This window comes from Nocardia sp. NPDC057663 (assembly GCF_042799895.1).
Taxonomy (GTDB): domain Bacteria; phylum Actinomycetota; class Actinomycetes; order Mycobacteriales; family Mycobacteriaceae; genus Nocardia.
In genome coordinates this window covers 1-57,671 of record NZ_JBHVHX010000001.1, presented here as the reverse complement: position 1 = coordinate 57,671, position 57,671 = coordinate 1, and the positions used below count along the sequence as shown (strand labels likewise).

The window sequence follows — 57,671 nt, the reverse complement described above, 5'->3', positions numbered from 1 at the left end:
GGCACGGTGGCCAGCACGATCAGCGCGAGCCCGGCATCGATGAAGACCAGGCCGATCGCGACGCCGATCAGGGTGATCAGCCCGACCAGCCCGGTCGCGACGCCGGTCTGCAGGAATGTCGAGAGCGCGTCGACGTCGGTGGTCATTCTGGTCATGATCCGGCCGGACAGTTCGCGCTCGTAGAAATCCAGGCCGAGCCGCTGCAACTGGGCGTAGCTGCGCACCCGCAGCCCGAACAGCACGCGTTCGCCCGTGCGCGCGGTGAGCACGGTGACCGCGACGCCGACCAGCAGCCCGGCCAGCACCAGCCCGATCCCGATCGCGCCCGCGACGGCTAGCGCGGTGCCGTCGCCCGCGGTGACACCGGTGTCGATGGCGTAGCGGACCAGCGGCGGGAAGGCGACGCCGATCAGCGCGTCGGCGATCAGCAGCGCCATCACCGCGCAGACCAGGCCGCGCACCGGGCGCAGCAGCGCGCGCAGGCCGAAATCGGGTTGGGGAGCGCGCAGGTCTCCGGGCAGGCCGGGTTCTTCGGTGGCCGGTGGCAGCGCGTCGACGGCGGCGCGCAGTTCGGGGGTCTCGCTGAGATCGGCCGAGGCGGCCGCCATCGAGCGTGGCCTGCCGCCGTCGGGGAGGCGCTTGGTGAGCGAGGTCGCCGCCGGCACCGCCGAGCCGGTAGGCGCGGGCAGCCGGATGACGCGATCGGCCTGGGCCAGTGTCGACTCGCGGTGCGCCAGGATCAGCGTCGTCCGCCCGCCAGGATCGGGGAGCCTCCGGAAGATCTCGGCCTCGGTGACCGCGTCCACGGCCGAGGTGGCGTCGTCGAGTACCAGCACGCGCGGCCGGGTGAGCAGCGCTCTGGCCAGGGCGATGCGCTGGCGCTGCCCGCCGGACAGGGTGAGGCCGCGTTCGCCGATGACGGTGTCGTAGCCGTCGGGCAGTGCGGCGATGAACTCGTCCGCGGCGGCGGCGGTCGCGGCGGCCGCGATCTCGGCGTCGGTGGCATCGGGCCTGCCCAGGGCGATATTGGCGGCGATGGTGTCGGAGAACAGGAACGGATCATCGAAGACCACGCCGAGCGCGCCGCGCAGGTCCTCGGCGCGCAGGTCGGCCAGGTCGGCGGTGGTGCCGTCGGCGCCGACCAGGCTGATCCGGCCCGCGTCGGGCGCGTAGAAGCGGGGCAGCAGCAGCGACAGCGTCGACTTGCCCGAGCCGGCGGGACCGATGATCGCGACCGTCTCACCGGGCCGCACGGTCAGATCGAGGTTCTGCAGCACCGGCTGATCGGCCTCGAAACCGAAACTCACCGCGTCGAATTCGATGCCGAGCGGGCCGGACGGCACCGCGACCGGCCGCTCGGGATCGACCAGCACCGGCGCGGCGTCGATCACCTGGAAGACCCGGTCGACGGCGGCCTTGGTGAGCTGACCCATGATCACCACCGAGGTGATGGTGCGGGCCGAGGACGTCATCGTGGCCAGGTAGGCGGTGAACGCGAGGAAGGTGCCGACGCCGATCGCGCCGTGCCTGGCCAGCACCCCGCCGACGATGATCACCGCGACCAGCCCGGCCTGCGGCAGCGCCGAGACCACCGGCGCGAACCTGGCATTGATCCTGGCGGCGCGCAGCCGCTCGGCGAACAGGCGGCGGCTGTGGTGCTCGAGCACGTCGACCATCCGGGCTTCCTGCCCGAACCCCTTCACCACCCGCACCCCGGTGACGGTCTGCTCGACGTGTTCGGCGAGGTCCGCGGCGCGCTGCTGCGCCGACCAGGTCGCCGCGTACAGGCGCGGCCGCAATCGCAGCACCACCACCGCCATCGCGGGCGCGACCAGCAGCGCGGCCAGCGCCAGCGGCGGGCTCAGCCACACCATGACCACCGCCGACAGCACGAACTGCAGCACCGCCAGTCCCGACCACGGCACCATCGCCAGCAGTCCCTGCACCAGTTGCAGGTCGGTGATCGAACGCGAGACCACCTGGCCCGTGCGGATCGCGTCCTGGCCCGCACCGTCGAGCCGCTGCAGGGCGGCGAGCAGTGAGACCCGCAGGCTGTGCTGGACTTCCAGGGACAGCTTGCCCGCCCAGAGCCTGCGCGCGAAGGTGACGAAGAACCGGCCGACGGCGAGCAGCGCGAGCAATGCCGCCGCAGCGCCGATGACGGTGGTGTCGCCCGCGACGGCGGCGTCGACGGCGCGTTTGGTCGCCAGCGGCGCGGCGATCGACACCGCCGCACCGGCCAGCACCGAGACGGTGATGCCGGCGAGCAGACGGGGGTGCTGCAGGCTCAGGCGCCAGAGTCTGCGGATCCAGCCCGGTTCGGTGGCGGCCACCGGCGCTACAGGTCGCGGGTGCGCAGGTCCCACCACCCCGCGGCGCCGATCGCGGCGGTCCACAGCAGGAGCATCACCAGGGCGGCCGGGGTGGGCGCGAAGACCTCGGCCTCCTGGAACGAACCGGCGCTCACCCCGGCGACGGTCGTGGAGACGGGCAGGATGGCCGCGAAGCCACCGGCCCCGAAGGCCTTGGCCACCACCCAGATCAGCGGTTCGAGCACGAACGCCCAGCCCAGCACCAGCCAGACCGCACCGCTGACCGTGCGCAGCAGCAGCCCGATGCCCGCCCCGATCACCGCCCAGCACAGGGCGACCAGCAGACCAGCGCCGAGCACCTCGATCAGCTGCCAGCCGAGCTCGAACTTGCCGCGCCCGGCGGCCAGCAGGACCAGGAAACTCACCAGTTCGGCGGCCAGCGCCACGGCGACGGCGAACGCGGCGGTCGTGGCGTACTTCGCGGTGGCCAGCTGATCGCGGTCGGGTGCGAACAGCACCGTCAGCGCCATGGTCTTGCGCCGGTACTCACCGCCGGTCGCGGCGATGCCGAGCACCGCGGCCACCACGAACACCGCGATCATCCCGAGATAGAGCCCGATCGTGGCGGCGCCGGTGGCGGGCTGGCCCTTCGGATCGGCAGGCCCGGACATGAGCGCGGTGATCAGCGTCGCGACCAGCGCCAGCACGACGGGTGCGCCGAGCAGCAAGCGGGCCGGGCGCACCGCGACGACCTTGCGCGCCTCGGACTCGATGCCGGGCAGGAGATCGGCGGGCAGCACAGCGGTCATCGTGGCATCCCATACGAAGTCGGCGCCGGGGCGAACGCGGCGGGATTCGCCGGTGGCACGGGCGGTGAGTACCGGTGCCTGCGCGGTTTGGTCAGCGAGGCGAGCACCCGGTCGGGGTGGATCGGATCGGTGACGATGCTGCCGATCCGCACCTGCGCGGCCTCGGCGACCGCGCGAATGGTCGACTCGCTCGCCTCGGCGACCGCCAGCCGTCCGTCGGGCCGCATCACCGCGTCGGTGAAGCCCTGCGCGGCGAGCGCGGTGGCCAGCGCGATCGAGGGCGAGGCGGCCACGACTAGCCGGTCGGGATGTCCGCGCCGCAGCTTGGCCGGTGTCCCCTGCCAGACGACCGCGCCCTCGCTCAGCACGACCAGCTGATCGGCCGTCGACACCACGTCGGCGAGCTTGTCGGAGCTCACCAGCACGGTGCCGCCGCGCCCGACATGGCGGCGCAGCAGGTCGTGCAGCCAGCCGCGTTCGTAGCCGTCGGCGCCGGTGAACGGATCGTCGAGCACGAGCAGCGGGGGATCGGCCAGCAGCGCGGTCGCCAGCGCGAGCCGGGTCTCCTGACCCGGCTGCAGCTGGGCGACAACGGTGTCGGCGATGGCGGCGAGCCCGGTCTCCTCGAGCACCGCGTCGACGCGTCGCCGGGACGCGCCTGCGAGCGGCGCGTAGCAGCGCAGGTGATCGTGGACCGTGCGCGCCGGATGCAGGCCGCGCGGGCTCAGCACCGCGCCGACCGCGCCGGGACCGGTGCCCGGCACGTCGATGTCGACGCTGCCGGCGGTCGGCTGCTGCAGGCCGAGCACGATCCGCAGCACCGTCGACTTGCCCGCGCCGGTGGGCCCGACGAGCGCGGTGACCGCACCGGCGGGCACCGCGAAGTCGATGTCGTGCACGGCGTCGACGAGGTCGAACTGTTTGCCGACGCCGCGCACCCGCACAGCGTCGCCGGGCCGCCCGGTCACCGCTTCTTCGCCGGCGCGGCGTTCTTCGCCGGCCTGGCGTCGATGGCGGGCAGCGGATCGGCGTCGATGACGCGGTGCAGCGGGGTCGGCCAGAACGTGGGCGCGGGCCCGAAAGCCTTGCGCGCGTTCTCGATCGTCATCTTGCCCAGCGCCCGGTTGCCCGCACCGCCGATGGCGGCGCCGATGCCGGCGGGCAGGATCTTGCCCGCCATCAGCGCCGCGCGCTTGGTGATGAACCGCTTGATGAACTGCTGCAGCAGCTTGCTGTTGATGGCCGAGATCCCGGGCACCCTGTTCGCGACCATGCCTGCCCAGTTCTTGGACGAGGTGCCGAGGCCCTTCTGCACGATCGCCATGCCGGTGTCGCCGAGCACGACCGCCAGCACCATCGCGCGCCGGGTCTCATTGTCCTCGGGCTCGATGCCGTGCACGGAGGCCGCGGCGAGGGTGAACAGGGCCGAGGCCTCCATGAAGAACACGGTCTCCGCGCTGATGGCGCCGAGCGCGGCCATGGTGCCGATCCCGGGCACCGCCGCGGTCGCGCCGACCGCGGCGCCGCTGCCGGTGACGGCGAGCAGATACTGCTTCTCCAGCCGTGCCACGATCTGGGCGGGGTTCTCACCGGGATGACGTTCACGTAGGAATTCGACGTAGCGACGCACGGCGGGCGCCTGCAGTTTCGACCCGGTGTCGAGTACATCGACCACGGCCTTTTCGATCGCTTTGTTGAACACGGCGTCGTCCTCCTCTTCGCCCAGACGAAACGAACTGTAGGGCACCGCGGTCCCCGACAGCTCATCATGCCAACGAGCGCCGACACCCCGCTGGTTCCACGATGTGGGCACGGTCTCCGGCCGGTAGGTACTGTCCGCGAGCCCGCGCTGGTTCTACGCTGACCGAATGAGTGCAACGCAGCCGACCCGATTGACGCGTGAGTTCACCGAAGCCGGTGCCGAGATCGCGACGATCACCCTGGCCAACCCGCCGCTGAACCTCTTCGATCGCCAGCTCATGAACTCACTGATCGCCGATATCGCCGCGGTCAGCGCGCAGCCGCCGCGTGCGGTGCTGATCCGGGCAGAGGGCAAGGTCGTCTCGGGCGGCGTCGACGTCAACGTCTTCTACGGGCTCGGTGTCGAGGAGGGCGCGCAGCTGTGGCGCGAGCTGTTCGCGCAGATCATCCACCCGCTCGAGGCGCTGCCGTGCCCGGTGGTGTTCGCCGCGCACGGGCTCACCCTCACCGCGGCCTTCGAGATCTCGCTGGCCTGCGACATCATCCTGGCCGCGCCGAAGGCGAAGTTCGGGCTGGTGGAGACGGTCGTTGGCCTGACGCCGTCGATGGGTGGCCCGCAGCGGCTGGCCGAGCGGGCCGGTTCGGGCCGCGCCCGCGAGTTCGTGATGACCGGCGACCTCTACGACGCCGCCACGATGGCGGAGTGGGGTGTGGTCAACGCGATCCACGAGGATCTCGAGACCGCAGCCCGTGCGCTGGTCACCCGCCTCGCCGAGGGTCCGACCCGCGCGCACGCCGCGACCAAGCAGATCATCGAGGCGTGGCGTTCCGGCGGTGTGGCACACGCGGATTCGGTGACGCCGAAGGTGTCGGGCGAGCTGTTCGCCACCGCCGATCTGCAAGGCGCCGTGCTCAGTTTCCTCGAGGTCGGACCCGGCAAAGCGACCTATCGCGGCGAATGACCGCGCCGACCGCCTGACAATGATGTGAGCCACGTCATATAGTCACAGGTGCGGTGCTGCATCGACGTACGTGGAGGTCCTGATGGGTCAGAGCGAGCACGAACCGGGCGCAACCATCATCGAGTTCCCTGCCAAGGGTGCGGCCGGGCGGCTGACCAGGGGTTCCGACGGCATCCTTCGCTACGGAGATCTCAGCCCGGCCCTCACCGAGCTGCTCGATCTGCGGGTGCACGCGTTCACCGGCCGGGAGGCGATCGTCGAGGTCGGCGGGCCGCGCCTGACCTATCGTGACCTGTGGCACAGCGCCTCGCGGATCGCGGGTGGCCTGCAGGACCACGGCGTCGGCTACGGCGACCGCGTCGCGGTGCACATGCCGACGAGCGCGCGCTGGGTGCAGGCCTTCCTCGGCGCGCTGCTCTCCGGCGCGGTGCCGGTCCTGGTGCCGGACTCGCTGCCCGCCGCGGTCGCCGAGCGGGTGATCGCCGACAGCCGCGCCGATTTCGTGCTGGGCGCCGACGGCCCGCTGCCCGACAGCGCCGCCTACATCGACGACGGTGCGGCACTGGATGATCCGGCGCTGCTCTGCTACACCGGCACCGCCGCCAGGCGGCCGGTGCCCACCGGCGTCGAGCTGACCAACGAGAACCTGCTCTCGGCGGTGTCCTCGGTGATCGGCGCGCTCGAGCTGTCCGACGACGGCATGCGCAACCTGGTGCTGTTGCCGCTGGCCCATGCCAGCGGCTGCGTCGACCAGTTGCTGCCGACCTTCGCGGTCGGCGGCACGGTGGTGCTCGCGCCGGGCGCGCGCGACCTCGCCGACGTGCTCGAGACCGAGCGGATCGACACGGTCTCGGCGACACCGCGGATCTTCACCGGACTCCTGCCCGAACTCGCCGCGCGGCAGACAGGCGCCGGCGTGCGGCGCATCAGCAAGGCCTGCCACCGGTCCGAACGCGCCGCCGCCGCGGCTCCCGCCACGCTGACCGCGGCGCTGCGCGGGCTGTTTCCCGCGGCCAGGCAGTGGTCGGTCTGGGGTGCCACCGAGACCAGCGGCATCGGCCTGATGGTCGACGACACCGACCTCGCCGAATCCGGGTCCACCCTCGGATTCGCGTTCGGCGGAACGGAATTGGCGTTGTCCGGGCCGCAGGCGAGCGCGGGCCGCGGCGAATTGCTGTGCCGCGGGCCGAATGTCAGCAGGCGCTACTGGAACGACCCCGATGCCTCGATGGCGCGGTTCAGCGGAACCTGGTTCCACACAGGCAATCTGGTGAGCATCGAGGCCGACGGCCTGGTCCGCGCGGTGCTGCCGGTGCGGCAGCGCCGGGTCAGCGGCCTGTAGGTCAGATCAATCGGGTCCGCAGGGCCTCGCGCAGCGCGCCGGTGAGCCCGATCGCGCTCAGATAGCCCTCGGTGCCGCCGTAGGTCTCGTGCACGGAGACGTCGGCGGTGCGCAGGTACTCCTCGTGCACGCCGAGCAGGTCGATCGACAGCGCACCGTCCGTGGCGATCTTCGGCTCCAGCATCGTCCGCAGCGGTTCGACGGCGGCGTTGCTGGCAAGGTAGTCGGTGTAGACGTCGTCCTCGGTGACGCCGACCGCGCGCAGCACGGTCGCGACCGCCCAGCCGGTGCGGTCCTTGCCCGCCGCGCAGTGCACCAGCGCGGCGCCGTCGCCCTCGGCGATGGAGGTGGCCAGGCGGGTGATCGCCGCGTGCGCCTCCGGCATCACCGGGAACAGCCGGTAGACCTCGATCATGTGCGCCCGCGCCGAGGTCTGCTGCGTCTCGTGCGGCGGCGCCTCGCCCATCCGGGAGTCGAATGGGGTGACGTGCAGGCGCACGCCGTCGGGCAGCGTGTCGTGGCCGATGTGATCGATCTCGGCGAGGCCGCGCAGATCGTGCACGTCGGTGACGCGCAGCGCGCGCAGGGTGTCGTGGCCCTGCGCGTCGAGTCCGCTCAGCTGGGCCGAGCGCAGCAGCACACCGGGTCGGGTCGTCGTACCGTCAGCGGTGCGGAGCCCGCCCACATCGCGGAAATTGAAGGTGCCGCTGATGGCGAACTGGTCGGCAGGAGGCGAGAGAGTCACTCGTCCAGGTTATCGACGCGACGGCCGGCTCCGCGAGGGAGTTCGCGGATCCGACACGCACTGTGTGGTGTCCGTTCCGCGGGGTGCCACTGTGCTGTCGCCCACAGGAACCCGGGCGTCATCTGCGGCCACTTGTACACTCGACCAGGGGTCAGATCATGGCGTGGGGGTGCCGGATGCTGGGAATGCGAACTAATTCAAGCCGTATGGTCGGTTTTACAAAAGGTCGCATTCGGATAACAAAACAATCTTTCAGTCTGAAAAGGACGGCTGAATCAGTTCGTGAATCCAGAAAACCTTCTAAGATCGAGCTCGCTGGATAGGTTGATCGCACCTGATCGATCTTCTCCACTTAGCTCGCATCGCAGCGGGTAGCGAAATTTGTTGCCGAGGAGTTGTCGTTGAGCATCAGTCGTGAACTTACTGAAACATCCGTGCGACCTGCCGTATGCCTCGCTGTGGAACAAGCCGCCGCGGGGTGCGACGCCACCGGCATCCGGGCGCTGCGCATGCTGCTGCACGCGGGCATGAGTGCCTACTGGCCGCTGGTGAAGGCTGCGCCGGACCGTCGGATCGCGGCTTACGAGGCCACGCTGCAAACCCTGCGGCTGCGGTGGTCGTCGACGGGCGAGACCGTCGGCGATCCGACCGCCGCGGCGCTGTTCCGGCAGATGGACGACGAGGCCGTCGCCTTCCTCGGCCTGTGCGCCGAGCATTCGGGCACCCAGTGGCTCGAGCCGCTGGACTCGGTCGCCACCTACATCGTCTCGGTGCTCTACGGCACGGTCCTGCGCTGGCTCGCCGACGGCAACGACGAGACCACGCTCGTCGTCATCGATGACCTGGTCAGCTGCTTGACCCTCAAGGCCGTCGAAGTCTGACCCCTTGCGATACTGGACGACCGACCAAATTGGTGGTTCAGTAGTCGAGTGACCCAGACGACATCGCTGCCCGGTCTGCACGCGGCGACCGCCGAGCTCGACCCGCCACTGGCCGCGGTCGACCTGACCGCCCTCGACGCCAACGCCGCCGACCTGGTCCGCCGCGCGAACGGTGTCGCGGTCCGCGTGGCCAGCAAATCGGTGCGCTGCCGCGCCGTGCTCGAACGCGTCCTCGGCACCGGTCTCACCGCGCAGGGCGGCTTCGCCGGCATCATGGCCTACTCGCTGCGCGAGGCCATCTGGCTGACCCGCCTCGGCGCCCGCGACGTCCTGCTCGGCTACCCGGTGACCGACCGGGCCGCGCTGGCCGAACTCGCCACCGATCCGCTCCTGCTCAGCTCGATCACCCTGATGATCGACGATGCAGCCCAGCTCGAACTCACCCGCGCCGCGCTCGGCACCGACCTGGTCCGCCCCCGCGTCTGCCTCGACGTCGACGCCGCCCTGCGGATCGGCCCGCTGCACCTGGGCACCCGCCGCTCGCCGGTGCGCACCCCCGACCAGGCCGCCGTGCTGGCCACCGACGCGCGCAGGCGCGGATTCGACGTGGTCGGCGTGATGACCTACGAGGCCCAGATCGCCGGTCTGCCCGACAGCAACCCCGCGGTGCGGGTGGTGAAGCGGCTCTCGGCCGTCGAGATCGGCCGCAGGCGCGGCCAGGTGCTCGACGCCGTGCGCATGGTGACCGGACCGCTGGAGATCGTCAACAGCGGCGGCACCGGGTCGATCGAGGTGTCGATCACCGATCCCGATGTCACCGAGGTGACCGCCGGGTCCGGGCTGTACGTGCCGACCCTGTTCGACCACTACCGCTCGTTCACCCCGCGCCCCGCGCTGTTCTTCGCCACCCCGGTGCTGCGCAAGCCGACCCCGACCATCGCCACCGTCTTCGCGGGCGGCTACATCGCCTCCGGTCCGGCGGGCCCGAGCCGGGTGCCGCTGCCGGTGTGGCCCGCGGGCCTGAAGCTGCTCGGTGCCGAGGGCGCGGGCGAGGTGCAGACCCCGCTGGCAGGTGGCGCGGAACTCGAGATCGGCGATCGCGTGTGGTTCCGGCACGCCAAGGCGGGCGAGCTGTGCGAACGCTTCGCCGAGATCCACCTGGTCGACGAATCCGGCTCGCGGACGACGGTTCCGACCTACCGCGGCGAGGGGCAGTGCTTCGGCTGAGCGGGCCCTAGCTCAGCAGCTCGGTCACCTCGTCGTCGGCGAGCTGATGGAAGTCGCGGTAGGCCATGCCGACTCCGCCGAGTTCGGCGGGTGTCCACAGGCAGACCAACTCGTCGCACTCGTGTCGGGCCCGGCGCGCGGCCTCAGGAGACGACACCGGCATCGCGACCACCAGCCGCTCGGGATCCTGGGCCCGCGCGACCCGGCACGCGGCCACCACGGTCGCGCCGGTCGCCATGCCGTCGTCGACGATCACCACGGTGCGCCCGGTCAGCGACACCGGATCGCCGGTCCGCAGCGCGTGCTGCCTGCGGGCGAGCTCGATCCGTTCATCCCGTTCGACCTCGTCGAACGCGTCCTGGGAGACCCCGCTGCGGTCGATGACATCCCGGTTCAGCACGAGCACACCGCCCTCGCCGAGCGCCCCCATCGCCAGCTCCGGCTGCCAGGGCAGGCCCAGCTTGCGGACCAGCAGCACGTCCAGCTCACCGCCGAGGACCGAGCACACGGCCGCGGCCACCGGGACTCCGCCGCGCGGGAGCCCGAGCACCAGCGGTTGCGAGTCCCGCAGGTGTTCCAGGGCCGTGCCGAGGACGCGGCCCGCCGCTGCTCGATCCGGGTAGACCACGTCTCGAACGCTACTCCGCGGCGGGCTCCGGCGATACGCGCTCGGTGATTGCGAAACGGCGCAGGGCCAGGCTCGGGTTGGCGGTCCGGACGCGCGCGATGTGCGCCGGGTCGATCGACGCGGTGAGCACGCCCGGCTCGTCGCCGAGTTCGGCGAGGACGGCACCCGTGGGGTCGACGATCATCGACGCGCCCGAGCCACGCGGCGCAGATTGATCGGCGGCCGCGACGTAGATCGTGTTCTCGATCGCGCGGGCGCGCAGCAGCGTCGTCCACTGGTCGACCTTCGCCGGACCGGGAATCCACTGCGCGGCCAGCAGCAGCACCTGCGCACCCGCGGCCGCGACACGCCGACATCCCTCCGGAAAACGGAGATCGAAACAGGTCTGCATGCCGAATATCACACCGTCGACGGCGAAGGTGGCGGGCGCGACGAGCGGGCCGGCTTCGACGACATCGGATTCCAGATAGCCGAACGCGTCGTACAGATGCACTTTCCGGTACACCGCGACGCGCGTGCCGTCGGGCCCGTGGGCGACGAGAGTATTGCTGATTCTGGTCGCACCCGGTGTCGGCAGCTCGACGACACCGGCCACCAGATACACCCCGAATTCGGCTGCCAGCGCGCTGAGTCCGGTGGTGAACGGGCCGTCGAGCGGCTCGGCGATCGCCACCACCCGCTCGTCGAGCCGGGTCACCGCAAACATCGAGTATTCGGGTGCGAGCACCAGCCGGACGCCTGCCTCGGCGGCGGTGCGGACGTGCTCACGCAGCGTGGCCAGATTGGCCGCGGGGTCGGTCTGGGGAGCGAATTGGACGACCGCGATCGGCACCTCGGCGGGCGCCGGTCCCTGATGCGCTGACCCGTTCTGCAGTTGCATAGGTCTCACCGTATTCACCCGGTGGCCGGGACAGCTACCGTCAGGCAGTAAACTGCTGGTCAATGAGTACCAATGAGGTCGACAGCGTTCCTGCCGACGACGACAGGCACGAAGAAGGCCCGACTTTCGCCGATCTCGGGATCGATGACCGCGTCCTCGCGGCCATCGCCGATGTGGGCTACGAGTCGCCGTCCCCGATCCAGGCGGCGACGATTCCTCCGCTGCTGTCCGGCGCCGACGTGGTCGGCCTCGCGCAGACCGGCACCGGCAAGACCGCCGCCTTCGCGATCCCGATCCTGATGGGTCTGGACACCGCCCAGAAGAAGCCGAGCGCGCTGGTGCTGGCCCCGACGCGTGAGCTCGCCATCCAGGTCGCCGAGGCCTTCGGCAAGTACTCCTCGCACATTCCCGGTCTGCACGTGCTGCCGATCTACGGCGGGCAGAGCTACGGCGTGCAGCTGTCGGGTCTGCGCCGCGGCGCGCACGTGGTCGTGGGTACCCCCGGCCGTGTGATCGACCACCTGGAGAAGGGCACGCTCGACCTGTCGCAGCTGCGCTACCTGGTGCTCGACGAGGCCGACGAGATGCTCAAGATGGGCTTCCAGGAAGATGTCGAGCGCATCCTGCGCGACACCCCGAACGACAAGCAGGTCGCGCTGTTCTCCGCGACCATGCCGGGCGCGATCCGCAAGATCTCCAAGCAGTACCTGAACGAGCCGGTCGAGATCACGGTCAAGTCCAAGACCCAGACCAACACCAACATCACCCAGCGCTATGTGCAGGTGTCGCATCAGCGCAAGCTCGATGCCCTCACTCGCGTGCTCGAGGTCGAGGACTTCGAGGCGATGATCATCTTCGTGCGCACCAAGCAGGCCACCGAAGAGCTGGCCGAGAAGCTGCGCTCGCGTGGTTTCTCCGCCGCGGCGATCAACGGTGACATCGCGCAGAACCAGCGTGAGCGCACCATCGGCCAGCTGAAGTCGGGCGCGCTCGACATCCTGGTCGCCACCGACGTGGCCGCGCGTGGTCTCGACGTCGAGCGCATCTCGCACGTCGTCAACTACGACATCCCGCACGACACCGAGTCCTACGTGCACCGCATCGGCCGCACCGGTCGCGCGGGCCGCTCGGGTCAGGCGCTGCTGTTCGTCGCGCCGCGCGAGCGTCATCTGCTCAAGTCGATCGAGCGCGCCACCCGGCATCCGCTCACCGAGATGCAGCTGCCCAGTGTGGACGACGTCAACGCGACCCGCGTCTCCAAGTTCGGCGACGCGATCACCGAGAACCTGTCCTCGGACAATGTGGCGCTGTTCCGCAAGCTGATCGAGGACTACGAGGCCGAGCACAACACGCCGCTGGTCGACATCGCGGCGGCGCTGGCCGTCGGCGGCTTCGACGGCGACAACTTCTTCATGGAGCCCGAGCCGGAGCCCGCGCCGCGTCGCGAGCGCGATCGGGACCGCGACCGCGACCGGGAGCGCGCCCCGCGCCGCTACGACGACGAGGACGGTGGCCGCCGTGCCCCGTCGTTCTCCCGCGAGAGCGGCCAGGAGCTGGCGACCTACCGGATCAGCGTCGGCAAGCGGCACCGCGTGGTGCCCGGCGCGATCGTCGGCGCCATCGCCAACGAGGGCGGCCTGCGCCGCAGCGACTTCGGGCACATCAGCATCCGGCCCGATTACAGCCTCGTCGAGCTGCCGGCCAACCTGCCGAACGAAACGCTGGAAGCGTTGCGCCGCACCAGGATCAGCGGTGTGCTGATCCAGCTGCAGCCCGATCAGGGCCCGCCGGCGCAGCGGCTGAACTCGCGCGGCCCGCGGCGCGATCGCGAGGCGCGTCCGCGGACTGAACGGCGCAAGCCGAGGTCCTGACGCCGGGCGCCTTCGCAGGGATCGGCGAAGGCACACCCCGTGGCGAAGTTCGACATGCCGCGGGTAGCGCCCTGGTAGCCCGCGGTGCTGGTTAAGGTGTTTGCCGTCGGGTGTGCGTGAACACAGGAGGGCCGCGCTTGTTCGTGTCCGGTGATCGGGTGATCGGTGCCGTCGGCGACCTCGTGCGCGCCGCGGACTGTGAGTTCGCGCTGCTGCGCGCCGTCGACGCGGCCCTCGGCAACCTCCCCGGCGCGCCGGACGCCGCCGCCTCCGTCGTCCGCCCGGCGGAGGTGGCGCCGGAGTTGCTGGGCCACTTCGGTGACACCCTGATCCGCATCCCGTCACCCGAGGTACCCGGCGCCACACCCGCCGCCCGGATCGCCGCACTCACCACCGCCGCCGAACAGACCATGGCGGCGCTGCGTGACGGAGCCGCCGCCATCCACGGCGCGGTCTTCTTCGACGGCCGATTCGCCTGCGGCGCCGACCTTCTTGTCCGCGATGCGGGGGCCCAGCGCTACACGCTGCACATCGCCATCGGATCTGCCGAGGTCGGCGTCACTGCCGTGCAGCGCACCGGCGATGCCAGGGCTGATGTTCCCGCCGCGCTACGCACCGGCGTCGCCGCTGCCGAGGCCCCACTTACGCCTGCCGCGCCCCACACCGGGGCTGTGCCCGGCGAGAACTGGCTGCCGGAAGCCGGCGTCCACCAGCGCGATGGCCTCGAATCCGGCCTGCCGGGCGAGGTCGGTGGCGATCTGCGTGGTGGCATCGGGGCTGACCTGCCCGCCGGTGTCGTCGAGGATGGTGCACCTGCCGCGCCGCAATCCAGGGTGGTGCCCGGCGAGGGCTGGATATCCGAAGCCGGGGTTCACCTGCGTGGTGGTCTCGGTCCTGACGTGCCGGACGAGTCCGACGGCGAGCTGCACGGTGATCTCGGCTCCGGGCCGGAAGCGCCGGGGCTCGCCGACTATGCGGCCGCCGCGGCACCAGGGGAACCCGGTGCGCCCGCGACAACCGATGCGCGATTCACGTCGCCTCGTGGTGATTTCCGTGCGCTGCGTCGCGAACTCGCCGCTGGTCGGACGCCATTCGAGCGGGCCACCGCGTCGGTCGGTGCGTTGGAGGCCGACACTCCTCGTGAATCGTTGCGTGCCCGAATCGCGTTCGCGGCGTGCGCGGAGGCGCTGACCGCTGCGGGGATCGGCATCGATCCGTGGGCGTATCTGTCGACGCAGGCGGGGGAGCAGCGCACGCGGACCGAGGAGCTCAGGTCGGTGTACCTGGCGCGTCGGGCGCGGGTGGAGCGGATCGTCGAGGAGAAGCTGACCGAACTGCTGCCGGTGCAGTGGGGCGATCCGCGCTACCTCGCGTGTGGACGGTGCGCGAGCTGTCGCGTGGCCGCGGCGACCGCGCGGGATCTGTTGCTGGTTGCGGGGATTCGGCCCACCCAGCGGGCCCGGCTGCGCGAAGCGGGTGTGCTGACCATCGACCGGCTCGCCACGACGACCACCCCGGTCGCGGGTCTGGCTCCGCGCACGGTGACCGCCCTGCGCCGCCAAGCCGAGATCCAGGTGCAGCGGGAGCGCACCGGCGAACCGGCCTTCGCCCTGCGCGACGCCACCGCATTGGGTGCGCTGCCCGCGCAGAGCCACGGCGATCTCGCACTGATCGTCGACGTCGACGAGCGCGGCGCCGTCACCGCCGTCGAACTGTCCGACGCGAGCTCGGTCGTCTACCGCCCCGCGATCAGCCGGGCGCGCGTGCCGCAGGACCACGTCGACCGGTGCACCGGCGCCGACTCGACGGGCGACGTGCTCGACGAGCTGCTCGACATCATCGGCGAGCACCGCGCGGCCGACCCGGCGGTGCGGGTGTACCACTACGGTTCGGCGGTCAGGACGGCACTGCTCGACTGGTCGGGTCGTCTCGGCACCGGCGCCGACCTGCTCGACGAGCTGCTGGCCGACGGCGCCCTGTTCGATCTGGCGCCCATCGTGCGCACCGCGCTGCTGATCGGCGAACAGTCCTACGACACCACCGGATTGGCCGGGCTGTTCCCCGCCACCGAGAGCCGCGCCACCACCGTGCTCGCCCTGCGCGACTGGCTGCTCGCCCGCGCCGCCGACGCGGGCGTCGACGTGCCGGGTACCCGGTTCGCCGTCGCCGACTCCGACGCGCCGCCGTCGCTGCGACCCGGCTCACTGGAAGCCGCGCTCACCGAATTCGCCGCCGCCGCCGAGGGTGACGCGGCCCGCGCCGCCGCCCTGACGGCCGCCATCCTCGGCTACCACCGCCGCGAACGCCAGCCCCGCTGGTGGGCCCACATCGACCGCCTCGGCCACCCCGTCGGCGAATGGGCCGACGCGCCGGGCGTGCTCGTCGCCGAGTGGGGCACCGTCGACACCAAATGGCATCGCACACCCCAGCTTCCGACGATGCGGCGCTACCTGACGCTGACCGGCAGACTCGGTACCGGCGCGACGCTCACGCCGGGCACCCAGATGGTCACCATCTACGACGGCGCCGCCGCCGCGGGCATGACCCAGACCCTCGGTCGCCGCGCCACCGCCACGGCGACCGTCCTCGGCTGCGCCGTCGACGCGAACTTCGACGACACCGTCCGGCTGGAGGAGCTGCTCCCCGCGGGCTGCCCGCCGTACGACGACCTCCCCGCGGCCATCGCCCCCGGCCCGCCCGACGGCGAAGCCGATATCGAAGCGGCACTGGAGTTCACCGCCCAGGACCTGCTCATGACGCTGCCGTCGGTCCCCGAGAACGCCGTCTACGACCTGCTCCTGCGCCGCGCGCCGCGCTTGCGCGACGGGATGGCGCTGCCGGAGGTACACGGTGACGTCGCCGCGGCACTGGCGAGCGCGGTGGGCGCCCTCGACGCCTCCTACCTGGCCGTGCACGGCCCGCCCGGCACCGGCAAGACCGGCACCACCGCCCGCGCGATCGAACGGCTCGTCACCCGGCACCGGTGGCGGATCGGCGTGGTCGCGCAGTCGCACGCGGTGATCGAGCGGATCTTCGACGCCGTCGTCGAGGCCGGATTGCTGCCCGAGCTGGTGGCCAAGAAGGACGTCGCCTCGGTCGGCCCCGAATGGTCGGCCATCGACGCCGCCCGGTACCCGCGGTTCCTCGACAATGCCGTCAACGGGTGCGTGATCGGTGGCACCACCGCCGATTTCGTCGACGACACCCTGATCGCGCCGGAGTCGCTGGACCTGCTGGTCATCGCCGACGCGGGGGCATGTTCGCTGGCCGACACCGTCGCGGTTGCCGTGAGCGCGCGCAACCTGCTGCTGATCGGCGACCCGGTGCCGCCGCCCGCGCAGGCGGCGCACCCGCAGCGGGTGCAGGTCTCGGCGCTGGAATGGCTGTGCGACGGCGCCGCCACCCTGCCCGCCGAACGTGGCTACTTCCTCGATCGCACCTGGCGCATGCATCCCGCGCTGTGCGAGCCGGTGTCGGCGAGCTGCTATGACGGCAGGCTGCGGGCCAGCGAAACCATCACCCTCGCCCGGGATCTGGCCGGTATCGCGCCCGGTGTGAGCACCGTGCTCGTCGAGCATCGCGGCAGTGCCACCGAATCCGATGCCGAGGCGCGCGAGGTGGTGCGCCGGGTGCGCGCCCTGCTCGGCGAGACCTGGACCTCCGGTGGCCGGGCCCGTCGGCTGCATCCGCACGACGTGTTCGTCGTGGCGCCGTACGCCGCGCAGGTGGCGCGGATCCGAACCCTGCTGGCGCGCGCCAAGATCGAGGACGTCCTGGTCGGCACGCCCGACCGGTTCCGTGGCCGGGAAGCCGCCGTCGTCGTGCTGTCGATGACCACGTCCACGCCCGCCGACGCGCCGTTCGGGATGCGACCGCTGCTGTCGCGCACCGTGATCCACGCGACGCTGTGCCGGGCCATGTGGAAGGCGATCGTGATCCGCTCGCCGCTGCTCACCGAGTACCTGCCGGACACACCGGAAGAACTGGCCGCGCTGGCCGGATTCCTCCGGCTGGGCTAGCCGGTCACACGCTGCGTAGCAACCTGCGCAGCCAGTCGGCCGCGCATTCCGGGGTCGCCGGGGCGATGTCTACGTGCTGGGCCGCGTGCACGAGGTAGCGGCCGTCGCCGGTGACATCGATCCAGGAGAGCACGCCGGTCGGTGCTTCGTCCCCGCCCGCGGCGACCAGGATCTGCCCGATGCCGCTGCGCGGGCGCTGCAACAGCCTGCGGATGCGGGCGGCGTCGGACGGTCCGGCGACGGGCGCGGTGACCAGGTCGCGGCTGTCCTCGCGCACCTTGGCCGCGAGTGCGGAGATCCGGTTGCCGGTCCCGGCGAGCTGCGCGGGAATCCGTGAGAACACCTGGGCGGCAAACCGTTTCGTGCTGCCGACCTGGACGTGGACGCTGCCGCCGCGGTCGTCCGTGCTGCCCGGTTCCTGTACGGCGAGCACGGCCACGTCACCGGTGACGGCACCGAGCATCCGGACCGCCGCCGCGACCTGCCCGCAGACTTCGACCCGGATCTCCGGCTTGGCGAGTACCCGCAGCGCCGCCGACAGATCGGCGTCCAGGGTCCGGGTTGACCAGGCGTCGAGCGCGGGCTGCTGGGCCGCGCGTTCGGCGGTGTCGCGGGCCGAGGCGCGCACGGCGAGCGGATACGGGATCCGGTCGCCGTCGATGCGCGCCCAGGCCAGCGCGAACTGGTCCGGCGTGAGGTGCCAGTTCACCCCCGCTCGGTCCACTCACCGAGCACGGCGGGACTGGTCGGCTCCATCTTGCCGATCAGCGCGTTCACCTCGTCGGCGGGCTCCAGATAGGTCGGCTCCTCGTCGAGGAACCGCAGGAACTCGTCGTCGTCTTCCTCGTCGTCCTCCTGCGGTGACTGTGGGCGCGGACCGTTCGGCGGCCGGGTGGTATCGGCGGCCATCATCGCCCCGCCCATCAGTCCGCCGATGGCGCCCGCGCTCATGCCCGCCGCGGCGTCGCCACTCGCGGCGGCGGGGTCGTGGCTGGTCGACGCCGTCGCGGTGTCGGTCGTTCCGGAGCTCGCACTGCTGGTGGACTGCTGATCGGCGGAGGGGCGGTCGCGGCGGATGCGCGGGTCGGCCGAGGGGACGAAACCGGCCGGAGCGGCCGCCGCTGGGCTGCCCGCCACCGTGGTCGCGGCGGGGGCGCCGGCCTTCGACTGCACGATCTGCACGGCCTGTGTGACCTGCGGGGGCGCGACCGCAGCCGCGGCAGTCGCCGCCGACGCGACGGAAGTACCTGTCGGCGTACCGTTTCCGCCACTCACCTGCGTACCTGCTGCGGCGGTTGCGGCCTCCGCACTTGCGGTATCCGCCGGGGTTCCGGCAGCCGAGGCGGTGTCCGTCGCGGTGGTGACCGGCGAAGTCGAGGCGCCAGGCTCGGTGGTGGACGGCACGCCAGCGACACCGTTCGGCACGGCCGCGGCGGGCAGCGTCCCCGGCTCCGTGGTGATGTCGGAGAACGACGGAACTCCCGACCCCGTCGGCACGAAAGCCCCGGCGTAGATCGACTCCATCGCCCGCACCGCATCGAGGCGGGCGTTCTCGGCCTGCCGCACGATCGCGGCATTGTCGGACGCCTGCTGCGAGTCCAGCAGCGCGGCGGCCGGATCGGGCTGCACCCCATCGGGTTCCGCGATCGCGGCGCGTACCGATTCGGCGGCATCGCCCGCCTGGCTCAGCCGGACGCCGACCGCGGTCAGCACATCGGCGATCCGCCTGCCCGCCTGCTCGAAGTCACGCACCGCGTCGCTCGCCTGCTGGGCGGCGGCGCCACGCCAGCCGTCGGCGATGGCGGCCCTGATCTCGCTGTGCGCGTTCTCGACCTCGTCACCGAGCCCGGTCGACGCGGCCAGGAACAACTGGCCCGCACCGGCCAGCGCCGCCGGATCGAGTTGCCGGACGGCCTGGTAGATCTCGGCGTGCGAGAGGTTGTCGAAGACCTCGACGGTGGGGCAGTAGTCGGGATCGGTGCCCGGTGCGGAAATGCTACGCATGGCTCGCTCCCGGAACCTCGACCGCGGCGACCGCGCCTGCCAGCATCTGATCGCCTTCCTGATAGGCGGCGCCCGCGGCGCGGAAGACGGCGGCGAGCGCACGCGCGGTGCTCGCGTAGGCGCGCAGCTGCTCCAGTGCGTCCCCCGCCTTGCCCTCGAATCCGGTGCGCAGCGCGGCACCCGAGGCGAGTCCGCCGAAACCCGGAATCACCTCCGCGCCGCCCAGTGCCCGCACCTGGGCTTCCACCGCGTCGGCCAGCCGCTCGTAGCGCTGGGCGCAGCGTTCCGGTGCACCGTCGGCGACGAGCAGGCCGTCGATCCACAGTCCACCCTCGTCCACGGCCTGACCGAGGGCCGCCGTATTCGGCAGCCCTGTTCGATTCGGTTGCACCGCTCCCCCTTCGTCGTTCATCGCACCGCGGCGAGTACCCACTCCGCGATATCGGCGGTCACCCGCTGCTGCACCGGTTCATGCAACAGGTCGTGTCCGGCGTCGGCGTACTCGCGCAAATCTACCGATCCGTGCCGCGCTGTCCATAGCCGGATCACATCGATGGGCGCTCGCCGATCGTCGGCTCCGTGCACCGCGAGGACCGGCAGGCGCGGGTCGAGCGCGATCTCGGTGGCGCGCCGCGGCGTGCCACAGAGGACGAGTCCGCCCAGGTCGCCGGGCTTTTCGGCGGCGACGGCGAGCGCGGTGACGGCGCCGAGCGAATGGCCCATCAGCACCGGCGCCGCCGCCGTGACCTCGTCGAGCAGTCCCCGTGCGTCGGCGGCGAGCTCGTCGATGGTGCCCGGCGCATCCGGATCGCCTTCGCTCAGGCCCTGGCCCGCGGTGTCCAGTGTCCACAGCTCGATGCGCGCGAGCCGATCCAGCGCGGTGGCGAAGCGGTGATAGTGCCCGCTGTGCTGGCCGGTGCCCGGCAGCAGCACCAGCGTCGCGGCGGGCGCCTCGACCGGCCACCGCCGGTAATGCAGCCGGCCGCGGGCGCTGTGGAAGTAGGGCACGCAGCGATTATGACCGCTGGGCGAATTGTCGTGTGCGACAGAACCGGTGCGCGATACTGTTCGACGAGCACGATGCGCGATACCGTGGCGTTCGCTGGACAGTGTGGACACACCACTACCCCTGGGTAGCCGTTAGACTTCGCGCGTCGAGCTGGGTCAACTGAGTCGAGGTCTTGCATGTCGTCGTTCCGCCGTTGCGTCGCCCACGTTGCTGTCGGCGCGGCCATGGTGACCACCGCTTCGTTCGGTACCGGCACGGCCGGTGCCGCCCCCCTCTCGAAGTGTGGGCAGGCGCGCCAGGATGTCGCGATCCGCTCGAGTGTGCCGCTGCTGGACTGGTCGGAGAACTTCGGCCTCGATACCACCGGGAATCTGTGGGTCGCGCGGGTCATGCGCGGCGAGGTGCAGCGCTATGACCGCGAGGGGAAGCTGACCGCCACCGTCGCGGTCGCGGCCCCCGGCGCGGTCCGGCTCGGCCCCGACGGGCTGCTCTATGTCGTCACCGGCAATTCGCCGCTGGCGGGCTCGGGCGGGATCGTCCGCTTCGACCCCATGGCAGCCAATCCTGTGCCCACCCCCTTCGCCACCGGCTTCCCGCAGCCCAACGGCGCCGCGTTCGACGCCGACGGCAACCTCTACGTGACGACCGCCAACGGCCTGCACCGGCTGCGCCGCGACGGCAGCGAGGACATGGCCTGGTGGGCAGGCGTGAATGTCGACGGGCCCAACGGCGTTGTGGTCGCCGGTGATTCGGTCTACGTCACCGCCAACTTCGTCGCCGCCGACGGCGCACCGGTCGGCCGCGTCCTTCGCCTGTCCCGCACGAACCCGGCCGACAGCACCACCGTCGCCGATCTGACCTCGTTCGGCACCCTGCCCGATTTCGTCGACGATCTGGTTGTCCGCGACGGCGCCCTGTACGTCACCACCCTGGCCGGCCATCTTGTCCGCGTCGACCCGAAGTCGGGCGCCGCGTGCACCGTCGTCTCCACTCAGCCGTTGACGGCGGTCGTCGCCGATCCCGCCGACTCGTCGGCCCTGCTGGCCGGATCCGAGGAAGGCACCGTTCTGCGCATCCGCCCGGCCTAGCCCGATCCGGCGGGCGTCACCGATCCGGGAACGCCTGCGCGCGGTCGATTTCGATCAGCTCGGTCCGGCGGGCTTTTTCCGATCCGGGTGCCGCCTGCGCGGTCGATATCGGTGAGCTCGATCCGGCGGCGTCACCGATCGGGGTGTCGCCCGCGCGGCCGATCCGAACGGAAGTCGCGGGACGACGTCGTGGAATCAGCCGCCGACGGTGAGCGCCGACGGCGGGTTCGCCGGGGCGGGCGCGGGCTGCGGTGCTTCGGCGGGCGCGGGAGCCGGTGCCGGAGCCGCGGTTTCCGGTGCGGGAGCCTGCGACTTCGGCGCACCCGTGGCAGCCTCACCCGAGCCGGGGCTGGTGGCCTGCGGTGCGGGAGCGGGCGGTGCGGCCGGCGCTTCGGTGGCCTGGACCGGCAGGTCGGGGACGACGAAAGTGCCGACGGTCGGGGTCATCACGCAGCGGGCGCCGGGGTAGTCGATCGTGCCCCACATCGAGGCGATCACGGTGCCCGCGCCGCTGTGCACGGTCTTCGACAGCGACGGCAGCTGGAATTCGGTCTGGTCGTCGAGCGCGACGATGCCGCTCTGCCCGGTGTTCACGTTCACCCAGGCCACGCTCAGGCCCGACGCCAGCGCGAAGCCGGTGTGCCGCGGGCTGGCGCTGAACCGGATGTCGCCGGGCGCCATGCTCGTCTCGGTGCGCGGGCCCGGTCCCTCGAAGGTGGCGGCGGCGATGATCGTGGTGATCGGGCCGTTGCTGCCGCAGCCGAAAGTCGGCGCCGCGTAGGAGAACGGGATGAACTGGGCCGAGATGTCGCGCAGCGTGTCGGCGCCGACCAGCTTGGTGAAGCTGCCCAGCGCGCCGACGCCCGCCTTCGCCGAGACGTCCTCGCCGGCGAGGTGGGTCAGGTGGCCGATGCCGTCTTCGAGCGGGGTGGGGGCCGCACTCGCGGTCGTGGCGAACAGTGTCACCGCGCCGATGCTCGCCGCGGTGACCGCCGCTGCCCGGCCTGCGATGGATCTGCCGTTCACCCGTAACTCCTCGGTGGATGCTCGTCGCCGTTCCCGGCTCGTCTGGCAACGTACCAGGTCGCCGACCGGGTCGCCGAGCCACCGGCGAGCGTTCCGCCGCGAAGGCTGACCGTCAGCAAGTGTGATGTAGTCGACACTGGCGTTTACTCAGGGGTAGGTTTTTCTCGACGGCTACCAACCACGCTGGGAGATCCGGATGAAGTTAGCCCTTTCCCCTGAAGAGGTCGCCTTCCGCGACGAACTCCGGCATTTCTACAAGACCGAGATCCCGGCCGAAATCCGGGACCGCGTCAAATTCGGCCACGAGCTGTCCCGCGACGACATCGTCACCGCGAACAAGATCCTCAACGACCACGGTCTGGCCGTGCCCAACTGGCCGGTGGCGTGGGGCGGCAAGGACTGGACGCCGATGCAGCGCCACCTGTGGCTCGACGAGATGCAGCTGGCCTCGGTGCCAGAGCCGCTCACGTTCAACGCCTCGATGGTCGGGCCGGTCATCGCCCAGTTCGGTTCCGAGGAACTCAAGCAGCGCTTCCTCCCGCCGACCGCCGCGCTCGACATCTGGTGGTGCCAGGGCTTCTCCGAGCCCGACGCCGGGTCCGATCTCGCCGCGCTGCGCACCACCGCGGTCCGCGACGGCGACTCCTACATCGTCAACGGCCAGAAGATCTGGACCACGCTCGGCCAGTACGCCGACTGGATCTTCTGTCTCGTTCGCACCGATCCGAACGCGCCGAAGAAGCAAGCAGGCATCTCCTTCCTGCTGTTCGACGTGAAGTCGCCCGGTGTCACCATGCGCCCGATCAAGCTGATCGACGGCAGCTACGAGGTCAACGAGGTCTTCTTCGAGAACGTCCGGGTACCCGCCGATCAGCTGGTCGGCGAGGAGAACCAGGGCTGGACCTACGCCAAGTTCCTGCTCGGCAACGAGCGCACCTCGATCACCGGCGTCGGCAAGACCAAGGTCAAGATCGGGCTCGCGAAAGACTATGCGCGCCAGACCAGGACCGGCCACGGGACGCTGCTGGAGGACCCGGTGTTCGCGGCCCGCGTCGCCGAGCTGGAGAACGAGCTGCTCGCGCTGGAACTCACCCAGCTGCGCGTGGTCTCCAATTCCGCCGACGGCAAGCCGAACCCGGTCTCCTCGGTGCTGAAGCTGCGCGGCTCCGAGCTGCAGCAGCAGGCCACCGAACTGCTGCTCGAGATCGCGGGCGCCGACGCGCTCCCGGTCGGCGCCGACGGTATCGCCTCGCCCGCCTGGGCCCAGCACACCGGTCCCAGCTACCTGAACTACCGCAAGGTCACCATCTACGGAGGTTCGAGCGAGGTCCAGCGCTCGATCATTTCCTCCACGATCCTCGGATTGTGAGGCGCTGACATGGATCTCGAACTCACCGACGAACAGACGATGCTGCGCGACACCGTGCGCGAACTGCTGCACCGGTTCTACGACGGCGAAGCACTGGCGAAGGTCGGCGAGACCGACCCCGGCTGGAACCGCACGGTCTGGAAGCAGCTGGCCGAGCTGGGCGTGCTCGGCCTGACCATCGACGAGGACGACGGCGGCGTCGGCGCGGGCCCGGTCGAGGCGATGCTGGTGCAGGAGGAGCTCGGTCGCGCGCTCGCCCCGGAACCGGTGCTCGACGCGGTCGTGATCCCGGCCGAACTGCTGAAGCTGACCGGCAGCCCCGAACAGCGCGGGCGCCTGCTGCCCGCGCTGGCCGCGGGGGAGAAGCTGCTGGCCTTCGCGCACGCCGAGCCCGGCCTGCGCTGGCCGTCGACCGAGATCACCACGGCCGCCACCGCGCAGGGCGACGGGTACACGCTGACCGGCGTCAAGAACCCGGTGCTGCGCGGTGACTGCGCCGACGAGCTGATCGTCAGCGCGGTGCTGCCCGGCGGCGGTACCGGCCTGTTGCTGGTCGACCCGAACGGGACCGGGGTGACCAAGCGCGCCTACCGGACCTTCGACGGCAGGCGCGGCGCGCAGTTCGACTTCGACGGCGCCACCGGCGAACTGCTGGGCGACACCGTCGACGCGGCCGAGCAGATCGCGCTGGCCCAGGGGTACGCGCAGGCGGCGCTGTGCGCGGAATCGGTGGGGGCGATGGAGATCGCGCTGACCCTGACCACCGACTACCTCAAGACCCGCAAGCAGTTCGGCGTCACGCTGTCGAAGTTCCAGACGCTGACCCAGCGCGCCTCGGACTGCTACGTCTCGCTCGAACTGGCCCGCAGCATCAGCCTGTTCGCGACGGCGGCGCTGGCCGACGGCGGCAACGATCCGGTGGTGGCCTCGCGGGCGCGGCTGCAGGTCGCGCGCTCCGCCGAGCACATCGGGCGCGAGGCGATCCAGATGCACGGCGGCATCGGTGTCACCGCGGAATATCCGGTGAGCCACTACGTCGCCCGGCTGACCGCGATCGGCCAGACGCTCGGCGGCGCGCTGGAACATCGGCGGGTATTGGCCGACCGCGTCGGCAGTTACGACCTGCCGGAGCTGTAGGACGGATCGGTGACGGTGCGTGCCCCGGCCGGGGTGCGCACCATCGCTGTGTCAGCCCTCGTCGTCGGTAGTGGTCGTTGTAGTCGGCGACTCGGTGGTCGCGGCCGGTGTCGGGGTGGCGCCGGTGTCAGCCGGCGGGGTGGTGTGGTCGTGGGCGCGGGTCGTCGGAGAGTCCGTCTCGGCGGCTTCCTCGTCGTCCACCGGCGGGCGGGTTCGCGGCGGGGTGGTGAGTGTCGGCACCGGCCGGGTGGTGGTGCTGCGCGGCGGAGTCGTCGTGGACTGGTCCTCGGCGGTGGTCGCGGGCGGACGAGATTCGGTGGTCGCCTCCGCGGGCTGGGACTCGGTCGTCGTCTCGCCCTCGGGCGGCGGTTCCGACGGTGAGGTCTCGGTCGAGCTGAGGCTGAACGGTTTCCGCGGCGACATGTACGGTGCGATCCGCCAGCTGGGGGAGGGCGGGATCGAGATCCGTACGGTCGTCGAGGAGGTCTCCTCGGCGATCCGGCTCGGTGCGGCGGCTAGATTCGCGTTCAGCGGGGGCGGCGGAACATAGACATCCTGCTGCCCGACACCACACGCACCGATGACGATCAGTCCGAGTGACACCGCGCCAACAGCGATGGCCGGACCTACGAGCTTGGTCGGGCTGTCATCCATCGCGTGCACTCCTCGTCGGCTTCGAGTCGCCTCACAGTAGTGCAGGACCGGCGAATCGGCAGTGCGGGTCCGGTGAATCAGTACTTTTTAAACATTTGTGATTCAGATATCGGATTGATTTCGTCGGCGTGTCGCTGGGACGTGTCGCGCGCGATCGGCGTCGCCGAGTCGTAGCGTGTGTGAGCAAAGTTACGCATGAGACGCCCGGAACAGCACTACTGACGCGCGAGGGTTGCGCGACGCAAGAATCTGATCGGCGTCATCGAGGAGAATCTGATGGGAGCTTATTCGACACCCCGGCTGAAACCCGCGGCGGCGAACGGTGATTCGGTCGCAGCGGCAAATATTCAGCACGCACTGTCGAACCCGCCGGGCAATCGCACTGTCGTGGTCGCCGCACGGGTCATGGGCTGGTTGTTCTTCGTCGGCGGTCTCGTCGGCGCCGGGCTCGGCATCGCCGGCCTGCATGTGGAGATCACCGTCGCCGGCCTGATCCTGGCCTGCACCGCGGGCCTCATCCTGCTGAAGCTGCGCACCGACCGGGACGCGCTCGAGAAGGACTGAGCGGCAGCAGAATTCAGGTGCGATCGGCCCGTCCAGGGCCTACCGTCGATGCTGTGCGTATCGACATCACCGGCGACGCCGCCCGCTTTCTGGCCGAGGCCGAGGCCTTCCTGTGTCAAGACCCCTTGCGGCATACGGTGATCGCCACCGCGATCGCCAACGAACTCGGTGGCCGGGCGGGCGGCGCGATGACCCGATTCCTGACGGTACGCGACGACGCGGGTCAGGTCGTCGGCGTCGCCACCAGTGCCTTCGGCGGCAGGGTCTACCTCGGCGAGCTCCCACCGCACAGCATCTCGGCCGTGGCCGACGCCTTCTCGGCGGAGCAGGCCCCGCCGACCAGCGTCGAAGGCGTCCGGACCGACGCGGCCGCCTTCGCCCGGTACTGGTCGCGGGTGACGGGCGGGACCGACGCGGAGTCGTTCTCGGCCCGCCTGTTCCGGCTCGGAACCCTGTCCGTTCCCGCGGCGGTGGGCAAGCCGCGTCCGGCCACCGTGGACGATCTCGACGTCTGCCGGGCCTTCGTCGAGGCCTTCTGTGCCGAGATCGGTGAACCGCGGCCGTTCGACGAGGACGCCGCGCGGCGGCGGATCGACGCCGGGTTCTGGTGGCTGTGGGAGCACGACGGGGCGCCTGCCGCCTTCGTCGGCCGCAACGTCGAGATCCTCGGCTGGGCCAGAATCGGCCCCGTCTACACGCCTCCGCAACTGCGTGGCAACGGCTTTGCCAGTGCGCTGACCGCCGCCGTTTCCGGGGTCGTCCGGGCCGAGGGCGCCGACGTCTGCCTGTTCACCGATCTGGCCAATCCGACGTCGAACAAGATCTACCAGGCGATCGGATACGAGCCGGTGCGCGACTTCGTGCACTACACGCTGACCGCCGCGGGCTAGGTCAGTGGCGCGGTGTGCCACCACTCGAGCATCTGCGCCTCGTCGGCGATGAATCCGCGGCTGTACATGAGGATGGCCGCGCGGTCCGGGTCGGCGTCGAACCGGGTGACCATGCGCGGCGACTTCGGCTGGCTGTCGTGCAGAACGAAGTTCGTGTAGGTGTGGCCGGTGTGCGTCGTCGCGCGGGCATCATGGGCGGGCAAGGCGGCGACAGCCTGCTGTGCCTGGTCCGCCGAGGGGTAGAGGAAGAACTCGTAGATCGCCTTGTTGCCGCCGCCGAAGCAGTGCCACATGACCACCCAGTCACCCATATCGGCGTCGGTGGTGTCGCGGCTCGCGGTGGCACGGTCGTAGGCGAAGCAGCCCGCGTTGCCCAGGCCCGAACCCGCGTGGACCAGGTTGCTCGCGGAGGTGTGCGGCAGCATGCGCGGGAACTGATCGCTGAGCTGCGCGGCGTTCGCCCCGATGACCTTGCGGTCGCTGGTCGTCGGCGAGGCGGCGCTCGATGTCGTGCGCTGGGCGACGGAAGTGGCTGTGCGCGACGCCGACTCGGTCGTGGTGTCGGTTGCAGCGCCCGCCTCGGCCGGGTCGGTCGCCCCACTCGCGACGGCCCATGTGACCGCCGCGATGAGGCCGACGATCCCGAGCAGGATGAGCATCGCTGTCCACCCGGCCGGTGACGCCTGCCAGCGGGAGTCCCGCTTCGGACCGAGATAGTCCTCGGCGACCTTCGATCGCTCGCCGTCGCCACTGGGCGCCGAGGCATCACGCGGCCGCGCGGCCAGTGCATTCGGCGCGGAACGACTCGGCGAGGAACCGGCCTGCCACGATCCGTGCTGCGCCCCGGCGCCCGGCCATGAGGGCTGCTGGGCGCTATCCGGCCACGACGCCTGCTGCCCACCGGGTGGCGGCTGCTGGAAACCGGCAGGCGACAGCTGCGGCGCGCCCGACCACGAAGGCTGTTGCATGCCCGGCGATGACGGGTGTTGGGCGCCCGGCCATGAAGGCTGTTGTATGCCTGGTGACGAAGGCTGTGGCGTGCCGGCCGGCGACGGCTGCTGGGCGTTGGGCCACGACGACTGCTGCATGCCGGGCGACGAAGGCTGTTGCGCGCCCGGCCCCGACGGTTGCTGGGCGTCGGGCCACGGTGGCTGTTGCCTGCCAGGTGACGACGGCTGTTGCGTGCCTGGCCACGGCGCCTGCTGCATGTCGGGCGATGACGACTGCTGTGCGCCGGGCCACGACGGGGTACCGGCAGCGGGCCACGCGTTCGGTCCGGACGCCGCATCCGAGCCGGGGAACGGTGTCATCCCGGCGACCGGGTAACCAGGGGCAGGCGTGTAGGGCGAGTTCGGTGGATACGTTCTGGTCTGGGCTGACGCCAGGAACGGTTGTCCCGCTGTCGGATCGGTCAGTGCCTGACCCGCGGCCGCAGCAAACTCGGCGCACGAGCCGAACCGCTCGTCCGGCCGCTTGGCCATGCCGCGGGCCAGCACCGCGTCCAGCGCGGGCGGGAGATCGGAGCGCAGCGAGCTCGCACGCGGGGGTGGCTGCTGGAGATGACCCTGGATCACCGCGACCGGGTTGCCGGCCTCGAACGGAGTGGTGCCGGTAAGCAGCCGGAACAGTGTGCAGGCCAGTGAGTACTGGTCGGCGCGTCCGTCGAGGGCGATTCCCGACAACTGCTCCGGGGAGGCGAACGCGAGGGTGGCGGTGAAGGTTCCGGTCTGGGTGAGCTTGGCGGCATTGTCGTTGTGCAGGCGGGCGATGCCGAAATCGGTGAGGTAGACGCGCTCGCCGCCGTCGACCGGCTCGAGCAGGATGTTCGCCGGTTTCACATCGCGATGCAGCACGCCCCTGCTGTGCGCGAAGTCCAGCGCCGCCGCGGTCTCGGCGACGATGCGCACCGCTCGCGCCGGATCGACGGGGGCCGACAGCGAGGCCGCGTCGGCGCCGTCGATGTAGCGCATCGAGATCCACAGCTGGTCGTCCTCGACGCCGCGGTCGTACACGGTGACGATATTCGGATGTTCCAGCTGCGCGACCAGGTCCGCTTCGCGCTCGAACCTGGCCCTGATCTCGGTGTCGAAGAACAGTTCCCGATTCAGCAGCTTCATCGCGGTGCGCCGGGGCAGCCGCGGATGACGCGCCAGATACACCGAGCCCATGCCGCCGCGGCCGAGCAGCCGCTCGATGGTGTACCCGGCGAAAACGCCGCTCTCGTCGATCATTCGCTCAGTTCAGCGGTGCCGAGCGCCACCAGCGCAGCACCTCGTCGGCCGTGCCGTAGGCGTCGGTGAACATCAGGAACTGGGCGCGGTCGGGGTCGCCGGTGAACTGGGTGATGATCTTGTTCCCGTTGTCGGTGTACTTGAAGTTGGTGTACTGCTTGCCGCCGTTGGTGTCGACCGACTCGGTGTTGGCCGGCAGCCCGTCGATCACGGCCTGCACGTCGGCCGCCGAGTTGTAGACGTAGATCCGGTAGAACGGATCGTTGCCGCCGCTGCCGCCACCGTCGTAGCAGCGCCACTGCCAGACCCACGCGCCGAAGTCGGGGTCGCCGTCGTTGGGCGAGGGGGTGTAGCTGGTGTCGGTCTCCCAGCAGGAAGCGCCGTTGTAGCCGGTGTCGCCGTCGGTGTTGGCGGGCACCATCCGGCCGAACTCGGCGCTGATGGCGTCGGCGTTCGGAGTGACGTGTTTGCCTGCCGCCATCGAGGTCGTCGTGGTGGAGCCGCCGCCGGAATCATCGCCGCTGACCGCGACCCCGATGCCGATCAGCAGCGCGAGCACCACGATGACGGCGACGACGATGCCGACGATCAGCCCGGTGTTCGACTTCGACGGCGGTCGCGGACCCTGCTGGTACTGGCCGAAACCCCCGCCCGTCGGCGGGCGCGGCGGAGCGGGCGGCGTCGGATACTGCGGTCGGGACTGCTGGGCGTACGGGTTCTGCGTCGCCGCACCGCCGGTCAGCGGCGCCTGGTTGGCCATCGGGCCGCCCGTCATCGGGCCTTGTGCCGCGGTGCCCATGGGGCCGCCGGTCATGTGGCCCTGTCCCACGGTGCCCATGGGTCCGCCGGTCATCGGACTCGCGGTGCCCATCGGGCCGCCGGTCATCGGCCCTTGCGCGGCAAGGGGATACGGCGAACCGGTCTGCGGGATCGCGCCGCCGGTGGTCGGACGCGGGCCACCCGTGACCGGGATCGCGCCGCCCGTGGTCGGGCGCTGGCCGACGATCGGCATCGCGGGCGCGCTCGGGTTGTTGAGCGCGGCGATCGCGGCGTTCGCGAAATCCGAGCAGGAGTCGAAACGGTCGTCGGGCCGCTTCGCCATGGCCTTGGCCAGCACCGCGTCGAGGGCATAGGACAGGCCGGGGCGCACGCTGCTCAGCGACGGCGGCGGTTGCTGCAGATGCCCCTGGATGACCGCGGCGGGATTGGTCGCCGTGAACGGGCCCGACCCGGTGAACAGCCAGAACAGGGTGCAGGCCAGCGAGTACTGGTCGGAGCGATGGTCCAGGGACGCACCGGTGAGCTGCTCGGGGGAGGCGTAGGCAAGGGTCGCGGTGAAGGTGCCGGTCTGGGTGAGATGACCGGTGTCGTCACGCAATCGGGCGATGCCGAAGTCGGTGAGGTAGACCCGTTCGCCGCGGCCCGCGCCGGAGCGCGCGAGCAGGATGTTGGCCGGTTTCACGTCGCGGTGCAGCACACCCATGCCGTGCGCGTAGTCGAGCGCGTCGGCGGTTTCCTTCACGATCTGCAGCGCGCGGGCGGGCGGCAGTGTCTGCGGGTCCACCGACGCGGCGTCGATACCGTCGATGAACTGCATGGAGATCCACAGCTGTTCGTCGTCGAGACCGCGGTCGTAGACGGTGACGATGTTCGGGTGATCCAGGCGCGAGACCAGATCCGCCTCCCGTTCGAACCGCGCCCGCACCTCCTGATCGAAGAACATCTCGCGATTGAGCAACTTCAGCGCGGTCATCCGCGGAAGGCGAGGGTGCTTGGCGAGGTAGACCGAACCCATGCCACCACGGCCGAGCTGCCGTTCGATGACGTAGCCGGCGAAGACATCTCCGTTGGCCAGCATGTCTGCTCCACTTCCCGCCGTGCGCCGGGACCCACCAGCGCACGCGCGTACAGCAAGAAAAGCCGCGGCCGGGTGGCCCGCCACGGGAAAATCAACGAAACCTTAGCAGCAGCCGACCGGGCGGATGGTTGCTCGTGTAGCGACCGTCCAGCCCGTACCGATCACGGTGGCCGCCGCGGTTGCGGCGGCACGATATAGCCGGGATGGTTACGGCCACCGGGGAAGTCGATGGTGCCCGGCCGCTGCGTCCCGCGCCGCGGCGGGATCGCGGTACCGCTCGTCGGCGGTCGCGGTACGTGCTGATGCGGCTGGGCGGGCGTGGTCGGCGGCACCTGCTGATGTGGCTGCGGCGGCGTGGCCGGTCGCGCCTGCTGATGTGGCTGTGGCGGCGTGGCCGGTCGCGCCTGCGGATGCGGCTGTGGCGGGGTGGCCGGTCGCGAATAGTGCTGCTGCGGATACGGCTCGCGTGCTCGCAGCACCACGCCGGTCGCCGTCGGCTGCTGGTGGTGATGCCACGGGCCGGGGACCGCGAACAGCGCGGCCCTGGCCGCCTGGGCGAATTCCGCGCAGCTGGCGTACCGCGCCTCCGGCCGTTTGGCGGTGGCCCTGGCCAGCACGGCCTCCAGGGTCGACGGCAGGTCGGGGCGCAGGCTGCGCAGCGGCGGCACCGGCTTGCTCAGGTGCGCCTGGATCACCGCGGCCGGGTTGGGGCCGGGGAACGGCACCGAGCCGGTCAGCATCCAGAACAGGGTGCAGGCCAGCGAGTACTGGTCGGCGCGGTGATCGAGCGGAGCGCCTGCGATGTGTTCGGGGGCGGCGTAGGCCAGGGTGGCGGTGATCGTGCCCGCCGAGGACAGCGTCGTCTCGCTGTCGCGCACGGCCGCGATCCCGAAGTCGGTGAGCACCACCCGTTCCGGGCGGCCGATCGGCGGCTTCGCGAGCAGGATGTTGGCCGGTTTCACGTCGCGGTGCAGGACACCGCCCGCGTGCGCGAAATCCAGGGCGGTCGCGGTCTCGGCGACGATCTGTACGGCCCGGTCCGGGGTGAGCACATTGACATCGGCCGTCGCGACATCGGTGCCTGCCACGAACTGCATGGAGATCCACAGCTGATCGTCGTCGTTGCCGCGGTCGTAGACGTTGACGATGTTGGGATGTTCGAGCTGGGCGACCAGGTCGGCCTCGCGCTCGAACCGGCGGCGGCTCTCGTCGTCGGCGGACAGGTCGCGGCTGAGCAGCTTCAGCGCGGTGAGCCGGGGCAACCGGGGATGCCGGGCCAGATAGACCACGCCCATGCCGCCGTATCCGAGCACGCGCCGGATCGTGTACCCGGCGAACACGTCGCCTTTGCGCAACACCGCGAAGTCACCCCCTCCAGGGCAGAAGCACCCGTCCGAATTCTACCGATGTATCTCCTGATACCCCCGGAGTGCAACATCGCCGATCATGTCGGTGCCGCGGATTAGGGTGGCATCATGCGCATTGGAGCACACGTTCGCGACGAGAGCGATCCGATCGGCTTCGGTGAGAAGCTCGGCGCCGAGGTCATCCAGCTGTTCGTGGTCGATCCGCAGAGCTGGGACAAACCGCAGCCGCATCCGCAGGCCGCGCAGATCCTGGCCAGTCCGATCGACGTCGTCGTGCACTCGTCCTATCAGATCAATGTGGCCAGCCTGAACAACCGGCTGCGGATGCCCTCGCGCAACGCCGTGGCCCAGCAGGCGAAGGCCGCCGCCGATCTCGGCGCGTTCGGCCTGGTCGTGCACGGCGGGCACGTGCGCTCCGACGCTGAGCTCGACACCGGAATCGACAACTGGCGCAAGCTGTTCGAACGCCAGCAGGACAAGGGCGGCTTCGCCGTGCCGATCCTGATCGAGAACACCGCGGGCGGCAATCACGCGATGGCCAGGCACTTCGATTCGATCGCCCGGCTCTGGGACGCGGTCGGCGACTACGGCGCCGGCTTCTGCCTCGACACCTGCCACGCCTGGGCGGGCGGTGAGGACCTGGTCGGCGTCGTCGAGCGGATCAAGGCCATCACCGGCCGGATCGACCTGGTGCACCTGAACTCCTCGCGCGACGAATTCGATTCCGGCGCCGACCGGCACGCCAATTTCGCCGACGGCACCATCGACCCGCAGCTGCTGGCCGAGGTCTGCCGGACGGCGGGGGCGCCGGTCATCCTGGAGACGCCCGCCGACGGTGTCGCCGAAGACCTCGCCTACCTGCGGGAGAACCTCGGCTGAGGCGTTCCGATCACCCGGAGGGAAAACCTGTCAGTCGAACGGGATTCGCGGTGTGCTTGATGCATACCAACCGATCCACAACGACAGAGGTGATCTCCCATGACGGTCGACCACGCCATCCCCGCCACCGCCACCGCCACCGTGACGGTGACCAAGCTCGGCGCCCACATCGGCGCCCAGGTCGACGGTGTCCGTCTCGGTGGTGACCTCGACGCGGCGACCGTCGCGACGATCCGGCGTGCGCTGGGCGAGCACAAGGTCGTCTTCTTCCGCGGCCAGCAGCACCTGACCGAGGACGGCCAGCACGAGTTCGCCCAGCTGCTCGGCAGCCCGACCACCCCGCACCCGACGGTGAAGTCGCAGGGCGTCAAGAGCCTGGCCATCGATTCCGAGACCGGCCGCGCCAACTCCTGGCACACCGACGTCACCTTCGTCGACCGCATCCCGAAGGCGTCGATCCTGCGCGCCGAGCACCTGCCGACCTACGGCGGCTCGACCACCTGGGCCTCCACCGTCGCCGCCTACAACTCGCTACCCGAGCCACTCAAGTTGCTCGCCGAGAACCTGCGCGCCGTGCACACCAACGTCTACGACTACGCCGCCCGCACTGTCGAGCCGCTGCGCCCGAAGTCCGAAGAGTACCGCGCGGAGTTCCAGTCCACCTACTACGAGACCGAGCACCCGGTGGTGCGCGTGCACCCCGAGACCGGTGAGCGCGCGCTGCTGCTCGGCCACTTCGTGAAGAACTTCGTCGGCCTGTCCACCAGCGAGTCGCAGGCGCTGTTCCGCCTGTTCCAGGACCGGGTCACCCGCCTGGAGAACACCACGCGCTGGACCTGGGCCGACGGCGACGTCGCCATCTGGGACAACCGCGCCACCCAGCACTACGCCATCGACGACTACGACAACCAGCCCCGCCGCCTGACCCGCATCACCCTCGCCGGCGACATCCCGATCGGCGTCGACGGCAAGCCGAGCACTGTCATCGAGGGCAACGCCGAGCACTACTCCATCGTCGAGGAGCCGCAGCGACTGGCCAGCTGAGTCCCGAACGGGCGACCAACTGACCAGGCGAGGACATGGGTAACTCCCCAACCACCTCCCACCTGCCGCACACCCGAGGTGAGACCGACTGCCAACAGTCGAGCTGTCGGACGACACGCCGAAGTCGCGGAGAGACGGGTGGGCTAGAGTCGCGGGGTGGCGGAAATGATTCGGCCGTTGGACGGTGTTCGCGTCCTGGAACTCGGCAACTACGTTGCCGCTCCCACCGCCGGACGTATTCTGGGCGACTTCGGCGCCGAGGTGATCAAGGTGGAACGCCCTGGTACGGGCGACGAGTTACGCAACTGGCGGCTCTACGGTGGCGACACCTCCATGCTGTATCGCACCGTGAACCGCAACAAGAAGTCGATCGTGCTCGACCTGCGCACCGAGGCGGGTCGCGCGGTCGTGCTCGATCTGCTGCGGCACTGCGACGTGCTGCTGGAGAACTTCCGGCCCGGCATGCTGGAGAAATGGGGCCTCGGCCCCGAGGTGCTCGAGGAGGTGAACCCGAAGCTGGTCATCACCCGCATCTCCGCCTACGGCCAGACCGGCCCGATGGCCGCGCGGCCCGGTTTCGCCGCGGTCGCCGAGGCCGTGGGCGGTCTGCGTGAGCTCGTCGGCGATCCGGACCGCCCGCCGGTGCGGGTGGGGGTGTCGATCGGCGACTCGATCGCGGGCATCTACGCCGCGTTCGGCACGGTGATGGCGTTGTTCCAGCGGGAGCGGGTGTCCGGTCAGGTGCCGCAGACGGAACGGATCATCGATGTCGCGCTCAACGAGTCGATCCTGTCGGTGATGGAGTCGCTGGTCCCCGACCACCTCGCCTACGGGATCAACCGCGAGCGGGTCGGCGGCCGGATGGAAGGCATCGCCCCGAGCAACGCCTATCCGACCAGCGACGGCTACAGCATCATCATCGGCGGCAACGGCGATGCCATCTTCCAGCGCTACATGCAGGTCATCGGTCGTCCCGACCTGGCAGCCGATCCTGAGCTGGCCGACAACGCGGGCCGCTGGCGCAACCGGGAACGCCTGGACGCCTCGATCGCCGAATGGTCGAGCCGGCGCACCCGCGACGAGGCGCTGAAACTGCTCGACGACGCCGCCATCCCGTGCGGCCCGATCTACACCGCCGCCGACATCGTGGCCGACGAGCAGTACCGCGCACGCAATATGATCCAGTCGTTCCCCGTCGACGTGGGCGAGCCCGAACCCAAGCAGGTGGGGTTCCCCGGCATCGTCCCGGTGATCGGGGGACAGTCGCTGCCGATCCGCAATGTCGGCCCCGACCTCGGCGAGCACACCAGAGAAGTGCTCGGCGGGCTGCTCGGGATGAGCGAAGACCAGATCGACGCGCTGGAGGCAACGTGAGCAGGCGAGTACACGGCAGACGCCGCCCACCGGTGCGCAGCAAGTGGGAACAGCGAGGGCCGGGCCATGTGCGCCCGACCGTGCATCCGACGCCAGCCAGCGTCGGTGACAAACCGTGCGGCGGCGTGATGTGCGTGCCCGCCCAGGAACCGGACCAGCGGTGATGACCGCCCCGCTGCTGCGGGATGTGACCCTGCGCGACGGCTTGCAGCTCACCGGCAAGGTGCTGCCCACCGAACAGAAGATCGATGTCGTCCGGCGGCTGCTGGCCGCGGGCGTGCCCGCAGTGGAGATCGGCTCGATGGCCCGGCCGGATCTGGTGCCGCCGATGGCCAACTCGCTCGAGCTGATCGCGGCGCTCACCCCGGACGAGCTGGCGAAATGCTGGGTCTGGGTGGCCACACCCCGGCACATCGAGAAGGCAGCGGCGGCCGGTGCGCGCAACTTCCAGTACTGCTTCTCGGTCTCCGACAGCCACAACAAGGCCAATATCGGCCGCGACACCGAGGCTTCGGTCGCGGCCATGCCCGACGCGATCCGGCTGGCGCAGGAGGCGGGCGGTGCGATCCAGCTCTGCCTGGCCACCAGCTTCACCTGCCCGTTCGAGGGCGAGGTCGACCCCGCGCGGGTGCTGGCCATCGCCAACGATCCGCGCACCGACGGCGCCGCCGACATCGTGCTGGCCGACACCCTCGGCCAGGCCCACCCCGGTCAGGTGAGCGCGCTGGTCTCGGCGGTCCGCGACCGCACACCGTCGCGCCGCATCGTCTTCCACGGCCACGACACCTGGGGCATGGGCGTGGCCAACACCCTCGCCGCCGTCGCGGCGGGCGCGACGATGGTCGACGGCGCCCTCGGCGGCCTCGGCGGCTGCCCCTTCGCCCCCGGCGCCAGCGGCAACACCGCCTCCGAGGACATCCTCTTCGCCACCCGCCCGGACTGGTTCACCCCGGCCGCCCTGGCGAGTCTGGTAGGCCTCACCGAGGAGCTGCTCGCCGACCTCGGCGAACCCAACCGTTCCCGCACCGCGGAAGGCGCGCGCTCGAAGGCCGAGGCCTTCGACTGGGTCATCAGTTAGGTATCGGGGGGATTCCGGATGGCGCGCTGACCGGTCGGCAGACAGACTGGACATCATGACTTCGCACGCCATGGGCACCGAGGCCGTCGATGCGGCGGCCGCCACCGAGATCGCGGCTGCCGCGCAAGACCTGGTCAAGTTGTATGGATCGGGAGACACACAGGTTAAGGCCTTGGACGGTGTTTCAGCGGATTTCGCCAAAGGCGAGTTCACCGCGATCATGGGCCCCTCCGGCTCGGGCAAGTCCACGCTGATGCACTGCCTGGCCGGGCTCGACAGCGCGAGCGCGGGCCATGTCCGCATCGGTGACACCGCGCTGACCGGGCTGTCCGACAAGCAGATGACCGCGCTGCGCCGCGACCGGATCGGGTTCGTCTTCCAGGCGTTCAACCTGGTGCCGACGCTGACCGCGCTGGAGAACATCACCCTCCCGCTCGACATCGCGGGCCGCAAGGTCGACCAGGAATGGCTCGACACCGTCGTCAAGCGCCTGGGCCTCGGCGACCGGCTCGAGCACCGGCCCTCCGAGCTGTCCGGTGGCCAGCAGCAGCGCGTCGCGTGCGCGCGCGCCCTGGTCGGCAAGCCGGAGATCATCTTCGGCGACGAGCCGACCGGCAACCTGGACTCGCATTCCTCCGGTGAGGTGCTGGCGATCCTGCGCGCCTCGGTCGACGAGTTCGGGCAGACCGTCGTGATCGTCACCCACGACCCACGCGCGGCCGCCTACTCCGACCGCGTCGTGTTCCTCGCCGACGGTCGCATCGTCGACGAGCTGCGCGATCCGACCCAGGATTCCATCCTCGACCGGATGAAGGCGCTGGAGATCCGATGAGTAACCCCATGCGCAAGGTCGCCTTGCGCAATCTCGCCGCGCACAAGGTGCGGCTGGCGTTGACGCTGCTGTCGGTGGTGCTCGGTACCGCCTTCATCTCCGGCTCGTTCGTCTTCACCGACACCTTGCAGCGCACCTTCGACGGCATCTTCGAAGGCCAGGCCCAGGGCGTCGACGTGCGCGTCGGCCCTAAGGACCGGCAGTCGCTGGGCGTGCCGACCAATATCGTGGACGCGCTGGCCAAGACCGAGGGCGTCGACCGCGTCGCTCCGGCCATGAACGGCCCGGTGGTGCTGCTCGAACCCGACGGCAAGAAGGCCGTGCAGACCGGTGGCGCACCGAGTTTCGGCCTGTCCTACCTGCCGCCGGACAAGTCGGTCGAAGAGCCGAACACGTTCGTCGCGGGTGCGCCGCCCGCCCAGCCGGGCGAGATCGCGCTCAACACCAGCGGCGCGGAGAAGGCCGGGCTGCGGGTCGGCGACAAGATCAAGGTGCTCATCCCGGCCAAGGGTGACCCGTTCGAGGTGACCCTCTCCGGCGTCTACGAGATGCCGGGTACCGAGGGCGGCGGCGTGGTCGCGGTGATGTTCACCGAACCGCAGGCGCGCAAGCTGTTCACCGACGGCTCGCACGTCGCCTACGCCGATCTCGCGGCCGCACCGGGTGTCTCGGCCGATGACCTGCGTGACAAGCTCGCCGCCGGCCTGCCCAACTACAAGGTGCAGAACGCCGACGAGGTCCGCGAGGACATGAAGAAGGAGGTCTCGGAGGCGCTCACCTTCATCAACTACTTCCTGCTCGCCTTCGGCGCGATCGCACTGATCGTCGGCACGTTCATCATCTACAACACCTTCTCGATGATCGTGGCCCAGCGCCTGCGCGAACTGGCGTTGCTGCGGGCGATCGGCGCCAGCAGGCAGCAGGTCGGCCGGTCGGTGGTCGGTGAGGCCGTCGTGATCGGCCTGATCGGCAGCGCGATCGGTCTCGCCGCGGGCATCGGGCTGGCGTTCGGGTTGTCGGCGTTGCTGAACGCCTTCGATCTCGGCCTGCCCACCGGATCCCTGACGGTGCTGCCGCGGACCGCGATCGTCGCCTTGCTCGTCGGCCTGATCGTCACCGTGGCCAGCGCCTACGCGCCTGCCCGCCGCGCCGCCAAGGTGCCGCCGGTGGAGGCGATGCGGTCCGAATTCGCCAGCGCCGGTGACTCGTTGCACGTACGCACCGTGGTCGGTGCGGTCATGGCGGTGGCCGGTGGCGTGCTCGTGTATGTCGGCGCGCAGGGCACCGGCAAGGGCTCGGCGGTGACCGTCGGCATCGGCGCGCTCGGGTTGATCCTGGCCGTGCTGCTCGCCGCGCCCGCGCTGTCGCGGCCGATGGTGCTCGTACTCGGCGTGCTCACCCGGCCGTTCGGCGCGATCGGGCAGATGGCCCGCAACAACGCCGTGCGCAATCCGCGCCGCACCGCGGCCACCGCGTTCGCGCTCACCCTCGGGCTGATGCTGGTCTCGGCGATCGGCATCCTCGGCGCCTCGGCGAAGACCAGCGTCGGCGTGCTGATCGACAAGGGCGTGAAGGCCGAATACGTGCTCGCCGGTCCGCAGATGATCGGCGCGCCGCTCGGTGCGGTGGACGCCGTGCGCACCCAGGTGCCCGGGATCAGCGACGTCACCGGCATCAAGGTCGTCGCGTTCAAGGTCGGGGACGAGCAGATCCTCGCCACCTCCCCGGACGGCCCGATCGGCCCGGTGATGGACATCGACCTGCTCAGCGGTTCCACCACGATCGGTGCGAACGAGCTGCTCGTCGACGAGACCCAGGCAGGTGATCGCGGCTGGAAGGTCGGCGACAAGGTCACCATCACCAGCCTCGACAGCAAGAAGCTCGAGCTCACAGTCGGCGGTATCTTCGCCAACTCGCCGCTGCTCGGCGCGATGGTCGTCGACCCCGGCGTCTACGAGCAGTTGATGCCGCCGAGCCTGCGCACCAATGCCTTCGTGCTGGTGAAGGCGGAGCCCGGCACCGATCTCACCGCCATGCGGGCGAATCTGGAGAAGGCCACCGAACCGTTCGTCGTCGTGCAGGTGCAGGACCACGAGCAGTTCAAGGGCGCGCAGGGCAAGCAGATCAACACCCTGCTCGCCATCCTCTACGGCCTGCTGGCGCTGGCGGTGGTGATCGCCGTGCTCGGCATCATCAACACCCTCGCCCTCTCGGTGGTCGAACGCCGCCGCGAGATCGGCATGCTCCGCGCCGTCGGCACCCAGCGATCCCAGGTACGCCGCACGATCTACCTGGAATCCATGCTGATCGCCATCTTCGGCGCGATCGTCGGCCTGGTCCTCGGCATCGCCCTCGGCGTCGGCTTCCTGCGCACCCTGCGTGACCTGGGCATCGATCAGATCACCATTCCGTGGTCGCAATTGGTCACCGTGCTGATCGCCTCGGCCGTGGTCGGCGTGCTGGCCGCGGTGTGGCCGGGTGTGCGCGCGGCTCGCACGCCTCCGCTGGCGGCCATCGCGGATCTGTAGGAGTAGCAAGCGCTTCGGCCCCTGACGGACGTTTCCGCCGGGGGCCGAGTGCGTGTGGACCGAGTGGGTGTTCGTCCGCCGCGGCGAACCTGATGCGGCGGACGGTAGGGCGTCACGGTGTACTCCGCACAGGAGTGATGGCGCGCGAGCGGTGGTGTGTGATCGGTGCGATCCGGTTACGCCGGGTAGCGGTCGAACCAGTCCTGGGTGGGTTGGCCGTGGTCGTCTCGGGGTGGGGTGAGCCCGAATTCGGTGCAGTAGTCGGTGGCCAGGCGGTCGAGGACAGGGCGGGCGTCTACGGTGCGTGACCAGCGGTGGGGAAGGGCGGTGCGGCCGTAGCGGGCGCCGAGGAGGCTGCCTGCGATCGAGCCGGTGGCGTCGCTGTCGCCGGAGTGGTTGACCGACAACAGGAGTCCGGTGCGGACAATCAGGTGGGGCGGGCCACCGACTGCCTCGGCGGCGAGCACAGCGAAGACGGCTAGGGCGAGCGCTTCTGGTCCGATCCAGCCCTGACCGAGTGTCTCGAGGTCTTCGGGGCCGGGTGGGCGGCCCGGTCGGGCGGTGCGGGAGGCCAGCGCGATCGCGGCGTCGAGCGCGGCCGAAGTCTCCTCGTGGCCAGGGTAACTCGCGAGTTCGGCACGGGCGTGGTCCAGTGCGATCGCGGTGTCGACACCACGGCTGACCCGGTAAACCAGGGCGGCGAGGGTGCCGGCGGGGAGCCAGCCGCTGGGGTGACCGTGGGTGAGTGCGGCCGCATCGCAACCGAGTTCGAAGATCGCGCCCAGCGCGGCACCGGAACGGTCTGCGGCGTAACCGAATCCGCACGGTGCGGCGCGCATGACCGCACCGCTGCCCTTGGAGTTGTTGATCGGTTGGTCGCGGGTGCCGAGGGGACTCGTCGGTGCGCCGCGCTCGGCCGCTTGCCGCAGCGCGGTGTACACCGAGTTCGCTACGCCGCGTTGCTCGGTCAGCTCGGGGTGGTCGGACAGGGAGCTGTGCAGTGCGAACCGATGATCGGGTAGGTCGCGCACCTGGCCGCGCAGCCATACGAGCATCCCCTGTTGCAGCAGTCCGAGCGTCGCTCCGCCGATGCCCTTGGCCCTAGCGCGCACCGAACCCCGGATCAATGCTTCCACCGTGAAGGCGGTCAGCTGGGTCTCCTCCGAGATCCGTAGATCGGCGGCGTCGTCGGAGACGCCGAGATGGCCGTACTCGGCCCGGATCCGGTGCAGCGATTTGGTTTCCACCGGCGCACCGAGCGCGTCACCGATCGCACCGCCGACCAGGCAACCGTGTACCGCGTTGAGCCACACCGACGCGGCACTGGCCACGGCGTCGCTGCTCCGCCGTGAGTGTTCGAACCGGGGCGCCACCGCCGAGCCCTGCCCCGCACCGGCCTGCTTCCCAGGGTCGCGCTGACCGGAAGCCGATGTGCCGGTGTACCTGTCCGGGTGCCGGATGTCGATCCGAGGCCCGCTGTCCGCGGGCTCAGCGCCCCGCGCGGTCGGGTCGAGCCGTCGGGCCAGGTCTTGCTCCGGGGGCTGGCGGGCCTGCGGCGAATCGGCGCGTGTGCCGCTCGACGGCACCGCGCCGGTGCCTGCTCGGCGGCCCGTCGCAGGCGGGGCGAGGGGGCGGGCGTGCGGCTGGTCCGGGAATTCCCGCGAAGCGGTGCGGGTGGCCGCCGAGTGCGCCGGCGGCAGGGCCCCGGTCCGCAGCGGAGCCTCGGTGCCGATCGGGAGGGAGCCGCTCGGCGGGGCCTGCGCTCGGCGGGTGAGGGCTTCGGTGAAAGCGGCGGCGAAATCCGTGCAGGTGGGGAACCGTCGCGTCGGGTCCTTGGCCATCGCCTTGGCGAGGACAGCGTCGACCGCTGCGGGCAGGGCGGATCGGCGGGTGCTGGCCCGCGGCGGTACGGCATTGATATGGCCGAGCATGACGGTCGCTGGATTCGGCGCGTCGAACGGGCCGCTGCCGGTGAGCAGCCGGAAGACGGTGCAGGCCAGGGAGTACTGGTCGCCGCGACCGTCCAGCGGCGCGCTGCTGAGTTGTTCGGGGGAGGCGTAGGCGATGGTGGCGGTGAACTGGCCGGTGCGGGTCAGGCCGCCGGTGTCGTCGAGGAGTTTCGCGATGCCGAAGTCGGTGAGCAGCACCCGCTCGTCGAATCCGGCGCCGACGCCCGCGGTGCGCGAGAGCAGGATGTTGGCCGGCTTCACATCGCGGTGCAGCACGCCCTGACGGTGCGCGTAGTCCAGGGCGCTCGCCGTCTGGGTGACGATCTGCGCGATCCGCTCGATCTCGAACTGCTGCACCGGGACTGCCGACGCGTCGACGCCGTCGACGAACTGCATGGCGATCCACAGCTGTTCCTCGTCGACGCCGCGGTCGTAGACGGTGATGATGTTCGGGTGGTCGAGCTGGGCGACCAGATCGGCTTCCCGCTCGAATCTGGTCCGGATCTCGAAGTCGGTGAACAGGTCACGATGCATCAATTTCAGCGCGGTCAGCCGCGGCAGCCGCCGATCACGGGCCGCGTACACCGCCCCCATCCCGCCGCGCCCCAGCTCCCGCTCGATGACGAACCCGGCGAACACCTCCCCGCGCCGCAACATCGCCTCACCCCGTTCACCGAACCTGATCGCTGTGCAGCCTAGCGAAACTCACGGTCTCACACGGCCGGAGCGTGGGTGTCGGCCCAGTGCGTGATATCGCCACGGTCCAGGGCGGTGGCCAGCAGATCGGGGAATTTGTCGGGTGTACAGGCGAAGGCCGGGATGCCGAGCGCGGCCAGCGCGGCGGCGTTCTCGTGGTCGTAGGCGGGTGCGCCCTCGTCGGACAGCGCGAGCAGAACCACCACCTGGACGCCCGCTTCCTTCATCGCATTGCACCGCCGCAGCATCTCCTCGCGGACGCCGCCCTCGTACAGATCGGAGATGAGCACGAACAGGCTGTCGGTGGGCCGGGTGATCAGCGACTGCGAGTAGGCGATGGCGCGGTTGATGTCGGTGCCGCCGCCGAGCTGGGTGCCGAACAGCACGTCGACCGGGTCGCTGAGCTGCTCGGTCAGGTCGACGACTTGGGTGTCGAACACCACCAGCGAGGTCTTCAGCGAGCGCATCGACGCCAGGACCGCACCGAACACCGACGCGTAGACGACACTGGCCGCCATCGAACCGGATTGGTCGATCGCCAGCACCACATCGCGCTGGATCGACTGCGCCTTGCGCCCGTAGCCGACCAGCCGTTCGGGGACCACGGTGCGGTGCTCGGGCAGATAGTTGGCCAGGTTCTTGCGGATGGTGCGGTCGAAATCGATGTCGCGCAGCTTCGGCCGGTGGGTGCGGGCGGCGCGATTGATGGCGCCCGAGACCGCGGCGACGGTCTTGGCGGCGATGCGCTGCTCGATCTCACGCACCACCTTCTCGACCACCATCCGCGCGGTGGCCTTCGTGGTCTCCGGCATCACCCGGTTGAGGCCGAGCAGCGTACCCACCAGGTGCACATCGGGTTCCACCGATTCCAGCAGCTCGGGTTCGAGCAGCAGCTGGGTGAGATTCAGCCGTTGCACGGCATCGCGCTGCATCACCTCGACCACGGTCGCGGGAAAGTAGGTGCGGATGTCGCCGAGCCAGCGCGCCACCCGCGGCGCCGAACCACCCAGTCCACCGGACCTTTTCGTCGATCCGCCTGCCTCGCCGGTGTTGTAGAGCGCGCCGAGTGCCTGGTCCATCGCCTGGTCGGGGCCCGAGGACAGACCGCCGAGCTGTTCCTCCGCGGCCTGGCCGAGAACGAGCCGCCATCGGCGCGAATGGTTGTCGTCGTTGTCGGTCATGGCTGCTCCTGGTGATCGAGCGGGTGGTGGCGCGATCATCCGGCGGCGCCGAGGATCGCGGTGGCGGCGCGCAGGGCCAGCTGCCCGCGGACGGGGTCGACGGCGGTGGCGCCGACGGGGGCGGCCGGCGCGGAGCCGGTGTCGCGCAGCGCCTGGCCGATGGCGCGACGCTCGCCGGACTCGAAGGAACCGAAGGTGCGGCGCAGCAGGGGGAGGGTGGCGACGAACTGGTCCTCGGTGAGCTCGCGGAGCCACTCGTCGATGCGGCGCAACAACTCCCGGTCGTGTACCAGCAGCAGGCCGCGTCCGCCGAGGAAGCCGTCGATCCAGGCGGCCTTGGCGGCGGGGGTGTTGCCGACGGACAGGGCGGCGGCCAGGCGGCGGGCCGAGTCGGCGTCGTCGATGCGTTCGGCGTCGCACAGCAGACGCACGGCACGCCCGCCGATCGCACCGTGCACATCGTCACGGTCGGCGATGCGCTGCAGGGTCGCCAGCCATTCGGTGGTGGCGTGGTCGTCGTCGCGGGTGCTGATGGCGGTGTGCGCGGCGTCGATCTGGACGCGCAACGCCTCGGCCGCGTCGGTGTCGAGACCGGTGACCGCGCCGGGCAGACCGGCGCAGATCCGCACCAGCAGACCGTCGGCGACATGAGCCAGCGCCTTGGTGTCGGTGCCGCGGACATCGCCGTAGCGCAGTGTGCGGGTCAGCCCGGGCAGGGCGCCGAGCAGGTGGGTGACGTCGTGGTCGAGGGCCGCGGCCGCTTCCAGCCGGGTGATCAGCCCGTCGGTGGCACCGCCCAGATCGGCGAGCAGTGCCATCTCCAGCGCGTCGGCGAGTTCGGCGACGGACACACCGTCACGGCTCGCGGTGTCGAGGATCTTGGCCTCGGCCGCGGTGCGCAGCGTCGTCCCCCACACCGCGGCCTCGACGATGCGAACCTCGAATTCCGGTTCCCAGCGCAGTGTCCAGGTCTCGCGGAAGGTGCCGGTATTGCGGACCTCGCCGACGGTCGGGGTGCCCCAGTCGATACCGAGCAGCCGCAGCCGGTGCAGCAGATGCGAGCGTTCGACATCGCGCTCCTTGCGCAGGTCGAGGTCGACGGTGCGGGCGAGCGCTTCCTGCTTGAGCCGCAGGGTCTTGCTCCGCGCCCGCAGATCCGCCGCCAGCGGCACCGTCGGGGTGTCGTCGGGGACGCCACCGAGAGTCTCACCGACCACGAGTTCGTCCACCACCAGCCGCAGCATGGTCTCGTCGCCACCGCACATCACCGACCGCACAGCCTCGGTGACCTCGGACAATCCGGCCAGCGGCCTGCCGCGCAACGCCGCCAGCGTGTCCGACAACCGCACGGCCTCGATGATGTGCGCGCTCGACACCGGAAGATCGTGCGACCGCAGCACACCGGCGACCTTGGTCAGCCACCGTGCCACCGGCCGCTCGGTCTCGGTGAACAGATGGTGATACCAGCCCGGCGAGGTGACCCCGGCCCCGTACCCCGACCCCGCCGCCAGCCGCGAATGCGTCCACGGCACCCAGGTCAGCGCCGCCTTCGTCTTCGGCAACCCCTTGAGCAGCCGCATATCCGGCGCGGCAGGACCCAGCGGTCCGGTCAACGCGGGCGCGTGCCACGCGCCGCACACCACGGCGAGCCGTTTCGCACCGTCCTTGAGTACCTGCCGCATCACCTGCCGCATGTACGCCTCGCGCCGCAGGGTGTGCTGATCGACCACCAGCGGTGCGATGAATCCGGTTGCAGCCGAGATATCTTCCGACGGCACCGAAGAGCTCCCGGGCGGTGGTGGGCTCGTTTGTGCCGTGCCACCGTGCTCTGTCGACGGGTCGGGTTGCGTAGCCTCGCCCGGTTGTGCTGCCTCATCCAACGACGTCGCGTCGCCTGGCAGCGGCGCGACGCTGGGGAGCGCAGCCGGGTCCGGCCCCGGTGTCGCATGGTCCGGGTCCGCTGCCGGTGCGTGATGGATTGCGTCGTCGCGCAGGGCGGCCATCGCCTCGGTGATCGCGTCGAAAGCCGCACTGTCGGGCACGGATTCGACGACGGCGTCCCACCAGCGTTCGGCATCGTCGTAGCCGGCCGCCGAGGCCAGAGCTGCCAGCGGGTCGGTGCGGTCACCGCGGGAGTTGTCGTCGGCGGCGAGGACATTCGTGGCGGGGAGGTCGCAGAAGCGGACCGGCACGGCATGGTCGACGCCGTAGCGCATGGCCTGCCACTCCGGCGAGAACACCGCGAACGGCCAGAACGCCGCGCGGGCAGGGGAATCCGGGACGTAAGCCAGCAGCGCGACCGGCGGGGTCATGGTGTCGGCGGCGACGAATCCGACGAGGGGGTCGGCATCGGCGGGGCCTTCGATGAGGATGGCGTCGGGCCCGAACTCCTCGAGCGCTTGTCGCAGCGACCGTGCCGAGCCGGGCCCGTGGTGACGGATGCCGAAAACCCTCGTCACGGCGTCGGCACTCGCGTCGGCACGGGCACTCGCACCGATACCTACATCGCCGCGCGCACGGCTGCCCGCGCCCGCGTCGGTCGCCGGACCGTTGACAACACCCGTGTCGGTGGCCGGGTCGTTGGCCTCCCCGGCGTCGGCTCCCGCACCGGCGTTGCCGGCAGGAGCACTCGCCGCGCCGGTCGCGCCGTCGATTTGTTCACTCATCGAAATCCCCATGTGTGCTGTCTGTTCCGTCCTCCCCGTCGGCCTGGTGTCAGTTCGCGATCTCGCGGCAGGCGCGGTAGAAGTCGGCCCAGTCCGGGCGCTCCCGCACCACGGCCTCGAGGTATTCGGTCCAGACCACCGAGTCCGCGACGGGGTCCTTGATCACCGAACCGAGGACGGCGCCGGCGATGTCGGAGGCGCGCAGGACGCCGTCGCCGAAGTGCGCCGACAGGGCCAGACCGTTGGTGATCACCGAGATCGCCTCGGCGGTGGACAGGGTGCCCGAGGGTGACTTGAGTTTGGTGCGGCCGTCGGCGGTGATCCCGGAGCGCAGTTCGCGGAACACCCGCACCACCCGGCGCACCTCCTCGGCGGCGGCGGGCACCGTCGGCAGTTCCAGTGCGGCGCCGAGCTGTTCGACCCGCCTGCTGACGATGGCGACCTCGGAATCCTCGTCGGCGGGCAGGGGCAGGATCACGGTGTTGAAGCGGCGGCGCAGCGCCGAGGACAGGTCGTTCACGCCGCGGTCGCGATCGTTGGCCGTGGCGATCACGTTGAAACCCTTGGCCGCCTGCACTTCCGCACCGAGCTCGGGGACCGGCAGCGTCTTCTCGGACAGGATGGTGATCAGCGCGTCCTGCACATCGGAGGGGATGCGGGTGAGTTCCTCGATCCGGGCGATCGCCCCGGTCCGCATGGCGGTCATCACCGGCGAGGCGACCAGCGCGGCATCGCTCGGCCCCTCGGCGAGCAGCCGGGCGTAGTTCCAGCCGTAGCGGATCGCTTCCTCCGCGGTGCCGGAGGTGCCCTGCACCAGCAGGGTCGACTCGCCACTGATCGCGGCCGAGAGGTGTTCGGACACCCAGGTCTTCGCCGTGCCCGGCACACCGAGCAGCAGCAGCGCGCGGTCGGTGGCCAGGGTCGCGACGGCCACCTCCATCAGCCGGCGCGGCCCGACGTATTTGGGCGTGATGACGGTGCCGTCGTCGAGGGTCCCGCCGAGCACATACGTGACCACCGCCCACGGCGACAGCCGCCAAGACGGCGGACGCGGCCGGTCGTCGACGCGCGCCAGCGCGGCCAGCTCGTCGGCGAAGGCCTGTTCGGCATGGGGACGCAGCAGGGTGGTTGCCGGTTCGGTGGTGGTCATCGCAGCTCCTCGAGCATGGTCGCGCGGTCGGTGAGATCGTGGGCGAGTCGGTGGAAGGCCTGTTGCCAGGCGGGGTCCTCGGTGGTGCCGGCGAGCGCGGTGACGCGGGTCGCCAGGTCGACGGGCAGGTGCACGCCCGCGGCGGTGAGCAGGGCACGGTCGGTGTAGACACCGGCGCCGGCATGCGGGTGGCGGGCCGTGGTGCGGGCACGGTCGCCGAGCAACCGCAGCACGTGGTCGGCGACCTGCCGCGGCCAGGGATGGTCGAGGCCGGGCAGGATCGCGTGCAGTTGGGTGAGCTGGTGGGAATCGAGATCTAGGACGTGCTCGATCCGGTCGGCGGCGTCGAGCAGGGTGAACAGTTCGCGGCGGCGCAGCACCGCCTGTTCGGTCGGCGTCGCGTGCGCGAACAGAGCTCGGGCCCAGGTGGTTTCGCGCTGTGTCAGGGTCGCGTCGACCCAGCCGTCGACGATCGCCTTGGCGTAGCGCGGCGGCAGCGTCATGGTCAGCGCGGCCGTCGCGGTGTCGGATCCGGTCACGAGTGCTGCCCACGCGGTCAGTGGAGTCGCCGCGATCGCCTGGTGCAGGGTCTTCACTGTCGAATCGGGGGTGTCCCAGCGCATTGTGGGTTGATCGGTGCTGTCGGTGATGCCGTCTCGCCGGGCTGCGGCGTCGACTTCCGCGGGCACCGTGACCGTGACGGTGCCGTCAGCGTCCACCTGGAGCCACGACGACACCAGCGCGGCCATCCGGTGCCCGAACGCCGAACCCGGCAGCCGGGCCAGCAGTCCCGCCGCGGTGCGCCGGACATCGCCGCGCCGGTCGTCGAGAGCCCGTTCGAGTAAGGGTTCGTCGTCGAGGTTCAGTCCGTCGCCGAGCAGCGCCAGCAGTTCGGCCTTGATCGGGCCGGATTCCTTGGCCCAGGCAGTGCTCAGCACCTCGCGGGCGGCGGCAGGATCGGTCCGGCGCACCTGCGCCAGCCAGTCCTTGCGCTCACCGGACGCGCCGAAAAGCCAGATGTCTTCGGTACCAGAGGATTCAGACCCCTTGCCTTCCGACTCCACCGCCGCGGCCCGATCGACCGGGAACGAATCCAGCAGACCCGACCACGCAGGATTGCGTGCCGCGAGCCAGCGGCCGCGCCGACCTGCCAGCCGGAGCAGCGGCGCGCGCAGGCCGCTGTCGGATGCCGCCGTGAGGGCTTGGACGCACAGCACATCCGGCAGCCGGAAGTCGAAGGGTGCCGCGGCGGCGAACCACTCGGGCAGGAACGCCGACTTGTCCGCCAGCAGACGGCTGAGCCGATCGGCCGCCTGCCTCGGCAGCAGGCGGCGCGGATCATCCATGGCGGGTTCGGGTTTCGGCGCCGAGCCGGGCAGGCGACCACCACGCAGGTACAGATCCTGCAGTGCGGCGGTGTCGAGCAGCCGGACGGCTGGCTCGCCGGAGCGCTGCGGTACCGCGGCCGCGACAGCCCCGGCCAGTTCCACACTGTCGGCGTTGCGGCGCGCGGTGCCGAGCAAAGCGACCGAAACCAGTTCGGCCAGTTCGGGAGTCGCCGCGGACTGCGTCGGGAACTCCGTCTCCAGATCGCTCACGTCGCCCGCGGTGAATACCGAGATCGGGTCGAACCCGTCGGCACGCCATTCACCGGTGACCGTCACCGGATGACCACCCGACACGGCGATCAACCGCCACGGCCGCACGCCCGCCGACAACGGCAAGGCCGCGCCGTCGGCGTCGACGAGCTGCCAGCCGTGCTCGCCGAGCACGGGCACGACCTCGGTCAGCAGGGCGGGCCAGGCGCGCAGCCAGGGATCGTTGCTCAGCGCGCCCGCGTAGGCGTCCAGTGCGTCGCCGATCGTGGTGCCGCCGGTCGGGGGCACGGTGGTGAAGGGTTCTGGGGCGCCGTGGCGGCTGCCCCACTGGACCCGCAACGGCGCCGCGCCGGGGTAGTAGTGCAGGTCGGCGTCCACCTCGTGGCCGGGCACCGGCACCTCGCCGGTGAAATTCGGTGTGCCGAAGGAATGTTCGACGAGCACGGCCCAGCGGCCGCTGCCGCGTGCCCGCAGCCAGGTACGCCGGGTGTGCAGGCGATCCTCCTCGCTGACCCGCATGCCGAGCACCAGCCAGCGATCGCGCACGGCGGGCTCGGCCAGCACGGACTCGGCCTGTGTCGGGTAGCCGACATGGGTGCGGATGCCTGCCTGCAGCGGCTCGGGCAGCGCATCGAGGGTGCGATGGGCCAGCACGAGCAGATGCAGCCGGGCGTACTCGCGCAGCAGCAGTTCGGGCCAGTGCTCGGTGGTCACCACCGCCGCGGGCAGCCGGCGCAGCGTCGCCGCGACACCGGGTGCCTGGGCGTCGACCATGCGGGCCGCGATCGCCTCGTACGCGGCGAACGAGCGATCGGTCTGGGCCAGGCCGGTGCGGATCTGATCGGTGAGCCACACCTCGAGCTCGGTCAGTCCCGCCGACACCCGCGCCCGCCGTTGCTCGACGGTTGCCTGCGACGGCGTGGCCGCGGCCTTGGCCTTCGGCGGGGCCGCCGCCTTGGCCGCCCGGCCCGCCAGCCACTCCGCGGCAAAATCCGCGGGCTCGTCCTGGTCGGGCACCGCGCCACCGGACCAGGTGAGCAGCAGCGACAGCGCGTGCTTGCAGGGAAACTTGCGGCTCGGGCACGAGCACTTGTACGCGGGCCCGGCGAGGTCGACGATCGTCTGATACGGCTTGGATCCGCTGCCCTGGCACAGACCCCACACGGCGGTTCCGGCGGCGCCGGTCGCCCGCCAGCGACCGGCCAGCTTGCGTGCGGCAGTCAGTGAGCTCGCGTCCGGTGCGAGAGCGCGGACCTGGTCCTCGGTCCACGGCGCCTGTCGGTCGGTCATCGGTTCCCCCGTTCTCTGTCGCCGAAATATCTACCGCAGCCCACCGACAACTGCCGTCGAGGCCGACGAATCTCCTGGAAAACGCTGGTGCTGTGGCGGATTCGCGCTTCTCTACTTGCCGTGCACGGAAAAGTCTGGCATTCTGACCTGTTCGGCTCGCCCGGACCGCCCGCGCCGCTCAACGCAGCGTATCGCGGGTGTGAGCACCTCATCGAGCTGCCCGCCGGGGTGGGCGAGGGGTGGACATCGAGGGCCCGCCGCGGCGCCACGATGGCCATTCCACTCCCGCGGGCAGATTCGCTGGGGCGCTGCGCATCCCCTGGGCGAACGCTCCGCGATCAGGTAGCGTTTGCTGAGGAGGATCTCGTCGGCCGGGCACATCGGCCGCCGCGTTGCGCGCGGGCGCGAAGGGGGATGTCGCACATGTGCTCGGATCGGATCGCCGAGGTGGTCGCGCGCGAGCTCGCGGCCGACCCCGCTGTGGAAGCGCGGGTCGCCGAGTGCGTGCTGGCCGCCCTGTCCGAGGCCGACGATGACCGGGCCGCACCGGATTCCGGTGATACCGGCGTCTTCCTGCGCTCCATCACGGTGCACGGTTTCCGTGGGATCGGGCCGACGGCCACGCTGGGGCTGAACCCCGGACCCGGACTCACCCTGGTGGTCGGGCGCAACGGCAGTGGCAAATCCAGCTTCGCCGAGGCCGCCGAATTCGCGTTGACCGGCGGCAACCGGCGCTGGGACGGCCGGTCGACCGCGTGGCGGGAAGGGTGGCGCAACCTGCACGAACCCGATCTCGCCCGGATCGAGGTCGAACTGCTCACCGCGGGTGCGAACACGGAGCTCACGGTCGCCACCCACTGGGCGCCCGGCAGTGAACTGGGTGAGGCGCACTGGACGGAACGGCGCGGATCCGCTCAGCCCGTCCCGGTCGATCCACGCAGCAGGCGGCAGCGACTGGACCTGTACCGGCCGTTCCTGTCCTACAGCGAACTCGGCGCGCTGGTCGACGGCAAACCGAGCGACCTGTTCGACGCGCTACACCGGCTGCTCGGCCTCGACGAACTCGCCGCCGCCGCCGAACACATCCGCCTGCGCAAACTGGAACTCGAACGCGCTGTGCGGGATTCGCGCCAATCCAGAACCGACCTGCTGGCCGAACTCGCCGACGTCGACGACGACCGTGCCCGCCGCGTCGCCGACCTGCTGCGCGTCCCCGAACCCGACCTCGACGCGGTCGCGGCCGCGGTGGCAGGCTCGGTGCTCGGCGTCGACGGTCCCGACGGACTGCGGGCGATCCTGCGGCTGACCCTGCCCGACGCGGCGCAGGTCGCGGCGACGGTGGATCGCCTCGCCGACGCGGCCGCGGACCTGTCGCGACACGCGACCGCCGACGCCGAATCCGATCTCCGTGTTCTCGAATTGCTCACCCGTGCACGCGAACACGTCACGGTAAGCGAAACCTGCCCGTGCCCCGTCTGTGGCCGCGGTGACCTCGACGCGGCCTGGCTCACCGCCGCCGACGCCGAGATCGCCCAGCGCAGTGCCCACCTCGCCGCCCTGCGTTCCGCCCGCACCGAGTTCGACGCGGCCCTGACAGTCACGCGCTCGCTCACCTCCCGCATGCCGATCGAACTCGCCGCGAACTCGTCAGCCGCGCACCTGCACACCGCCGCACCCGAGGGAGGCGCCGAGCTTGGTGGAGCATCGATTCTGGGTCCACGGCTTGCGGCGGTTCGGCGCCTGTGGTCGCTGTGGGCCGAGCTCGGTGAGTCCGACCACGACGACGGGCTGCCCGCGCGTGTCCGTGCTACGCACACCGACCTTTCCGCCGAACTCGCTGCTCTGCACAGCGATACGCGCACCGAACTCGAGCGGCTCGACTCGGTGTGGTCGCCCTTGGTCCCCAGGATTCTCGCCTGGCTCGATCCCGCTCGGGCCGTGTCGGCCGACGCGGCCGAGCTGCGGGTGGTGAAGAAGGCGGCCGACTGGCTCAAGTCGGCGACGGCGACGATCCGGGGCGAGCGGATGCGGCCGCTGGAGAGCACCGCCAGGTGGGTGTGGAGCACGCTGCGGCAGCAGAGCAATGTGGAACTCGGCGCGATCCGGCTACAGGGCAGTGCGGGGACGGCGCGGCGGGTGCTGCTCGATGTCACCGTCGACGAGGTGGACGGCGCGGCGCTCGGGGTGATGAGTCAGGGTGAGCTGCACGCGCTCGGGCTGTCGCTGTTCCTGCCGCGAGCGACGATGGCGCACAGTCCTTTCCGCTTCGTCATGATCGACGATCCGGTGCAGGCGATGGACCCGGCGAAGGTCGACGGGCTGGCCCGGGTGCTCGCCGAGGTGGCGATCACCCGGCAGGTGGTGGTGTTCACCCATGACGAGCGTCTCGCCGAGGCGGTGCGCCGCATGCAGCTCGATGCCACGGTGCTCGAGGTCCAGCGCCGCGAACGCTCCATCGTCGAGGTCAGGGTGACCGGCGACCCGGTCCGCCGCTACCTCGACGACGCCCGCTCCCTGCTGCGCACACCCCAGCTGCCGCCCGCCATCGCCGACGAACTGGTCGCCACGTGCTGCCGGTCCGCGATCGAAGCGGCCGGCCTGGCGAAGGCCCGCCACGAACTGCTCGCCACCGGCCTCGACCACGCCGAAGTGGAACGGCGCGTGCGCAACGCCCACACCACCCGCGCCATGATCACCCTCGCGATCATGGGTACCGGCGCCCGCGTCGACGACCTCAACAAGCACCTGAGCGCGGTCGGCGGCCGCTGGCTGGTGGGCGTCCTGCGCGACGCCACCGCGGGCGCCCACGTGCCGATCGACCGACCGATGCGCGAATTGATCAGCGACACCGAACGATTCATCGCCTGGTTACGCGCCCACGACCCCGCCGCGGTCCGCTCATGAACCCGCCGGTGAGCCGCCGGAACAGGCCGCGACGCGCGAAGTACACCCCGCGCCCCTCGGTGGCCGAACGGCTCGAGGCGGCCGAACATCTCCTGTCCGGCGCCGTATCGGATGCCGGTGGGGTGTGGTCGCGGGCGGTCGCGTGGATTCTGCGGCTCGCGCTCGAGCAGGCTGTCGACGAACTGTGGGCGCAGATCGCCCCGGAGCTCATGCGGTGTCCGATGCGGGCGCAGCTGCTCGCGTTGCGCGTCTACGCGGGGCCCGAGACCGCGGGACAGGTCGGTGCGCTGTGGGCCGCGCTGTCCCGGGCCGCGCATCACCTCGATTACGAGATGGCGCCCAGCGTCACCGATCTGCGGCGCTGGCGTGATCAGACCGCCGACCTCGCCAGGTCGCTCGAGTTGGTCCCGCTGGCGCACCAGCCCTTCGGCTGAGCCCGCGTGGCCGACAGGCGCCGCGACCCGGCAGGATGACCGGCATGGGTGAAGCGAAACCGTGTCCGTGCCGCCGCGGCGAACCGTTCGACCGCTGCTGCGGACCGATCCTGGCAGGCACGCGGCCCGCGCCGACCGCCGAGACCCTGATGCGCTCGCGCTACACCGCCTACGTCGTCGGCGACACCGACTATCTGCTGAGGTCGTGGCATCCGAACACCCGCCCCGCCGACCTGGAACTCGACCCGGGCCAGCGGTGGCTGTTCCTGGAGATCGTCGGCATCCAGCGCGGCGGCCCGTTCGACGACAACGGCACCGTCGAGTTCATCGCCCACTACAAGCTGGACGGCGTGCGCGACGCGATGCACGAGCTGAGCACCTTCGTCCGGGTCGACGGCGCGTGGGTGTACCTCGACGGCACTTTCCAGGCCTGACACACTGACCTCGTGCCCAGGATCGCGATCGAATACTGCACCCAATGCCGCTGGCTGCTGCGCGCGAGCTGGATGGCGCAGGAACTGCTGACCACCTTCGCCACCGAACTCGGCGAGGTGGCGCTGGTGCCCGGCCAGGGCGGCATCTTCCGGATCACCCTCGACGGCGAACAGCTGTGGGAACGCAAGGCGGACGGCGGTTTTCCCGATATCGCCGTCCTCAAGCAACGGGTCCGCGACCGGATCGCGCCCGATCGCGATCTCGGCCACGTCGACCGGCGCGACTGAACGTCAGGCGAACAGGACGGCGCAGGCGGCCGACAATCCCAGGATCACCGCGGGCGGTCCGGCATGGCCGAGATCGTGGTGGATGGCGTGCGCGACCAGCGCGAGAGCGAAGTAGACCACCAGGCCGAGAGCGGCGGCCAGGCCCAGCGGCGTCCACCACAATCCGGCCACGAGACCACCCGCCGCCGCGAACAGCACGGCCGCGAGCAGCGGAAGCCGTCGTTGGTCGACCCCGACCCTGGCGTAGGCCTCGACGACCTCGGGTTTACCCGACAACTTCGCGCGGGCTGAGTAGACGAGCAGGGCCGCCAGCAGCACGGCGACCGCGATACGCGCAATGGTCATGGCGCGTCTTCTTCCACGAGGGGATCGGTCGCCTCGATTCTATTGACCCGGCCACTACCTCAGCAGCAGCCGCCCCCGCCACAGCAACCGCCACCGGCGGGCCGGGGCGCCGCGACGGGCGCGGGTGCGGCACCACGCCCCACGGTCCCGAATGTGGTCAGCAATTTGACCGTATCGTCATGCCCCACTGGGCAAGTGGCCGGATCCGAAGCCTGCGCCATCGGCCGGTTCACCTCGAACGTGTCGCCGCAGGAACGACACCGGAAGCTGTAGTTCGGCATCGGCACAGTGTAAGCAGTCGGGCCGTCACCGCAGGCCGGCAAGGTCGGCATACTTTCAGCTATCTAGATGACGTGTCGTCTGCGTGTCGTCTCGGTAGGCGATCAAGACCGCGCGCAATCGGTGCACCGGGCCGCGCCCATGGCCGAAATCACAGTGTGACCGGTGCACCGTGCGCCGAAGTGCGAGTTTCTCCTGTGTCCGCAGGGTAACTGTTACCAGCCGGAATGGTGCGTTGGGAGGCCGTTCGGGGCGGGCGGACGTACTCTCGAAAAGAGTCACCAGGTGCTGCGGCCTGCGGGAGCAAATACACAGGCACCCGTGGGGTCGCGCCGGCAAGGAGGTGTGTGATGAGCATTCAGTCCGATCTCGACCCCGACGTGCGGACACACGAGGCCGAACCGCTGGCACGCACCGAGTACGGAATCGTCAGCGGGATCTGGGACGGGCCGGTCGCCGTGTGGCGCAGCGTGCCCTACGCCGCGGCGCCGGCCGGCCCGGCCCGCTTCACCCTGCCGCAGCCCCCGCAACGCTGGGACGGCGTGCGCGACTGTGTCGTCTTCGGTGACATCGCGCCGCAGGCGATGGGGGCGATGGTCCCGGTCGACTCCGATCTGGCCATAGGCGAGGACTGTCTGTGGGTCAATGTCTGGTCGCCGCGACCGGAGCCGAGCGACGACGAACCACGGCCGGTGATGGTGTGGCTGCACGGCGGCGCGTACTGCCTCGGCACCGCCGCCCAGACCATCTACGACGGGCGCAAGCTCGCCGAGGCAGGCGACGTGGTCGTGGTCTCGGTGAACTACCGGATCGGGGTGCTCGGCTTCCTCGACCTGTCCTCGTTCGGTGCGCCGTTCACGCCGAATCTCGGCCTGCACGACCAGCTGGCCGCGCTGGCCTGGGTGCGCGACAATATCGCCGCGTTCGGTGGTGATCCGGGCAATATCACGGTCTTCGGTGAGTCCTCGGGGGCCGGCTGCGTCACCGCCCTGCTCACCTCGCCCGCCGCGGCCGGGTTGTTCCACAAGGCGATCGCCCAGAGTCCGCCCGCCACCACCGTTTTCGGACAGGAGCGCGCCGCCGTCGTCGCCCAGCGCTACCTGGAACTGCTCGAACTCGGTCCTGGCGAGGCCGGACGGCTGCTCGAGCTGCCGATCGAGCAGCTCGTCGAGGTCGGTGCGGCGCTGCTGGACGAGGTGCCGATCAAGGAGCCGGGCAGGCTCGCCGCGGCGCCGGTCGTCGACGGCGACCTGCTGCCCGGCTTTCCGATCGACCGCTTCCAGCAGGGGCTTTCGCATCGCGTGCCGCTGCTGATCGGTACCAATCGCGACGAGGCGTCGCTGTTTCGCGTGCTGCGGTCACCGATCATGCCGGTGACTCCGGACGCGGTGAACGCGATGCTGAACGATGTCGCCGCCTCGCATCCGGAGATGTCGCCGGAACGGATCGCCGAGATCACCTCCGCCTATCCCGACCTCACCAAAACCCGTGGGGCGCTGGCCATGTCCACCGACGCGGCCTTCCGGATGCCCGCCGCCTGGGTCGCCGAGGGCCACGCCCAGCACTCGCCGACCTGGATGTACCGCTTCGACTACGCCACCCCGATGTTGAAGGCGGCGCGCGTCGGCGCCGGGCATGCCACCGAATTGCCCTATGTCTTCGGCAATTTCGGCACCCTGAACCACGATCCGACGTTCTGGCTGGGCGGCCGCAAGGCCTCGGTCGCGGTGTCGGGCCGCATGCAGCGCCGCTGGCTCGCCTTCGCGGAGCACGGCGTGCCCGCGGCGCTGGACGGCTCCAAGCATTGGCCGCACTACCGGCCGGCCGCCAGAACCACCTTGCTCATCGACACCATCGACCGCATCGTCGACAACCCCGACGCCGACCTGCACACGGCGTGGGGAGACCAGGCGGTCGGCTTCAGCTGATCCGGCCTAACCGAGCGGAGGAACGCACCGTGGTTGCCTGGATTGCGACCCAGTTCGCGGTCCGTCCGCACGTCGCGCCTGCCTCGTCGACCGCCTGATCACCCTCCGACCAGGCGGTTTGCTTCCGTCGGAGACGTCGAGGGGGCCCCCCCCGACCAACCGCACCCGCCCCACCACCACCCCAAAAAACAAGGTCTGTGGAATAAAAAAAAAAAAAAGA

At 70.6% G+C, this 57,671-nt stretch carries 45 protein-coding genes (1 of these 45 running past the window's edge); 22 read left to right on the top strand and 23 right to left on the bottom strand.

Annotation, left to right across the window (positions count from 1 at the left end):
• The 4 genes in view from ACFVAV_RS00225 to ACFVAV_RS00210 are tightly spaced (at most 5 nt apart) and all read right to left on the bottom strand, a layout consistent with a single transcriptional unit that may run on beyond the window.
• A protein-coding gene (locus ACFVAV_RS00225; protein WP_379027950.1) for an ABC transporter ATP-binding protein crosses the window boundary here: on the bottom strand, window positions 1-2,333 show its 5' portion. Its footprint begins 1,270 nt before the window's first position; 2,333 of the gene's 3,603 nt are visible here — the first part of the coding sequence; the start codon lies at window positions 2,331-2,333; its stop codon lies off the left edge, out of view.
• A 5-nt stretch (window positions 2,334-2,338) separates the two neighbouring features.
• Complete coding sequence (locus ACFVAV_RS00220) at window positions 2,339-3,121, bottom strand: ABC transporter permease (protein ID WP_379027948.1); 783 nt, start codon at window positions 3,119-3,121, stop codon at window positions 2,339-2,341.
• Entirely contained in the window at window positions 3,118-4,089 is a 972-nt protein-coding gene (locus ACFVAV_RS00215; protein WP_379027946.1) for an ATP-binding cassette domain-containing protein, read from the bottom strand. Before ACFVAV_RS00215 ends, ACFVAV_RS00220 begins: the two co-directional genes overlap by 4 nt.
• On the bottom strand, window positions 4,086-4,823 hold the full coding sequence (locus ACFVAV_RS00210; protein ID WP_379027945.1) for a hypothetical protein: 738 nt from the start codon (window positions 4,821-4,823) through the stop codon (window positions 4,086-4,088). The genes ACFVAV_RS00215 and ACFVAV_RS00210 overlap by 4 nt, the downstream gene beginning before the upstream one ends.
• 166 nt (window positions 4,824-4,989) lie before the next feature.
• On the opposite strand from ACFVAV_RS00210, the gene ACFVAV_RS00205 reads away from it, so the two are divergent.
• A complete protein-coding gene (locus ACFVAV_RS00205; RefSeq protein WP_379027943.1) occupies window positions 4,990-5,784 on the top strand; it encodes an enoyl-CoA hydratase/isomerase family protein in 795 nt (264 codons plus the stop codon).
• Window positions 5,785-5,866: 82 nt separating this feature from the next.
• The gene (locus ACFVAV_RS00200) at window positions 5,867-7,126 is read left to right on the top strand and encodes a class I adenylate-forming enzyme family protein (protein WP_379027941.1); all 1,260 of its coding nucleotides are present in this window, start codon (window positions 5,867-5,869) and stop codon (window positions 7,124-7,126) included.
• 1 nt (window position 7,127) lies between these two features.
• Here the strand turns inward: ACFVAV_RS00200 and ACFVAV_RS00195 are convergent, their stop codons facing one another.
• A complete protein-coding gene (locus ACFVAV_RS00195) occupies window positions 7,128-7,871 on the bottom strand; it encodes a tyrosine-protein phosphatase (RefSeq protein WP_379027939.1) in 744 nt (247 codons plus the stop codon).
• Between the two features lie 434 nt (window positions 7,872-8,305).
• On the opposite strand from ACFVAV_RS00195, the gene ACFVAV_RS00190 reads away from it, so the two are divergent.
• Both ACFVAV_RS00190 and ACFVAV_RS00185 read left to right on the top strand, forming a co-directional pair.
• Window positions 8,306-8,752 carry a TetR family transcriptional regulator gene (locus ACFVAV_RS00190; RefSeq protein ID WP_379027938.1) on the top strand — a complete coding sequence of 149 codons (447 nt, stop codon included), beginning with the start codon at window positions 8,306-8,308 and terminating at the stop codon, window positions 8,750-8,752.
• Window positions 8,753-8,800: 48 nt separating this feature from the next.
• On the top strand, window positions 8,801-9,979 hold the full coding sequence (locus tag ACFVAV_RS00185) for an amino acid deaminase/aldolase (protein WP_379027936.1): 1,179 nt from the start codon (window positions 8,801-8,803) through the stop codon (window positions 9,977-9,979).
• Window positions 9,980-9,986: 7 nt separating this feature from the next.
• On the opposite strand, the gene ACFVAV_RS00180 is transcribed toward ACFVAV_RS00185, so the two are convergent.
• Both ACFVAV_RS00180 and ACFVAV_RS00175 read right to left on the bottom strand, forming a co-directional pair.
• Window positions 9,987-10,607, bottom strand: a complete 621-nt coding sequence (locus ACFVAV_RS00180) for a phosphoribosyltransferase (RefSeq protein ID WP_379027934.1) — start codon at window positions 10,605-10,607, stop codon at window positions 9,987-9,989.
• Between the two features lie 10 nt (window positions 10,608-10,617).
• On the bottom strand, window positions 10,618-11,487 hold the full coding sequence (locus ACFVAV_RS00175) for a carbon-nitrogen hydrolase family protein (protein ID WP_379027932.1): 870 nt from the start codon (window positions 11,485-11,487) through the stop codon (window positions 10,618-10,620).
• Window positions 11,488-11,549: 62 nt separating this feature from the next.
• Here ACFVAV_RS00175 and ACFVAV_RS00170 point away from each other — a divergent pair, with 62 nt between their 5' ends.
• Window positions 11,550-13,358 carry a DEAD/DEAH box helicase gene (locus ACFVAV_RS00170; protein ID WP_379027931.1) on the top strand — a complete coding sequence of 603 codons (1,809 nt, stop codon included), beginning with the start codon at window positions 11,550-11,552 and terminating at the stop codon, window positions 13,356-13,358.
• A 143-nt stretch (window positions 13,359-13,501) separates the two neighbouring features.
• A complete protein-coding gene (locus ACFVAV_RS00165) occupies window positions 13,502-17,377 on the top strand; it encodes a DEAD/DEAH box helicase (RefSeq protein ID WP_379029857.1) in 3,876 nt (1,291 codons plus the stop codon).
• Between the two features lie 4 nt (window positions 17,378-17,381).
• Here the strand turns inward: ACFVAV_RS00165 and ACFVAV_RS00160 are convergent, their stop codons facing one another.
• The 4 genes from ACFVAV_RS00160 to ACFVAV_RS00145 are packed head-to-tail and all read right to left on the bottom strand — an operon-like array spanning window position 17,382 to window position 20,389.
• Window positions 17,382-18,086, bottom strand: coding sequence for an ESX secretion-associated protein EspG (locus ACFVAV_RS00160; RefSeq protein ID WP_379027929.1), 705 nt, complete (start codon window positions 18,084-18,086; stop codon window positions 17,382-17,384).
• A complete protein-coding gene (locus ACFVAV_RS00155; RefSeq protein ID WP_379027928.1) occupies window positions 18,083-19,381 on the bottom strand; it encodes a WXG100 family type VII secretion target in 1,299 nt (432 codons plus the stop codon). The genes ACFVAV_RS00160 and ACFVAV_RS00155 overlap by 4 nt, the downstream gene beginning before the upstream one ends.
• Window positions 19,374-19,772 (bottom strand): hypothetical protein, encoded by a 399-nt coding sequence (locus tag ACFVAV_RS00150; protein WP_379027926.1) that lies wholly within the window; start codon window positions 19,770-19,772, stop codon window positions 19,374-19,376. Before ACFVAV_RS00150 ends, ACFVAV_RS00155 begins: the two co-directional genes overlap by 8 nt.
• A gap of 17 nt (window positions 19,773-19,789) precedes the next feature.
• On the bottom strand, window positions 19,790-20,389 hold the full coding sequence (locus ACFVAV_RS00145; RefSeq protein ID WP_379027924.1) for an alpha/beta hydrolase: 600 nt from the start codon (window positions 20,387-20,389) through the stop codon (window positions 19,790-19,792).
• 177 nt (window positions 20,390-20,566) lie between these two features.
• Here ACFVAV_RS00145 and ACFVAV_RS00140 point away from each other — a divergent pair, with 177 nt between their 5' ends.
• Window positions 20,567-21,478 (top strand): hypothetical protein, encoded by a 912-nt coding sequence (locus tag ACFVAV_RS00140; RefSeq protein ID WP_379027922.1) that lies wholly within the window; start codon window positions 20,567-20,569, stop codon window positions 21,476-21,478.
• Between the two features lie 195 nt (window positions 21,479-21,673).
• Here ACFVAV_RS00140 and ACFVAV_RS00135 read toward each other — a convergent pair whose 3' ends face one another.
• Window positions 21,674-22,504, bottom strand: a complete 831-nt coding sequence (locus ACFVAV_RS00135) for a hypothetical protein (RefSeq protein WP_379027920.1) — start codon at window positions 22,502-22,504, stop codon at window positions 21,674-21,676.
• Window positions 22,505-22,700: 196 nt separating this feature from the next.
• Between ACFVAV_RS00135 and ACFVAV_RS00130 the strand changes: the two genes are divergently transcribed.
• A complete protein-coding gene (locus ACFVAV_RS00130) occupies window positions 22,701-23,873 on the top strand; it encodes an acyl-CoA dehydrogenase family protein (RefSeq protein WP_379027918.1) in 1,173 nt (390 codons plus the stop codon).
• Between the two features lie 9 nt (window positions 23,874-23,882).
• Window positions 23,883-25,010, top strand: coding sequence for an acyl-CoA dehydrogenase family protein (locus ACFVAV_RS00125; protein WP_379027916.1), 1,128 nt, complete (start codon window positions 23,883-23,885; stop codon window positions 25,008-25,010).
• A 51-nt stretch (window positions 25,011-25,061) separates the two neighbouring features.
• On the opposite strand, the gene ACFVAV_RS00120 is transcribed toward ACFVAV_RS00125, so the two are convergent.
• Window positions 25,062-25,664, bottom strand: a complete 603-nt coding sequence (locus ACFVAV_RS00120) for a hypothetical protein (RefSeq protein ID WP_379027914.1) — start codon at window positions 25,662-25,664, stop codon at window positions 25,062-25,064.
• Between the two features lie 276 nt (window positions 25,665-25,940).
• On the opposite strand from ACFVAV_RS00120, the gene ACFVAV_RS00115 reads away from it, so the two are divergent.
• Window positions 25,941-26,228, top strand: a complete 288-nt coding sequence (locus ACFVAV_RS00115) for a hypothetical protein (RefSeq protein WP_379027912.1) — start codon at window positions 25,941-25,943, stop codon at window positions 26,226-26,228.
• 53 nt (window positions 26,229-26,281) lie between these two features.
• Entirely contained in the window at window positions 26,282-27,118 is an 837-nt protein-coding gene (locus ACFVAV_RS00110; RefSeq protein WP_379027910.1) for a GNAT family N-acetyltransferase, read from the top strand.
• On the opposite strand, the gene ACFVAV_RS00105 is transcribed toward ACFVAV_RS00110, so the two are convergent.
• From ACFVAV_RS00105 to ACFVAV_RS00095, 3 genes are all read right to left on the bottom strand, one after another.
• Window positions 27,115-29,349: a protein kinase gene (locus tag ACFVAV_RS00105; protein WP_379027908.1), complete on the bottom strand. Its 2,235-nt coding sequence runs from the start codon at window positions 29,347-29,349 to the stop codon at window positions 27,115-27,117. The two genes, ACFVAV_RS00110 and ACFVAV_RS00105, sit on opposite strands and share 4 nt — an antisense overlap.
• A 4-nt stretch (window positions 29,350-29,353) precedes the next feature.
• Window positions 29,354-31,207, bottom strand: a complete 1,854-nt coding sequence (locus ACFVAV_RS00100) for a protein kinase (protein WP_379027906.1) — start codon at window positions 31,205-31,207, stop codon at window positions 29,354-29,356.
• A 161-nt stretch (window positions 31,208-31,368) separates the two neighbouring features.
• Window positions 31,369-32,565, bottom strand: a complete 1,197-nt coding sequence (locus ACFVAV_RS00095) for a protein kinase (RefSeq protein WP_379027905.1) — start codon at window positions 32,563-32,565, stop codon at window positions 31,369-31,371.
• 117 nt (window positions 32,566-32,682) lie between these two features.
• Here ACFVAV_RS00095 and ACFVAV_RS00090 point away from each other — a divergent pair, with 117 nt between their 5' ends.
• From ACFVAV_RS00090 to ACFVAV_RS00065, 6 genes are all read left to right on the top strand, one after another.
• Window positions 32,683-33,453, top strand: a complete 771-nt coding sequence (locus tag ACFVAV_RS00090) for a deoxyribonuclease IV (RefSeq protein WP_379027903.1) — start codon at window positions 32,683-32,685, stop codon at window positions 33,451-33,453.
• A 99-nt stretch (window positions 33,454-33,552) separates the two neighbouring features.
• Window positions 33,553-34,497: a TauD/TfdA dioxygenase family protein gene (locus tag ACFVAV_RS00085; protein WP_379027901.1), complete on the top strand. Its 945-nt coding sequence runs from the start codon at window positions 33,553-33,555 to the stop codon at window positions 34,495-34,497.
• Window positions 34,498-34,662: 165 nt separating this feature from the next.
• A complete protein-coding gene (locus ACFVAV_RS00080; RefSeq protein WP_379029854.1) occupies window positions 34,663-35,871 on the top strand; it encodes a CaiB/BaiF CoA transferase family protein in 1,209 nt (402 codons plus the stop codon).
• A 163-nt stretch (window positions 35,872-36,034) separates the two neighbouring features.
• Window positions 36,035-36,949, top strand: a complete 915-nt coding sequence (locus tag ACFVAV_RS00075) for a hydroxymethylglutaryl-CoA lyase (RefSeq protein ID WP_379027899.1) — start codon at window positions 36,035-36,037, stop codon at window positions 36,947-36,949.
• Window positions 36,950-37,004: 55 nt separating this feature from the next.
• A complete protein-coding gene (locus ACFVAV_RS00070; RefSeq protein WP_379027897.1) occupies window positions 37,005-37,781 on the top strand; it encodes an ABC transporter ATP-binding protein in 777 nt (258 codons plus the stop codon).
• The gene (locus tag ACFVAV_RS00065) at window positions 37,778-40,309 is read left to right on the top strand and encodes an ABC transporter permease (protein ID WP_379027895.1); all 2,532 of its coding nucleotides are present in this window, start codon (window positions 37,778-37,780) and stop codon (window positions 40,307-40,309) included. The genes ACFVAV_RS00070 and ACFVAV_RS00065 overlap by 4 nt, the downstream gene beginning before the upstream one ends.
• Before the next feature lie 176 nt (window positions 40,310-40,485).
• Here the strand turns inward: ACFVAV_RS00065 and ACFVAV_RS00060 are convergent, their stop codons facing one another.
• Genes ACFVAV_RS00060 through ACFVAV_RS00040 form a run of 5 tightly spaced genes read right to left on the bottom strand, consistent with a single transcriptional unit; the run spans window position 40,486 to window position 50,839 of the window.
• A complete protein-coding gene (locus ACFVAV_RS00060; RefSeq protein WP_379027894.1) occupies window positions 40,486-42,915 on the bottom strand; it encodes an ADP-ribosylglycohydrolase family protein in 2,430 nt (809 codons plus the stop codon).
• Window positions 42,916-42,971: 56 nt separating this feature from the next.
• Window positions 42,972-44,135, bottom strand: coding sequence for a VWA domain-containing protein (locus tag ACFVAV_RS00055; RefSeq protein WP_379027892.1), 1,164 nt, complete (start codon window positions 44,133-44,135; stop codon window positions 42,972-42,974).
• 35 nt (window positions 44,136-44,170) lie between these two features.
• On the bottom strand, window positions 44,171-46,801 hold the full coding sequence (locus tag ACFVAV_RS00050) for a DUF5682 family protein (RefSeq protein ID WP_379027890.1): 2,631 nt from the start codon (window positions 46,799-46,801) through the stop codon (window positions 44,171-44,173).
• A 49-nt stretch (window positions 46,802-46,850) separates the two neighbouring features.
• Window positions 46,851-47,951 carry an AAA family ATPase gene (locus ACFVAV_RS00045; protein ID WP_379027888.1) on the bottom strand — a complete coding sequence of 367 codons (1,101 nt, stop codon included), beginning with the start codon at window positions 47,949-47,951 and terminating at the stop codon, window positions 46,851-46,853.
• Window positions 47,948-50,839 carry a DUF5691 domain-containing protein gene (locus ACFVAV_RS00040; protein ID WP_379027886.1) on the bottom strand — a complete coding sequence of 964 codons (2,892 nt, stop codon included), beginning with the start codon at window positions 50,837-50,839 and terminating at the stop codon, window positions 47,948-47,950. The genes ACFVAV_RS00045 and ACFVAV_RS00040 overlap by 4 nt, the downstream gene beginning before the upstream one ends.
• Before the next feature lie 423 nt (window positions 50,840-51,262).
• On the opposite strand from ACFVAV_RS00040, the gene ACFVAV_RS00035 reads away from it, so the two are divergent.
• The 4 genes from ACFVAV_RS00035 to ACFVAV_RS00020 are packed head-to-tail and all read left to right on the top strand — an operon-like array spanning window position 51,263 to window position 54,899.
• Window positions 51,263-53,743 carry an AAA family ATPase gene (locus ACFVAV_RS00035; protein ID WP_379027884.1) on the top strand — a complete coding sequence of 827 codons (2,481 nt, stop codon included), beginning with the start codon at window positions 51,263-51,265 and terminating at the stop codon, window positions 53,741-53,743.
• A gap of 8 nt (window positions 53,744-53,751) precedes the next feature.
• The gene (locus ACFVAV_RS00030; RefSeq protein WP_379027882.1) at window positions 53,752-54,177 is read left to right on the top strand and encodes a hypothetical protein; all 426 of its coding nucleotides are present in this window, start codon (window positions 53,752-53,754) and stop codon (window positions 54,175-54,177) included.
• A 35-nt stretch (window positions 54,178-54,212) separates the two neighbouring features.
• Window positions 54,213-54,611, top strand: a complete 399-nt coding sequence (locus ACFVAV_RS00025) for a YchJ family protein (protein WP_379027880.1) — start codon at window positions 54,213-54,215, stop codon at window positions 54,609-54,611.
• Between the two features lie 12 nt (window positions 54,612-54,623).
• A complete protein-coding gene (locus ACFVAV_RS00020) occupies window positions 54,624-54,899 on the top strand; it encodes a SelT/SelW/SelH family protein (protein WP_132369677.1) in 276 nt (91 codons plus the stop codon).
• Between the two features lie 3 nt (window positions 54,900-54,902).
• Here ACFVAV_RS00020 and ACFVAV_RS00015 read toward each other — a convergent pair whose 3' ends face one another.
• Window positions 54,903-55,244 carry a DoxX family protein gene (locus ACFVAV_RS00015; protein WP_379027878.1) on the bottom strand — a complete coding sequence of 114 codons (342 nt, stop codon included), beginning with the start codon at window positions 55,242-55,244 and terminating at the stop codon, window positions 54,903-54,905.
• 59 nt (window positions 55,245-55,303) lie between these two features.
• Window positions 55,304-55,525 carry a zinc ribbon domain-containing protein gene (locus tag ACFVAV_RS00010; RefSeq protein WP_379027876.1) on the bottom strand — a complete coding sequence of 74 codons (222 nt, stop codon included), beginning with the start codon at window positions 55,523-55,525 and terminating at the stop codon, window positions 55,304-55,306.
• A 348-nt stretch (window positions 55,526-55,873) separates the two neighbouring features.
• Between ACFVAV_RS00010 and ACFVAV_RS00005 the strand changes: the two genes are divergently transcribed.
• Window positions 55,874-57,451: a carboxylesterase/lipase family protein gene (locus tag ACFVAV_RS00005; protein WP_379027874.1), complete on the top strand. Its 1,578-nt coding sequence runs from the start codon at window positions 55,874-55,876 to the stop codon at window positions 57,449-57,451.
• Window positions 57,452-57,671: the final 220 nt, after the last annotated feature.

Bases quoted from the DNA above. Each gene is read 5' to 3' on its own strand.
- ACFVAV_RS00220 (WP_379027948.1), bottom strand. From the start codon at position 3,121: ATGACCGCTGTGCTGCCCGCCGATCTCCTGCCCGGCATCGAGTCCGAG.
- ACFVAV_RS00205 (WP_379027943.1), top strand. From the start codon at position 4,990: ATGAGTGCAACGCAGCCGACCCGATTGACGCGTGAGTTCACCGAAGCC.
- ACFVAV_RS00200 (WP_379027941.1), top strand. From the start codon at position 5,867: ATGGGTCAGAGCGAGCACGAACCGGGCGCAACCATCATCGAGTTCCCT.
- ACFVAV_RS00175 (WP_379027932.1), bottom strand. From the start codon at position 11,487: ATGCAACTGCAGAACGGGTCAGCGCATCAGGGACCGGCGCCCGCCGAG.
- ACFVAV_RS00170 (WP_379027931.1), top strand. From the start codon at position 11,550: ATGAGTACCAATGAGGTCGACAGCGTTCCTGCCGACGACGACAGGCAC.
- ACFVAV_RS00155 (WP_379027928.1), bottom strand. From the start codon at position 19,381: ATGCGTAGCATTTCCGCACCGGGCACCGATCCCGACTACTGCCCCACC.
- ACFVAV_RS00140 (WP_379027922.1), top strand. From the start codon at position 20,567: ATGTCGTCGTTCCGCCGTTGCGTCGCCCACGTTGCTGTCGGCGCGGCC.
- ACFVAV_RS00130 (WP_379027918.1), top strand. From the start codon at position 22,701: ATGAAGTTAGCCCTTTCCCCTGAAGAGGTCGCCTTCCGCGACGAACTC.
- ACFVAV_RS00125 (WP_379027916.1), top strand. From the start codon at position 23,883: ATGGATCTCGAACTCACCGACGAACAGACGATGCTGCGCGACACCGTG.
- ACFVAV_RS00120 (WP_379027914.1), bottom strand. From the start codon at position 25,664: ATGGATGACAGCCCGACCAAGCTCGTAGGTCCGGCCATCGCTGTTGGC.
- ACFVAV_RS00115 (WP_379027912.1), top strand. From the start codon at position 25,941: ATGGGAGCTTATTCGACACCCCGGCTGAAACCCGCGGCGGCGAACGGT.
- ACFVAV_RS00105 (WP_379027908.1), bottom strand. From the start codon at position 29,349: ATGATCGACGAGAGCGGCGTTTTCGCCGGGTACACCATCGAGCGGCTG.
- ACFVAV_RS00100 (WP_379027906.1), bottom strand. From the start codon at position 31,207: ATGCTGGCCAACGGAGATGTCTTCGCCGGCTACGTCATCGAACGGCAG.
- ACFVAV_RS00090 (WP_379027903.1), top strand. From the start codon at position 32,683: ATGCGCATTGGAGCACACGTTCGCGACGAGAGCGATCCGATCGGCTTC.
- ACFVAV_RS00085 (WP_379027901.1), top strand. From the start codon at position 33,553: ATGACGGTCGACCACGCCATCCCCGCCACCGCCACCGCCACCGTGACG.
- ACFVAV_RS00080 (WP_379029854.1), top strand. From the start codon at position 34,663: ATGATTCGGCCGTTGGACGGTGTTCGCGTCCTGGAACTCGGCAACTAC.
- ACFVAV_RS00075 (WP_379027899.1), top strand. From the start codon at position 36,035: ATGACCGCCCCGCTGCTGCGGGATGTGACCCTGCGCGACGGCTTGCAG.
- ACFVAV_RS00070 (WP_379027897.1), top strand. From the start codon at position 37,005: ATGACTTCGCACGCCATGGGCACCGAGGCCGTCGATGCGGCGGCCGCC.
- ACFVAV_RS00065 (WP_379027895.1), top strand. From the start codon at position 37,778: ATGAGTAACCCCATGCGCAAGGTCGCCTTGCGCAATCTCGCCGCGCAC.
- ACFVAV_RS00060 (WP_379027894.1), bottom strand. From the start codon at position 42,915: ATGTTGCGGCGCGGGGAGGTGTTCGCCGGGTTCGTCATCGAGCGGGAG.
- ACFVAV_RS00055 (WP_379027892.1), bottom strand. From the start codon at position 44,135: ATGACCGACAACGACGACAACCATTCGCGCCGATGGCGGCTCGTTCTC.
- ACFVAV_RS00050 (WP_379027890.1), bottom strand. From the start codon at position 46,801: ATGAGTGAACAAATCGACGGCGCGACCGGCGCGGCGAGTGCTCCTGCC.
- ACFVAV_RS00045 (WP_379027888.1), bottom strand. From the start codon at position 47,951: ATGACCACCACCGAACCGGCAACCACCCTGCTGCGTCCCCATGCCGAA.
- ACFVAV_RS00040 (WP_379027886.1), bottom strand. From the start codon at position 50,839: ATGACCGACCGACAGGCGCCGTGGACCGAGGACCAGGTCCGCGCTCTC.
- ACFVAV_RS00035 (WP_379027884.1), top strand. From the start codon at position 51,263: ATGTGCTCGGATCGGATCGCCGAGGTGGTCGCGCGCGAGCTCGCGGCC.
- ACFVAV_RS00025 (WP_379027880.1), top strand. From the start codon at position 54,213: ATGACCGGCATGGGTGAAGCGAAACCGTGTCCGTGCCGCCGCGGCGAA.
- ACFVAV_RS00015 (WP_379027878.1), bottom strand. From the start codon at position 55,244: ATGACCATTGCGCGTATCGCGGTCGCCGTGCTGCTGGCGGCCCTGCTC.
- ACFVAV_RS00010 (WP_379027876.1), bottom strand. From the start codon at position 55,525: ATGCCGAACTACAGCTTCCGGTGTCGTTCCTGCGGCGACACGTTCGAG.
- ACFVAV_RS00005 (WP_379027874.1), top strand. From the start codon at position 55,874: ATGAGCATTCAGTCCGATCTCGACCCCGACGTGCGGACACACGAGGCC.